51 protein-coding genes (1 of these 51 running past the window's edge) are annotated in these 56650 nt (G+C 66.0%); 29 read left to right on the top strand and 22 right to left on the bottom strand.

What is annotated here, in order from left to right; genetic code table 11:
* Positions 1-44 precede the first annotated feature (44 nt).
* From L0963_RS01095 to L0963_RS01085, 3 genes are all read left to right on the top strand, one after another.
* Positions 45-1400, top strand: coding sequence for a NupC/NupG family nucleoside CNT transporter (locus L0963_RS01095; RefSeq protein ID WP_234178484.1), 1356 nt, complete (start codon positions 45-47; stop codon positions 1398-1400).
* 131 nt (positions 1401-1531) lie between these two features.
* Positions 1532-2143, top strand: a complete 612-nt coding sequence (locus tag L0963_RS01090; protein WP_234178483.1) for a beta/gamma crystallin-related protein — start codon at positions 1532-1534, stop codon at positions 2141-2143.
* Positions 2144-2154: 11 nt separating this feature from the next.
* Positions 2155-2475: an MliC family protein gene (locus tag L0963_RS01085; protein WP_234178482.1), complete on the top strand. Its 321-nt coding sequence runs from the start codon at positions 2155-2157 to the stop codon at positions 2473-2475.
* 19 nt (positions 2476-2494) lie between these two features.
* Here the strand turns inward: L0963_RS01085 and L0963_RS01080 are convergent, their stop codons facing one another.
* The 8 genes from L0963_RS01080 to gluQRS form a co-directional block, all read right to left on the bottom strand.
* On the bottom strand, positions 2495-3637 hold the full coding sequence (locus tag L0963_RS01080; protein ID WP_062901673.1) for an epoxide hydrolase family protein: 1143 nt from the start codon (positions 3635-3637) through the stop codon (positions 2495-2497).
* 36 nt (positions 3638-3673) lie between these two features.
* Positions 3674-4165 carry a hypothetical protein gene (locus tag L0963_RS01075; protein ID WP_186402858.1) on the bottom strand — a complete coding sequence of 164 codons (492 nt, stop codon included), beginning with the start codon at positions 4163-4165 and terminating at the stop codon, positions 3674-3676.
* Between the two features lie 80 nt (positions 4166-4245).
* Positions 4246-5112 (bottom strand): 3-hydroxyacyl-CoA dehydrogenase NAD-binding domain-containing protein, encoded by an 867-nt coding sequence (locus tag L0963_RS01070; RefSeq protein ID WP_234178481.1) that lies wholly within the window; start codon positions 5110-5112, stop codon positions 4246-4248.
* An 82-nt stretch (positions 5113-5194) separates the two neighbouring features.
* Positions 5195-6181: an L-histidine N(alpha)-methyltransferase gene (egtD, locus tag L0963_RS01065; protein ID WP_234178480.1), complete on the bottom strand. Its 987-nt coding sequence runs from the start codon at positions 6179-6181 to the stop codon at positions 5195-5197.
* A gap of 2 nt (positions 6182-6183) precedes the next feature.
* On the bottom strand, positions 6184-7503 hold the full coding sequence (egtB, locus tag L0963_RS01060) for an ergothioneine biosynthesis protein EgtB (protein WP_234178479.1): 1320 nt from the start codon (positions 7501-7503) through the stop codon (positions 6184-6186).
* A gap of 106 nt (positions 7504-7609) precedes the next feature.
* Entirely contained in the window at positions 7610-8191 is a 582-nt protein-coding gene (locus L0963_RS01055) for a cob(I)yrinic acid a,c-diamide adenosyltransferase (RefSeq protein WP_062901668.1), read from the bottom strand.
* A gap of 31 nt (positions 8192-8222) precedes the next feature.
* Positions 8223-8447, bottom strand: coding sequence for an HIG1 domain-containing protein (locus L0963_RS01050; RefSeq protein ID WP_003041307.1), 225 nt, complete (start codon positions 8445-8447; stop codon positions 8223-8225).
* A 9-nt stretch (positions 8448-8456) separates the two neighbouring features.
* A complete protein-coding gene (gene gluQRS, locus L0963_RS01045; protein ID WP_234178478.1) occupies positions 8457-9317 on the bottom strand; it encodes a tRNA glutamyl-Q(34) synthetase GluQRS in 861 nt (286 codons plus the stop codon).
* Positions 9318-9487: 170 nt separating this feature from the next.
* Between gluQRS and L0963_RS01040 the strand changes: the two genes are divergently transcribed.
* The gene (locus L0963_RS01040; protein WP_003041310.1) at positions 9488-10054 is read left to right on the top strand and encodes an HNH endonuclease; all 567 of its coding nucleotides are present in this window, start codon (positions 9488-9490) and stop codon (positions 10052-10054) included.
* 64 nt (positions 10055-10118) lie between these two features.
* Positions 10119-10541, top strand: coding sequence for a YbaY family lipoprotein (locus L0963_RS01035; protein WP_186402853.1), 423 nt, complete (start codon positions 10119-10121; stop codon positions 10539-10541).
* Positions 10542-10543: 2 nt separating this feature from the next.
* Here L0963_RS01035 and L0963_RS01030 read toward each other — a convergent pair whose 3' ends face one another.
* Positions 10544-11098, bottom strand: a complete 555-nt coding sequence (locus L0963_RS01030) for a hypothetical protein (protein ID WP_062901666.1) — start codon at positions 11096-11098, stop codon at positions 10544-10546.
* 109 nt (positions 11099-11207) lie between these two features.
* Here L0963_RS01030 and ppc point away from each other — a divergent pair, with 109 nt between their 5' ends.
* On the top strand, positions 11208-13877 hold the full coding sequence (gene ppc / locus L0963_RS01025) for a phosphoenolpyruvate carboxylase (RefSeq protein WP_062901665.1): 2670 nt from the start codon (positions 11208-11210) through the stop codon (positions 13875-13877).
* Positions 13878-13943: 66 nt separating this feature from the next.
* Here the strand turns inward: ppc and L0963_RS01020 are convergent, their stop codons facing one another.
* From L0963_RS01020 to L0963_RS01005, 4 genes are all read right to left on the bottom strand, one after another.
* Positions 13944-14459, bottom strand: coding sequence for a hypothetical protein (locus L0963_RS01020; RefSeq protein ID WP_062901664.1), 516 nt, complete (start codon positions 14457-14459; stop codon positions 13944-13946).
* A gap of 140 nt (positions 14460-14599) precedes the next feature.
* On the bottom strand, positions 14600-15403 hold the full coding sequence (locus tag L0963_RS01015; protein WP_062901663.1) for an SDR family oxidoreductase: 804 nt from the start codon (positions 15401-15403) through the stop codon (positions 14600-14602).
* 52 nt (positions 15404-15455) lie between these two features.
* Complete coding sequence (locus L0963_RS01010) at positions 15456-16574, bottom strand: acyl-CoA dehydrogenase family protein (protein WP_234178477.1); 1119 nt, start codon at positions 16572-16574, stop codon at positions 15456-15458.
* A gap of 3 nt (positions 16575-16577) precedes the next feature.
* Entirely contained in the window at positions 16578-17759 is a 1182-nt protein-coding gene (locus tag L0963_RS01005; RefSeq protein ID WP_003041330.1) for an acyl-CoA dehydrogenase family protein, read from the bottom strand.
* A 172-nt stretch (positions 17760-17931) separates the two neighbouring features.
* Here L0963_RS01005 and L0963_RS01000 point away from each other — a divergent pair, with 172 nt between their 5' ends.
* The 11 genes from L0963_RS01000 (at position 17932) to L0963_RS00950 (ending at position 30692) form a co-directional block, all read left to right on the top strand.
* Positions 17932-18789: an SDR family NAD(P)-dependent oxidoreductase gene (locus L0963_RS01000; protein ID WP_062766081.1), complete on the top strand. Its 858-nt coding sequence runs from the start codon at positions 17932-17934 to the stop codon at positions 18787-18789.
* Positions 18786-20225 carry an MFS transporter gene (locus L0963_RS00995; RefSeq protein WP_062901659.1) on the top strand — a complete coding sequence of 480 codons (1440 nt, stop codon included), beginning with the start codon at positions 18786-18788 and terminating at the stop codon, positions 20223-20225. Before L0963_RS01000 ends, L0963_RS00995 begins: the two co-directional genes overlap by 4 nt.
* Positions 20222-21673 carry an MFS transporter gene (locus L0963_RS00990; protein ID WP_062901658.1) on the top strand — a complete coding sequence of 484 codons (1452 nt, stop codon included), beginning with the start codon at positions 20222-20224 and terminating at the stop codon, positions 21671-21673. Before L0963_RS00995 ends, L0963_RS00990 begins: the two co-directional genes overlap by 4 nt.
* 113 nt (positions 21674-21786) lie before the next feature.
* Positions 21787-23079: an acyl-CoA dehydrogenase family protein gene (locus L0963_RS00985; protein ID WP_003041345.1), complete on the top strand. Its 1293-nt coding sequence runs from the start codon at positions 21787-21789 to the stop codon at positions 23077-23079.
* 92 nt (positions 23080-23171) lie between these two features.
* Positions 23172-24263, top strand: coding sequence for a Zn-dependent alcohol dehydrogenase (locus L0963_RS00980; RefSeq protein ID WP_062903104.1), 1092 nt, complete (start codon positions 23172-23174; stop codon positions 24261-24263).
* The gene (locus tag L0963_RS00975) at positions 24260-25333 is read left to right on the top strand and encodes a phosphotransferase family protein (protein WP_062901657.1); all 1074 of its coding nucleotides are present in this window, start codon (positions 24260-24262) and stop codon (positions 25331-25333) included. Before L0963_RS00980 ends, L0963_RS00975 begins: the two co-directional genes overlap by 4 nt.
* Entirely contained in the window at positions 25330-26106 is a 777-nt protein-coding gene (locus tag L0963_RS00970) for an SDR family NAD(P)-dependent oxidoreductase (protein ID WP_003041355.1), read from the top strand. Before L0963_RS00975 ends, L0963_RS00970 begins: the two co-directional genes overlap by 4 nt.
* A complete protein-coding gene (locus L0963_RS00965) occupies positions 26106-26909 on the top strand; it encodes an SDR family NAD(P)-dependent oxidoreductase (protein ID WP_062901656.1) in 804 nt (267 codons plus the stop codon). The genes L0963_RS00970 and L0963_RS00965 overlap by 1 nt, the downstream gene beginning before the upstream one ends.
* Before the next feature lie 12 nt (positions 26910-26921).
* Entirely contained in the window at positions 26922-28124 is a 1203-nt protein-coding gene (locus L0963_RS00960; protein WP_062901655.1) for a serine hydrolase domain-containing protein, read from the top strand.
* Between the two features lie 156 nt (positions 28125-28280).
* A complete protein-coding gene (locus L0963_RS00955) occupies positions 28281-30314 on the top strand; it encodes a 3-hydroxyacyl-CoA dehydrogenase NAD-binding domain-containing protein (protein WP_062901654.1) in 2034 nt (677 codons plus the stop codon).
* Positions 30315-30455: 141 nt separating this feature from the next.
* Positions 30456-30692, top strand: a complete 237-nt coding sequence (locus tag L0963_RS00950) for a hypothetical protein (protein ID WP_062901653.1) — start codon at positions 30456-30458, stop codon at positions 30690-30692.
* Positions 30693-31118: 426 nt separating this feature from the next.
* Here L0963_RS00950 and mmsB read toward each other — a convergent pair whose 3' ends face one another.
* The 8 genes from mmsB to L0963_RS00910 form a co-directional block, all read right to left on the bottom strand.
* Positions 31119-31994, bottom strand: coding sequence for a 3-hydroxyisobutyrate dehydrogenase (gene mmsB / locus L0963_RS00945; protein WP_062901652.1), 876 nt, complete (start codon positions 31992-31994; stop codon positions 31119-31121).
* A gap of 151 nt (positions 31995-32145) precedes the next feature.
* Positions 32146-32928, bottom strand: a complete 783-nt coding sequence (locus L0963_RS00940; RefSeq protein WP_062901651.1) for an enoyl-CoA hydratase-related protein — start codon at positions 32926-32928, stop codon at positions 32146-32148.
* A 74-nt stretch (positions 32929-33002) separates the two neighbouring features.
* Entirely contained in the window at positions 33003-34049 is a 1047-nt protein-coding gene (locus tag L0963_RS00935; protein WP_062901650.1) for an enoyl-CoA hydratase/isomerase family protein, read from the bottom strand.
* Entirely contained in the window at positions 34046-35191 is a 1146-nt protein-coding gene (locus L0963_RS00930) for an acyl-CoA dehydrogenase family protein (protein ID WP_062901649.1), read from the bottom strand. Before L0963_RS00930 ends, L0963_RS00935 begins: the two co-directional genes overlap by 4 nt.
* The gene (locus tag L0963_RS00925; protein ID WP_062901648.1) at positions 35188-35589 is read right to left on the bottom strand and encodes a RidA family protein; all 402 of its coding nucleotides are present in this window, start codon (positions 35587-35589) and stop codon (positions 35188-35190) included. Before L0963_RS00925 ends, L0963_RS00930 begins: the two co-directional genes overlap by 4 nt.
* Positions 35582-35887 (bottom strand): I78 family peptidase inhibitor, encoded by a 306-nt coding sequence (locus L0963_RS00920; protein WP_442800545.1) that lies wholly within the window; start codon positions 35885-35887, stop codon positions 35582-35584. The genes L0963_RS00925 and L0963_RS00920 overlap by 8 nt, the downstream gene beginning before the upstream one ends.
* A gap of 24 nt (positions 35888-35911) precedes the next feature.
* A complete protein-coding gene (locus L0963_RS00915; RefSeq protein ID WP_062903103.1) occupies positions 35912-36484 on the bottom strand; it encodes a hypothetical protein in 573 nt (190 codons plus the stop codon).
* Between the two features lie 90 nt (positions 36485-36574).
* Complete coding sequence (locus tag L0963_RS00910) at positions 36575-38071, bottom strand: CoA-acylating methylmalonate-semialdehyde dehydrogenase (protein ID WP_062901646.1); 1497 nt, start codon at positions 38069-38071, stop codon at positions 36575-36577.
* 101 nt (positions 38072-38172) lie between these two features.
* Between L0963_RS00910 and L0963_RS00905 the strand changes: the two genes are divergently transcribed.
* From L0963_RS00905 to L0963_RS00875, 7 genes are all read left to right on the top strand, one after another.
* The gene (locus tag L0963_RS00905; protein WP_186402834.1) at positions 38173-39075 is read left to right on the top strand and encodes a LysR family transcriptional regulator; all 903 of its coding nucleotides are present in this window, start codon (positions 38173-38175) and stop codon (positions 39073-39075) included.
* A gap of 104 nt (positions 39076-39179) precedes the next feature.
* Positions 39180-40370: an efflux RND transporter periplasmic adaptor subunit gene (locus L0963_RS00900; RefSeq protein ID WP_062901644.1), complete on the top strand. Its 1191-nt coding sequence runs from the start codon at positions 39180-39182 to the stop codon at positions 40368-40370.
* 6 nt (positions 40371-40376) lie between these two features.
* Positions 40377-43571 carry an efflux RND transporter permease subunit gene (locus L0963_RS00895; protein ID WP_234178476.1) on the top strand — a complete coding sequence of 1065 codons (3195 nt, stop codon included), beginning with the start codon at positions 40377-40379 and terminating at the stop codon, positions 43569-43571.
* Positions 43568-44977 carry an efflux transporter outer membrane subunit gene (locus tag L0963_RS00890; RefSeq protein WP_062901642.1) on the top strand — a complete coding sequence of 470 codons (1410 nt, stop codon included), beginning with the start codon at positions 43568-43570 and terminating at the stop codon, positions 44975-44977. Before L0963_RS00895 ends, L0963_RS00890 begins: the two co-directional genes overlap by 4 nt.
* 79 nt (positions 44978-45056) lie before the next feature.
* Positions 45057-45842 (top strand): ImuA family protein, encoded by a 786-nt coding sequence (locus L0963_RS00885; protein WP_234178474.1) that lies wholly within the window; start codon positions 45057-45059, stop codon positions 45840-45842.
* Positions 45751-47295, top strand: coding sequence for a Y-family DNA polymerase (locus L0963_RS00880; protein ID WP_062901640.1), 1545 nt, complete (start codon positions 45751-45753; stop codon positions 47293-47295). Before L0963_RS00885 ends, L0963_RS00880 begins: the two co-directional genes overlap by 92 nt.
* Positions 47292-50576 (top strand): error-prone DNA polymerase, encoded by a 3285-nt coding sequence (locus L0963_RS00875; RefSeq protein ID WP_062901639.1) that lies wholly within the window; start codon positions 47292-47294, stop codon positions 50574-50576. Before L0963_RS00880 ends, L0963_RS00875 begins: the two co-directional genes overlap by 4 nt.
* 121 nt (positions 50577-50697) lie before the next feature.
* Here L0963_RS00875 and L0963_RS00870 read toward each other — a convergent pair whose 3' ends face one another.
* Positions 50698-51516, bottom strand: a complete 819-nt coding sequence (locus L0963_RS00870) for a flagellin N-terminal helical domain-containing protein (RefSeq protein WP_003041418.1) — start codon at positions 51514-51516, stop codon at positions 50698-50700.
* A gap of 246 nt (positions 51517-51762) precedes the next feature.
* Between L0963_RS00870 and fliE the strand changes: the two genes are divergently transcribed.
* The 5 genes in view from fliE to L0963_RS00845 are tightly spaced (at most 3 nt apart) and all read left to right on the top strand, a layout consistent with a single transcriptional unit that may run on beyond the window.
* Positions 51763-52104, top strand: coding sequence for a flagellar hook-basal body complex protein FliE (gene fliE / locus L0963_RS00865; RefSeq protein ID WP_003041419.1), 342 nt, complete (start codon positions 51763-51765; stop codon positions 52102-52104).
* A 3-nt stretch (positions 52105-52107) separates the two neighbouring features.
* Positions 52108-53760 carry a flagellar basal-body MS-ring/collar protein FliF gene (fliF, locus tag L0963_RS00860; RefSeq protein ID WP_062901638.1) on the top strand — a complete coding sequence of 551 codons (1653 nt, stop codon included), beginning with the start codon at positions 52108-52110 and terminating at the stop codon, positions 53758-53760.
* Entirely contained in the window at positions 53753-54799 is a 1047-nt protein-coding gene (locus L0963_RS00855; protein ID WP_062901637.1) for a flagellar motor switch protein FliG, read from the top strand. The genes fliF and L0963_RS00855 overlap by 8 nt, the downstream gene beginning before the upstream one ends.
* Positions 54792-55388 (top strand): FliH/SctL family protein, encoded by a 597-nt coding sequence (locus L0963_RS00850; RefSeq protein ID WP_234178473.1) that lies wholly within the window; start codon positions 54792-54794, stop codon positions 55386-55388. The genes L0963_RS00855 and L0963_RS00850 overlap by 8 nt, the downstream gene beginning before the upstream one ends.
* On the top strand, positions 55385-56650 hold the 5' portion of the coding sequence (locus tag L0963_RS00845; protein WP_062901635.1) for a FliI/YscN family ATPase. Its footprint extends 66 nt past the window's final position; the window shows 1266 of its 1332 coding nt (coding positions 1-1266); the start codon lies at positions 55385-55387; the stop codon falls past the right edge of the window. Before L0963_RS00850 ends, L0963_RS00845 begins: the two co-directional genes overlap by 4 nt.

Below are 56650 nucleotides of genomic sequence, written 5' to 3'. Positions count from 1 at the left end.
CCGCTAGACAGGCGCAATAAACTTGCGGGGGACGCAAAACACTTATGGGACATCTTATCGGCCTGCTCGGAATCGTTGCATTGCTTGCGATTGCCGTGCTGTTTTCATCGAACCGTCGCTGGATTCGCCTGCGCGTCGTCGTGCCGGCCTTTCTGTTGCAGGCCGGGTTCGCGCTGCTGGTGATCGGTACGCCGTGGGGCCGCGCGATCATTCAGGCGATGTCGACCGGCGTCGCCAATCTTCTGGGTTATGCCAAGGCGGGAACCGACTTCATTTTCGGCCCGCTCGCCGGACCCGAAATGGGCGGCCACAGCTTTGCGATCGCCGCGCTGCCGGTGATCATCTTCTTCGCCTCGCTTATCTCGATCCTCTATTATCTCGGCATCATGCAATTCGTGATCAAATGGGTCGGCGGGGCGATCCAGAAGATTACGGGAATCACCAAGGTCGAAAGCCTGGGCGCCGCTGCGAATATCTTCGTCGGCCAGAGCGAGAGCCCGCTCGTCATCCGTCCCTATCTCGCCGGCCTTACCCCGTCGCAGCTCTTTACGGTGATGACGGTCGGCATGGCCGGGGTCGCGGGGACCATCCTCGGCGCCTATGCCAGCATGATCGGCGAACAGCTGCTGCCCTATCTGCTCGCCGCCAGCTTCATGTCGGCGCCGGGCGGCATCCTGATGGCCAAGATCATGATGCCCGACGACCCCAAGGATTTGGGTGTCGAACCCGTCATCATGCCAGAGGCAAGCCATGACGAGGAAAAGCCGGCGAACATCATCATGGCAGCGGCGCAGGGCGCGCAAACCGGCGTCAAGCTGGCGGTCGCGGTGGGCGCGATGGTGCTGGCCTTCGTCGCGCTCGTCGCGCTCGCCAACGGGCTGCTCGCCGGGATCGGCGGCTGGTTCGGCTATCCCGATCTGTCGTTCCAGGCGGTCATCGGCGCGATCTTCCGCCCGGTGATGTGGCTGATGGGCGTGCCGTGGGACGAAAGCGCCGCGGTCGGCGGCCTGTTCGGTACCAAGGTCGTGCTCAACGAATTCGTCGCCTTCATCGACCTTGGGAAAATCCAGGGGGGGATGTCGATGGTGTCGGTTGCGATCGCCACCTTTGCGCTGTGCGGTTTCGCCAATTTCAGCTCGATCGCGATCCAGATGGCCGTGACTGGCGGTCTCGCCCCCAATCAGCGGCCGATGATCGCCCGGCTGGGGCTGAAGGCGCTGCTTGCGGGCAGCCTGTCGAACCTGATGTCGGCGGCGCTCGCCGGCCTTATGCTCAGTTTCACCGCGCCGGTCGCCACACCGCCGCCCCCGGCCGCCGCGCCGGTTGCGGCGGCGCCGCTTCCCGGTGCGCCGCCCGCTGCCACCGATACCGCTGCCCCCGCTGCGGCCAAGGCACCTTGACGCGCGGGCAGCGCCGGGCCGCGCAAGGCTCGGTCGGCACGGGATAATTTGCAAGTCCCCCTGTTGTGGCGTAGTTTCGGCCCCGGAAAAACGAATCTCCGGGTCGCGTTCGCCAAACAGGGAGGTTGTTAATGAAATCCATCCATCGCTGGTCGCTCTTCGCTGCTGCCGCCGCAGCGCTCGGCGGGGGTTTCCTTGCCGCGTCGCAGGCGCAATCGCCCGAGGACAGGATGATGCGTCCGCCCGAGGCGACCATCTATCGCGACGCCGCCTACAAGGGGCCGGCGGTGTTCATTGGCGAAGCGAAGCCCGATCTGGGCCTGTCGTGGCCGGTCAATTCGATCCGCGTGACCAGCGGTCGCTGGGAACTGTGCGAGAAGACGCGCTATCGCGGCAACTGCCGGACGGTCGAACGCGACACCCCGATATTGGGCAATATCCTGCGCGGCATCAAGATCCAGTCTATCCGCCCCGTCGGATCGGGCGGCGGCTGGAATCCCGGCCCGGTCGCCAACGATCAGGTTGCGCGCGGCAATTTCGCCGAATTCCATACCCAGCCCGCCACCGCAAATTATCGCATTCTCGCGTGCCAGAGCGGATCGGCGACTGCCGCCTGCGCGGCGCGGACTGCCGACACATGGTGCCGCTCGATCGGCTGGAACGGATCGGCCCGCGAACATATGGAGACGGTTTCGGGCCGCATATATCTGGCCGACGTGCTGTGCGTCCGTTCGGGCTATTGAGGGGAATGGAGATGATCCGAATCGCGAAGCTGGCCACCGCAGGCGCGGCCATTCTTGTCGTTGCGGGCTGTGCCTCCTACCCGCAAAACACCGGCACGCTTTACGAATGCAATCGCGGCACGCGGTTGCAGGTCGATTATGTCGCCAACGGCGCAATCGTCCGCGTCGACGGCCGCCGCAGCATGGTGCTCAAGGCCGCGCCGACCAACATGGGGCAGGCCTATGAAAACAAGAGCGGCGCGCGGCTGTACCGCAGCGGCAATGAGGTGACCTGGAACACCGCCGCGCGCACCGCGCCCGAAAGCTGCCGCCCCGTCAATCGGCCGATGTAGGCGGGGCGCCTCTCCCCCGTTACAACGTCATTTGCGCAAGCGCCGCCCGGACCTCGCGCGCGAAAAGGGCGGGCTGCTCCCACGCCGCGAAATGGCCGCCGCGGTCGACCTCGTTCCAATAGACGATATTGCGATAGCGCTTTTCGGCCCAGCGGCGCGACAGGCGCATGATCTCGTTCGGGAACAGGCTGCCGCCGGTCGGCACCTCGATCTCCCCTGCCGCGAAACTGCGGAAACTGTGCCAATAGAGCCGCGCCGACGACGCGGCGCTGGCGGTGAACCAATAGAGGCTGACGGTGTCGAGCATGGTGTCCTTCGACAGCGCGCGTTCGGGATGGCCGCCGATCGACTGGCCGCCCGGCTGATGCCCGCAATCGGTCCAGCCGTGGAATTTCTCGACGATCCAGCACATCTGCCCGACGGGTGAATCGGTAAGCGCATAGCCGATGGTCTGCGGCCGCGTTGCCTGCTGCGTCGAATAGCCACTGTCCTTTGCCTGATACCAGCCGAAACGCGCGAGATAGAGTTTTTCGGCGTCGGTCAGATCGGCCATCAGCGCCGGGTCGGGCTGGCCGACGATCATGTTGACATGGATGCCCGCGCAATGGTCGCCATGGTTCGTCCCGATGGCGCAGGTAACCGCACTGCCCCAGTCGCCGCCCTGCGCGAAATAGCGATCGTAACCGAGCGCGCGCATCAGCGCGTCCCAACCCGCAGCTATATGTTCGACGCTCCATTTCGCGGCCGCGGGCTTGCCCGAAAAGCCGTAGCCCGGCAGCGACGGGATCACGAGATGATAGTCGGCCGACAGCGGCGCGATCACGTCGAGAAATTCGAGCACCGACCCCGGCCAGCCGTGCGTCAGCACCAGCGGCCGCGCCGCCGGATTGTCCGAGCGGATATGAAGGAAATGGATGTCAAGGCCATCGACCGTGGCCAGAAAATTGGGCAGCGCGTTGAGCCGCGCCTCGACCGTGCGCCAGTCATAATCGTCGCGCCAATAGGCCGCGAGTTCCTGCGCATAGGCGAGTGGGACGCCCTGGTCCCAATCGTCGACGGTCTCCTTTTCGGGCCAGCGCGTGCGCGCCAGCCGGTCTTTCAGATCATCGATCGCTGCCTGCGGAACCTCGGCGCGGAACGCGCGGATATTTTCGACCTTCATTCGGCCTCTCCCCCACCTGACTGCTTCGGCTTTGTGTCAGGGCCGCGCCGGCGCCTTGCAACCGCGCTGCAACCCGACGCCCTTCAGGAAGCCGCGACGCACCGTGCCAGCATAGACCGCCTCTGCATAGCGCCGACGTTCGGCGTTGGCACCCGTGACCTCGCCGATCAGGCTACGAAAGGGAATGATCGACCCGGCGACGCTGCCCGCGACGCGGCCGACGGTTTCCTCGCGCTTTTTCGCTGCGCTCTTGTCGGCAGGTTCGTTGACGTCGGGGCCGAGCACGTCGTTCAGTTCGCTGACCTCGCGGATGATCGCGGAACATTTGCGCAAGCCCGCGAGTGAATAGGGATTGTCCTGGATCGCTTTCAGCTTGTCGGGCACTTCCTTGCCGTCGAAGGGCTCGGTCACGCTGTTCGCGGTCGATTTCAGCGTCGAATCCTCGGGCGCGCCTTCCTGCGCCTGCACCGCACCATTGACCGATAGCGCGGCGATTATCGCCAGCGGCAGCCATGTTCTCCGCATCATACCTGTCCTCCTGTTGTCCGCAGGCGCCCGCACCGGCGCCAGCGGGATAACGAACGAGGACCGATTCGGCTCCCGCCGGGTCAGCGCGTGGGAACGGGCGCCTCGCCGGTCCAGTCGTAGAAGCCGCGTCCGGCCTTTTTGCCGACCCAGCCCGCCTCGACATATTGGACGAGCAGCGGCGCAGGACGGAATTTGGGATCGCCGGTGCCGCTGTGCAGCACGCGGATAATTTCAAGGCAGGTATCGAGCCCGATGAAATCGGCAAGGGTGATCGGCCCCATCGGGTGATTGAGGCCGAGCCGGCATCCGGTGTCGATGTCCTGCATCGTCGCCACCCCTTCGCCGAGCGCGAACACCGCTTCGTTGATCAGCGGCATCAGCACGCGGTTGACGATGAAGCCCGGCGCGTCGTTGGCATGGACGATTTCCTTGCCGAGTCCGCGGCCGAAGGCTTCGACGCTGGCAAGCGTCGTGTCGCTGGTCGCAAGGCCGCGGATCAGTTCGATCAGGCCCATGACCGGCACCGGGTTGAAGAAATGGACGCCGATGAAGCGCGCCGGATCGGGGGCCGCCTGCGCCAGTCGGGTGATCGGAATCGAGCTGGTGTTAGAGGCGAGGATCGCGCTGTCCGAAAGATGCGCGCCGACGCTGGCGAAGATCGCGCGCTTGATCTCCTCGCGCTCGGTCGCGGCCTCGATCACCAGCGCAGCCGGGGCGAAGGCGGCGTGGTCGGCGACGGGGGTGATCCGGCCGAGCAGCGCGTCGGCATCGCCCTGCGTTATCTTGTCCTTGGCGACCAGCCGCCCGAGTGCCTTGCCGATCCCGGCCTTGCCGGCTTCGGCGCGGGCGATGTCGATGTCCGACAGCAGCACCTCGTGGCCGGCGCCTGCCGATACCTGCGCGATCCCCGCGCCCATTTGCCCTGCCCCGATAACGCCGACGATCATGATATGCCCTTTCGCTGGAAATCGCAGCCCTGCCCCTAGGGACTGGGCAAGCGTCGTCAAGGCCGAGAGTCGGGCGCGCGCGTCAGGGCGCGGCGCGCACCTCGGTCGCTTCGGCGAGGATCAGCGCGAAAGCGGGATCGACATCGTCCCACGCCGCGATCGGCGTCCAGCCTCCGGCGCGGAGGAGCAGGCTGGCGTCGCGCGGCCCATATTTATGGCTGTTCTCGCTGTGGATCGTTTCGCCCTTCGCCATCGTATAAGGACGGCCATCGACCATGAATTCGAGGTCGCACGCCGCCACCAGATGCATTTCTATACGCGCATGAACATCGTTCCAGCAGGCGCGGTGGTCGAAATTGGCAACGGGGATCGTGCCGTCCAGTTCGCGGTTGATCCGTTCGAGCAGGTTGAGGTTGAACGCCGCGGTGACACCAGCCGAATCGTCATAAGCGCGTTCGAGGGTGCCGATATCCTTGATCCGGTCGACCCCGATCAGCATCAGCGCGCCGTCGCCGAGCGCGCTGCGCCAATGGCGGAGCAGATCGACCGCGCTGCGCGCCACCATGTTGCCTATCGTCGAGCCCGGAAAGAAGCCGAGTTTGGCAAGGCCGCAAATCTCGCGCGGGAGCGCCACCGGCTGGGTGAAGTCGGCCTCGACCGGATAGACCGGAAGATCGGGAAAGCGTGCCGAGAGGGCGGCCGCGCTATCGCGCAGGAAATCGCCCGAAATATCCACCGGCACATAGGCGCCGGGGGTAATGGCATCGAGCAGCAGCGGCGTCTTCGTCGAGCTGCCCGATCCCAGTTCGACCACCGCGCGGCCCGGCCCGATCGCCGCCGCCAGTTCGCCCGCATGGCGGGTGAGCAGCGCCACCTCGCTGCGCGTCGGATAATATTCGGGCAGCCCGGTGATATCCTCGAACAACGCCGATCCGGTGGCGTCGTAGAACCAGCGCGCCGGAATCGCCTTTTGCGCCTGCGACAATCCCGCATGAACGTCGGCGCGAAAGGCGATATCGACGCCGCTGTCATCGGCATCGACCTGCCGCAATTGGCGAACAACGCCCATGATCACAAATCCTTGGCAAGGCGCAGGCCGGTGAACTGCCAGCGCTGGTGGGGGTAGAAGAAATTGCGGTAGGAGGCGCGAACATGGCGGCGCGGGGTCGCACAGCTGCCACCGCGCAGCACGAACTGGCCGCTCATGAACTTGCCGTTATACTCGCCGACCGCGCCCGGCGCGGCGCGAAAACCGGGATAGGGACGATAGGCGCTGCCGGTCCATTCCCAGACCCCGCCGAACATCCCCCCAAGCGCAGCGCCGTCCGATGCGGAGCCGTCCGCCGCCGGATGCACCGGGCCGGCGGCATCGAGCTGCTGCCCCGCGCGCGGATCATATCCCGCCGCCGCCGCTTCCCATTCAAATTCGGTCGGCAGCCGCGCGCCCGCCCAACTGGCGAAGGCGTCGGCTTCGAAAAAACTGATGTGCGTCACGGGAGCGGCGGGGTCGATCCCCTGCCATCCGGCAAGGGTGAACTGGCGATCACCCTCCCAATAAGCGGGGGCGTCGACGCCTTCGGCCTGGACCCATGTCCAGCCGTCGCTGAGCCACAGCGACGGGGTGCGATAGCCGCCGTCGGCGATGAAGTCGCGCCACTCGCCGTTCGTTACCGGTCGATTGGCGAGCGCATGCGGCGCAAGAAGCGCCGAAAAGCGGGGAAGTTCACAGTCGAACGCGAAACCCTCGCCCTCATGCCCCACGGCAACGATCCCCTCGGTACCCGCGATCCAGCGCAGCGGCGCCGCCGCGGCAGACGATGTCGAAGAATCGGCCGAAAACTGCGCAACTTCATTCGCAATTGCACTGTCGGAGGCGTCCCAAACGGCGGGCCCGAGCGGGTTCTGCGCGAACAGATGCTTGATGTCGGTGAGCAGCAATTCCTGATGCTGCTGTTCATGATGGATCCCAAGCTCGACGAGCGCGCGCGCGGCCGGCGACAGCGTCGGCAGCGCCCTCACGACCGCCGTATCGACATGCGCGCGCCAATCGCGCACCGCATCGAGCGACGGCCGCGTCAGCAGGCCGCGGCGCGGACGCGCGTGGCGCGGCCCCTCTGCCTCATAATAGCTGTTGAACAGATAGGCGAAGCGGTCATCGAACAGCGAATAGCCGGGGCAATGATCGCGCAGGACGAAGGTTTCGAAAAACCAGCTCGTATGCGCCAGATGCCATTTGGCGGGCGATGCGTCGGGCATCGACTGCACGCTGGCGTCGGCGTCGGACAGGCGCGCGACAAGGTCGAGCGAGAGCTGCCGCGTCGCAGTGAAGCGCCGGGTCAGGTCGTCCGCCGAAGGAGCGGTCGTGGGCGAAGCATCGGTTCGGCTGGCCATGGTTTGACAATCCCCCGAAGAGCGATTCGGTTTCGTCGCCTGCCCCAATATGGTTACAGGACGGAGAATTGTCTAGAACAAAAGAAGAACAATAAGGCGATCGGTCCTAGCGCGTCGCGCCGGGCTTCCACAGGATGTCACCCCCCGCCGCGGCGTTGAGGTGGCGCGTCGCGACGAAAAGATGGTCGGACAGGCGGTTGAGATAGGCAAGCGCCAGCGGGTTGAGCGGCCGCGTCGCCGCCGCGGCGACCGCCGCCCGTTCGGCGCGGCGCGCGATCGCGCGCGCGAGGTGGAGGCGTGCCGCGGCTTCGGTGCCGCCGGGCAGGATGAAGCTGGACAGCGGCGCGAGCCTGTCGTTCATCGCGTCGATCTCCGCCTCCAGCCGCGCGATCTGGCTCGCGACGATGCGCAGCGCCATTTGGTGCGGGCCGAAGCCATGCTGCGGATCGGCAGGCGTCGCGAGATCGGCGCCAAGGTCGAACAATTCGTTCTGAATGCGCGCGAACATCGCCGCTGCCTCGCCGCCCGCAGGCAGCGCCGTGACCGCGATGCCGAGGGCGCTGTTCGCCTCGTCGACATCGCCAATCGCTTCCATCAGCGCGTCGGACTTGGCGATGCGCGACCCGTCGACGAGGCCCGTCGTGCCGTCATCGCCGGTGCGCGTATAGATTTTGTTGAGCTTGACCATAAGCGAGGGGCTGCGGGCGGACGCGCCGCGATCAGCTACCCGCGGCGAGAAGGCCGATGAGCACGATCAGGATGATCGTCACCGCCTGCCACTTCACGCGCGCCATCATCATCCGGTTCTGCATGAGCTGATTTTCATGCTCATTGCCCTCCATCGCGGCGCGGTGACCCTGCGCGAAATAGAAGAGCCCGCGCGCGAGCGCGAAGAGGACGAGGCCGGCCGACGCAACGACCGCAAGGATGAGAAGCACCTGCATGTCTTCTATTTAGGGCATTTGCAGCGAATATCCAGCCGGAAGCCGCCCGGCGCGCAAATCATCGGCCAGCGCGCGCCCGTCCGCGCCCGCAGCGCGCAGCGCGGCAAGCGCCGCCGCGCCGTCGCGCTTGGCGAGCCGCTTGCCGTCGGCGCCGCAGACAAGCGCATGGTGGCGGTAGACCGGGGGCCGAAAACCGAGCAGCGCCTGGAGCAGCCGGTGGACGTCGGTCGAGGCGATCAGATCTGCGCCGCGAACCACCAACGTCACCCCCATCGCGGCGTCGTCGATCGTGCTCGCGAGATGATAGCTGGCAGGGGCATCCTTGCGCGCGAGGACGACGTCGCCATGCGCGGCGGGATCGGCGGCGCGCGGCCCCTGCCCCTCCTCCTCCCAGACGAGCGGGCCCGCAATCGCGACCGCGCTTGCCATGTCGAGCCGCCAGCAATGTGGCTCCTGCGCCAATCGCCGTTCGCGCTCGGCCGCGCCGAGGTGGCGGCAGGTACCGGGATAAAGCGGCGCGCCGTCCGCCGGTGCTCCGTGCGGCGCTGCGAGGCTGGCGGCAATATCGGCGCGGGTGCAGAAGCAGGGGTAGACGAGCCCGCGTTGGCGAAGATCGGCGAGCGCGGCGGCATAATCGCCCAGATGTTGCGACTGGCGAACCGGGGCGCCGTCGAATGTCAGGCCGAGCCATTCGAGATCGGCGAGCGCAGCGCCGACAAACACCTCGCGCGAACGGCTGCCGTCGATGTCGTCGATGCGGAGGTGGAACCCGCCGCCAGCGGCGCGCGCGGCATCATGCGCGAGGATCGCGCTGAACGCGTGGCCAAGGTGCAGTTCGCCGGTCGGGCTGGGGGCGAAGCGGGTCAGCATGGCTCAGCGACCGAATCCATATGCTGTGGGGCTCTCAATCCATCCATTCCATATATTGCGACACATCCCCCCTTGACGCCAGATTCTGATGCGTCATGTAATGATGGTGTCACGCGAGGAAGGCAGTGGCGCGCCATCCCGAGCAGCATAGGGGGCAGCGTTACCAAGCCATGTTCCATCCCGATCTTGCCCGGCATCCCGATAATTGTCCGGCTCTCGTCCTCAATGCAGATTATACGCCGCTGAGTTATTACCCGCTGAGCCTGTGGCCGTGGCAGACCGCGGTCAAGGCGGTATTCCTCGATCGCGTCACGATCGTCGAGAATTACGAGCGCGAAATCCATTCGCCGACGCGGACAATGCCGATCCCCAGCGTCATCGCGCTGCGCCAATATGTGAAGCCGTCGCAATATCCCGCCTTCACGCGCTTCAACCTGTTCCTGCGCGATCGCTTCGCCTGCCAATATTGCGGGTCAGGCAAGGACCTGACCTTCGATCATGTCGTGCCGCGGCGGCTGGGCGGACGGACGAGCTGGGAAAATGTCACCACCGCCTGCGCGCCGTGCAATCTGCGCAAGGGCGGGCGGACGCCGGCGCAGGCGCATATGCCGCTGCACCAGAAGCCGTGGCGTCCGACGAGCTGGCAGCTTCAGGACAATGGCCGCGCCTTTCCGCCGGGCTATCTGCACGAAAGCTGGATCGACTGGCTTTACTGGGATGTCGAACTGGAGGGCTGACAGGCCCGGTTCAGCCGGAGGATGCCAGGCGATTGCCAGATATTTGGTCAACAGGAGTATCGCCATGAACCGCGCCATCGCCTCGCTCGCCATCGGCATCGCCGCCCTGCCCCTTGCCGCCTGCGCAAGCTTCGCGCCCGCCGAGCAGCCCGTGTCGGTGACCGGCGCGATAACCTATCGCGAACGCATGGCACTGCCGCCGACGGCGCAGGTCGAGGTGACGCTGGCCGACGTCAGCCTGATGGATGCGCCCGCGTCGGTGATCGCACGCCAGAGCTTCACCGCCGACGGCCGGCAGGTGCCCTTCGCCTTTTCGCTGACTGTCGACCAGCGCCGTCTCGACCCGCGCCACAGCTATGCCGTGGCGGCGAGGATCACCGATGCGTCGGGCAAGCTGATGTTCATCACCGACACGCGCAACAGCGTGACCTTCGACGGTGCGCCGCGGATCGACCTGGGCACGCTGGTGATGGTGAAGACGCGCTGACCTCAGCCGTCACAGTTTAGGTCTGTGCGCACGCCCATCTCGTGCAGCATCTTTTCGACTCTCGGAAAGTCGAACTGCCATTCGTCATAGGAATCGGTCCGGCGAAGCGCGGGAGTCATGCCGACACCTTGGCAGCAGTAGCAGACCTGAATCTCGCCGAGCTGATGCCCCGATCCGTCATAATATCGAAAGAAGTGATGCGGAATAAAGCAAGCCGCATGGACCCGCTCAGCCCATTCCTTCTTTGTCAGACGGTAAAGAAATACCGATCCGTCGAGAATATCCCGCTGCGCCTTTGTCAGGCGAATGCCTTCGGGTCGCGACGTCCATTTCCCCATCTTTTCTTGATCGTCATAAGATAGATCTTCAACGAACAGGCGGACCTCGGCGGCTTGCGGCCACGGCCTGACCGGCGTGGCTCCGGCCGAAGGCCTGGAGGGCGGCGACATGATATATTCGTCGCCCGACACCTCCGATCCCATGGCCAGCGACAAAACGACGCCCACGGAAAGGAGCAGTGCTGTGCCGACGGCAATCATGGCGCTTCGTTGCTTCATATTGCCTCCCTCAGCCCAAGCCATTTCAATAGCTTTAACAGACACGTAATAAAGGCATAGCTATGCGCCGCTTGACCCGGCGCCTGTTGCGGTGCAGCAAGCTGCGTCCATGGGCCCACCAATCCAGATCTCGCAAAATCCCGACATCCGCTATCTCGGGCGAATCCTCGGCGACGTCATTCGCGCCTATGGCGGCGAGAAGCTGTTCCGGCAGACCGAATATATCCGGTCGTCGAGCGTCGACCGGCATCGCGGCATCGCGGGCGCCGAGACGATCGATCCGGGGCTGGAGGCGCTGAGCCTCGACGATACCATCGCCTTCGTGCGCGGCTTCATGCTGTTTTCGATGCTCGCCAATCTGGCCGAAGACCGGCAGGGCGTCGCCGCCGAGCCCGAGGCGACGGTGGCGGCAGCGCTTGCCCGGCTGAAACAGGACGGTATCGATGGCGATGCGGTCGCGGCGCTGCTCGGCGCCGCGCTGGTCGCGCCGGTGCTCACCGCGCACCCGACCGAGGTGCGCCGCAAGTCGATGCTCGACCACAAGAACCGCATCGCCGAGCTGATGCGGCTGCGCGATGCCGGCGTCGAGGAAACCGCCGAGGGCGATGTCGTCGAGGAAGCGATCCGCCGCCAGATCGTGCTGCTGTGGCAGACGCGGCCGCTGCGCACCGAAAAATTGTTCGTTGCCGACGAGATCGACAATGCGCTGACCTATTTGCGCGACGTGTTCGTGCCCGTGATCCCCAAGCTTTATGCGCGCTGGGAACAGGAACTTGGCGCGCGCCCGGCAAGTTTCCTGCGCGTCGGGAGCTGGATCGGCGGCGACCGCGACGGCAATCCTTTCGTCACCGCCGAGACGCTGCATATGGCAACGAGCCGCAACGCCGCCGCGGTGCTCGGCCATTATATCGACGCGGTGCATGCGCTCGGCGCCGAACTGTCGGTGTCGTCTTCGCTCGCGACAGTCTCCGAAGCGGTCGAGGCACTGGCCGCGGCGAGCGGCGATACCGCGCCGAGCCGCAGCGACGAGCCCTATCGCCGCGCACTGTCGGGCATCTATGCCAGGTTGTGCGCAACCTATGCCGGCATCGTCGGGCGCGCGCCGCCGCGGCCGTCGGCACTGGCCGGCGACGCCTATGCCGCTCCCGCCGATTTTCGCCGCGACCTCGTCACCATCGCCGCCGGCCTGTCGGCGAGCGGCGAGGGCCAGCTTGGCGGCATCGGCGCGCTCGGCCGGTTGATCCGCGCGGTCGAGGTCTTCGGTTTCCACCTTGCGACGCTCGACATGCGGCAGAACAGCGCGGTGCACGAACGCGTGCTCGCCGAGCTGCTCGCGGTCGCGGGCGTCGAAGGCGATTATCTCAGCTTGGGCGAAGAGGCGCGCGTCGAGCTGCTGCGCCGCGAACTGGCGACCAACCGCCCGCTTGCCGCGCCGTGGCACAAATGGAGCGAAGAAACCGCCGGCGAACTCGCGATCGTCCACGCCGCCGCCGCGATCCGCGCCAGGCTGGGCGTCGAGGCGATCGTCCAGTGGATCATCAGCAAGGCCGAAAGCCTGTCCGACCTGCTCGAAGTCCATGTCCTCGCCCGCGAAGCCGGATTGTGGTCGGCCGAGGCGCAGGACAATCTGATGGTCGTGCCGCTGTTCGAAACCATCGCCGACCTCGACGAGGCGCCGGGGATCATGGCCGCCTATTTCGCGCTGCCCGAGATTGCGCCGCATGTCGTCGCGCGCGGACATCAGGAAGTGATGATCGGCTATTCGGATTCGAACAAGGATGGCGGCTATCTGACCTCAACATGGGGGCTCTACCAGGCATCGGAAGCGTTGACCCCGGTGTTCGAGGCCGCCGATACCGCGATGCAGCTGTTCCACGGTCGCGGCGGTGCGGTCGGGCGCGGCGGCGGCAGCGCTTTCGCTGCGATCCGCGCGCAGCCCGCGGGGACGGTGCAGGGCCGCATCCGCATCACCGAACAGGGTGAAGTGATCGCGGCCAAATATGGCACCGCCGACAGCGCCGCGACCAATCTGGAGGCGATGGTATCGGCAAGCCTGCTCGCCAGCCTCGAGCCCGAGGCGATGAGCGCGGACGACGCCGGGCGCTTTGCGGGTGCTATGACCGCGCTGTCGAACGACGCCTTCGCCGCCTATCGCGGCCTCGTTTACGACACGCCCGCCTTCAAGGACTTCTTCCGTGCAATGACGCCGATCGCCGAGATCGCGACGCTGAAGATCGGATCGCGGCCGTCGAGCCGCACCAAATCGACCGCGATCGAGGACCTGCGCGCGATCCCCTGGGTGTTCAGCTGGGCGCAGGCGCGCACCATGCTGCCCGGCTGGTACGGCACCGGCGAGGCCTTTGCGGCGTTCGCGGACCAGGCGCTGCTCGCCGATATGGCGCAAAGCTGGCCCTTCTTCGGCGCGCTGCTCGGAAATATGGAAATGGTACTGGCAAAATCGGACATCGGCATCGCCGCGCGCTATGCCGAACTGGCCGGGGATGTGGGCGGGCATGCGGCGATTTTTTCGCGCATCCGCGACGGCTGGCACCGCGCCCACGACGGGCTTTTGACAATCACCGGCCAGTCGCGGCTGCTCGAGAATAATCCAGCGCTCGAGGCATCGATCCGCCTGCGCCTGCCCTATATCGAGCCGCTCAACCTGCTGCAGATCGAATTGATGAAGCGCCACCGCGCGGGCGAAACCGACCCCCGCATCGCCGAGGGCATCCAGTTGACCATCAACGCGATCGCAACCGCGCTGCGCAACAGCGGGTAGACCCGAACACCGTCATGGCGAGGAGCAAGGCGAAGCAATCGCTTCGCGCCTCGCCATGACGAGGGGTCAATTCTTGACGATCCGCACCTCGCCCTTGCTCGTCTCGCCCGCGGGTTCGAAGCTGATCGTGAAATCGGCGCCGTCCTTGTCGGTTCCGCGCAGCGTGTCGCCGGCGCGCTGGACCTGGATATTCTTCTTCGCAAATTCGCCGGCCATCCAGTCGGCTGCCTTGGCGGGCGCCGCCGGCGAGGTGAAGCCGAGGCGCACCCTCGCCTTGTCGGCGCCGCCCTTGTCACTCGCATTGACGTCGATGCTTGCGATCTTGCTGCCCGGATAGAGCTTCACCCCGTCGATATCGAAATCGCTATCGACGTCGATATTGGCGAAATCGGGGAGCTTGAAGCTCATCGAGCCGTGGTCGCCATCGATGCTGACCTTGCCGCCGTCCTTGCCGGCGGTGATCCGGACATTGCCGCCGTCGCCATCGGCATTCACCGTGATCTCGGCCTTATCGCTCTTGTCTTCGGCGTGGCCGCAGGCGCCGAGCAACAGCATCGGGGGAATCAGGAAGGCGAAACGCATGGACTGTCTCCTTGGTGCATTATCTGAATAATACACCTGCGCGCGCGGCGAGTCAATTTCCTGTCGGCTCGCCATAACGCGGTTACGGTTCGACAGGGATGCCCCCCTGATCAAGTCCGGGGTGGCCAACAAGAAGCGGCCTAAGCGTCGATGCTGGTCTTGAGGTCGCCATGGACGAGACCGCCGTCGACCGCGATCGTTTCGCCGACGACATAATCGCCCGCCTTCGATGCGAGAAAGATCGCTGCGCCGGCCATATCCTCGGGCACGCCGATGCGCTTGGTCGGGATGCTCTTGGCAACTGCGTCGCCATGGTCGCGCGCCGCCTTGTTCATGTCCGACTGGAAGGCGCCGGGTGCGATCGCGGTGACGATGATATTGTCCTGCACCAGCCGCGCCGCCATGCGCTTGGTCAGATAGAGGATCGCCGCCTTCGACGCATGATAGCTGTAGGTTTCCCATGGGTTGAGGCGCATGCCGTCGATCGATCCGATGTTGATGACCTTTGCCGGCTGTGCGGGCGTGCCCGCCGCCTTCAGCAGATTGTGCAACGCCTGGGTCAGGAAGAAGGGCGATTTGACGTTGATGTCCATCACCTTGTCCCAGCCGGCTTCGGGGAAATTCTCGAAGGGTTCGCCCCAGGCGGCGCCCGCATTGTTGACGAGGATGTCGAGCTTTTCCTCGCGTGCTTCGAGTTCCTTGGCGAGCGCGCGGCAGCCTTCGACGGTCGAAAGATCGACGGGAAGGCCGATGACCTTGCCCGGATAGCGCGTTTCGAAATCGGCGACGGCTTCCTCGATCTGCGCCGTTTTGCGCGCTGAGATATAGACGCGCGCGCATCCCGCGGCGAGATAGCCTTCGACGATCATCTTGCCGATGCCGCGCGAACCGCCGGTGACGAGCGCGATGCGGCCGTTGAGGCCGAACATATCATTGAGGTTCATTGTTTTTCTCCGATCACTCCCCTCCCGCAGGCGGCAGGGGGTTTGAGTCGTTTCAGTATCCGTTCATCCGGGCGACCTGGTCGATATGGTAATGCACATCGCCCATGAATTCGGCGAGCGCGCGGTCGCGTTTCATGTAGAGGCCGATGTCATATTCGTCGGTCATGCCGATGCCGCCGTGCATCTGAACGCCTTCGCGCACCGCAAGGTTGGCGGCGCGGCCGGCCTTGGCCTTGGCGACCGAGACCATCAGCTTCGCGCCTTCGCTGCCTTCGTCGAGGAGCTGCTGCGCCTTCATCACCGTGGCGCGCGCGACTTCCATCTCGCCATAGAGATGCGCGGCGCGGTGCTGGAGCGCCTGAAACTCGCCGATCAGCTTGCCGAACTGCTTGCGTTCCTTGAGGTAATTGACGGTCATGTCCATCGCGCCCTGGCCGACGCCGACCATTTCGGCGGCAGCGCCGGTGCGGGTGGCGGCCAGCAGCGCGTCGAGGATGTCGCCGCCGGCATCGACTTCGCCGATCACCGCGTCGGCATCGACCTCGACGCCGTCGAGGGTGACATGGCTTGCAAGCGAGGAGTCGACGAGGCGGCGCGGATCGGCGGTCAGCCCCCTTGCATCCTTCGCCACCGCGAACAGGGTGATACCGCCGTCGGTTTTCGCCGCGACGATGCTCATGTCGGCGACATGGCCGTGGAGGACGAAGCTTTTCTTGCCGTCCAATCGAAAGCCGTTGCCGGCGCGTGTCGCGGTGGTCGCGATGCGGTCGGGGCGGTGCTTGGCACCCTCGTCGATCGCGAGTGCGACGATCGCCTCGCCGCTGGCGATGGCGGGAAGCCAGCGGCCCGCCTGCGTTCCGCCCGCCTTCGCCAGCGCGGCGACCGCGCCGACGCTGGTCGCGAGGAAGGGCGACGGCGTCAGGTTGCGGCCGATTTCCTCGAGCACGATGCCCGCTTCCATATGCCCCATGCCGAGCCCGCCATGCGCCTCCGGCACCAGCATGCCGGGCAGGCCCATTTCGGTGAACTGCGCCCACAGGTCGCGCGAGAAGCCGGTGGCGTCGGCCTCGTCGCGCAGCTTGCGGAGGTGCGAGACGGGGGCCTGTTCGGCCACAAAGGGCGCGACGCTGTCCTTGAGCATCGCCTGATCGTCATTGTGATACAAGGGCATGGGTCAGGCTCCGGGCAAATCGAGGATACGCTTGGCGATGACGTTGAGCATCACTTCGCTCGTGCCGCCTTCGATCGAATTGGCCTTGGTGCGCAGCCACGCGCGCGGGCGGGCGCCACCCTTTGTTTCGGGGCTGTCCCATTCGAGCGCTTCGCTGCCACCGCCCGACATGACGAGTTCGTGGCGGCGCTTGTTGAGCTCGGTCCCGACATATTTCATCATGTTCGACGAGGCGGGGTGCGCGCGGCCGGTCTTCCACATGTCCATGAAGCGTTCGCCCATCGCGCGATAGGCAAAGACATCGACGTCGAACGCCGCCATTTCGGCGCGCAGGATCGGATCGTCGAGTTCGCCATGGTCGTTCTTGCCGATCGCCTTGGCAAAGGCGCCGCCGATGCTGACCATGTCGCCGCCCGCACCGCCGCCCGAAATCATCTCGCGTTCGTGGCCGAGGAGATATTTGGCGACGTCCCAGCCCCGGTTGATCTCGCCGACGAACTGCGTCTTGGGCACTTCGACATCGTCGAAGAAGGTTTCGCAGAAGGGCGAATTGCCCGAAATCAGCAGGATCGGCTTGGTCGTGACGCCCTTGCTCTCCATGTCGAAGAGCATGAAGGTGATGCCCTGATATTTGTTCGCCTTGTCGGTGCGGACGAGGCAGAAGATCCAGTCGGCCTTGTCGGCATAGCTGGTCCAGATCTTCGATCCGTTGACGACCCAGTGATCGCCCTTGTCCTCGCCGAAGGTCTGCAGGGAGACGAGGTCGCTGCCCGAGCCGGGTTCCGAATAGCCCTGGCACCAGCGGATTTCGCCGCGCGCGATCTGGTTCAGATAATGGACCTTCTGCTCTTCGGTACCGAATTTGAGCAGCGCGGGGCCGAGCATCCAGATGCCGAAGCTGTCGAGCGGCGAGCGCGCGTTGATCCGCTTCATTTCCTGTTTCAGGATCTTGGTCTGTTCGGGGGTCAGCCCGGCGCCGCCATATTCCTTCGGCCAATCGGGAACGGTGTAGCCCTTTGCGGCGCAGGCTTCGAGCCATTGTTTCTGGGCGTCATTCTTGAAAACCCATTTGCGGCCGCCCCAGCACACATCGCCTTCGTCGCGGACGGGTTCGCGCATTTCGGGGGGGCAATTGGCTTCCAGCCAGGCGCGCACTTCGGCGCGGAAAGCGTCCTGATCGCTCATCTTTCGGGCTCCTCTTCTGGCGCGCAAACTAAGGGGAGTCGCCCGGTTTACGCAAGCGTCAACTTGGCCGTGCCGCGCTGCCGTTACGGCGCCGTAGCGTCCGATTGCGGGCCGTTGACGCGCCCTCCCATGCGCCTAAGCTAAGTGGCAAAAGAAAACGGGAGAGCAGGAAATGCGATTCGCAGGCAAGGTCGCCGTCGTCACCGGCGCAGCATCGGGTATTGGCAAGGCGGCCGTTCTGAAACTCGCGGGCGAAGGCGCCCATGTTTTCGCAGCCGACATCGACGAGGCGGGCGGTCAGGCTCTTGCCGCGGCGTCGAACGGCCGGATCGAATTCATCCGGTGCGACGTCACCGTCGCGTCGGACATCGAAGCGCTGATGGACGAAGCCGCGAAGCGCGGCGGCGGCATCGACATCGTGTTCAACAATGCTGCCGCAGGCGGCGACCGCGCCCCGATCGACGAAATCACGCCCGACGGATGGGACTGGACGATGAACCTCGTCCTCAAATCGGTCGCGATGGGCATCCGCTATGCTGCGCCTCACATGAAGGGCCGCAAAGGCGCCGCGATCGTCAACACTGCGAGCGTCGCGGCGCTCGGCGCTGGCTATTCGCCGACCGCCTATGCCGTCGCCAAGGCGGGCGTGCTGCATCTGACCAAGGTCGCGGCGACCGATCTTGCCCAATATGGCATCCGCGTGAACGCGATCTGCCCCGGCTTCATCAACACCAATATCTTCACCACCTCGCTCGAGGTGCCCGACGAAAGCAAGGATGCGGCCAAGGCGGTGATCGCCGAAATGAGTGCGCATGCGCAGCCGGTCGCGCGCGGCGGACAACCCGACGACATCGCCAATGCCGTCGCCTATCTGGCGAGCGAGGAGGCGAGCTTCATGACCGGCACGCATATGCTGGTCGACGGCGGTCTGACGATCGGCCAGCGCCACGCCTGGGATCCCGAAGCGCCCGGCCTGTTCGACGCCCTGATAGCCATGGAGGATGCGGCCAAGGCCGGAGCCGCGGCGTGACCGCCGAGACCCCGGCGCAGGCGCGCCTGCCGCTCGGGCTCAAATTATTCCACGGCCTCGGCAGCGTTGCCTATGGGGTCAAGGACAACGGCTTTTCGACCTTCCTCCTGATCTTTTACAGCCAGGTGGTCGGGCTCGATGCGAGCCTAGTTTCGCTGGCGCTGATGTTCGCGCTGCTCGCCGATGCCTTCGTCGATCCGCTGATCGGCTATTTTTCGGACCGCACCTATACGCGCTGGGGCCGCCGCCATCCGTGGCTCTATCTCGCGCCGCTGCCGCTCGGGCTCGCATGGATGCTGCTGTGGTCGCCGCCCGACGACCATACGCACATCTTTGCCTATCTGGTGGTCGTCGCGGTGTTGGTGCGCACGCTGGTATCGTGCTGCGAAGTGCCGTCGCAATCGCTCGTCGCCGAACTGACAAGCGATTATGACGAGCGCACCGCGCTGGTCCGCTTCCGCTTCCTCTTCGCCTGGGGCGGCGGGCTGCTCGTCTTCTTCCTCGCCAACACCGTCTTCCTGCGGCCCGACGCGACGCACAAGTTCGGGCAGCTCAATCCTGCGGGCTACTGGCTCTACGGCCTGTGCGGGGCGATCATCATGGCGGTGACGGTTTTCATCTCGGCGCTCGGCCAGCATCGGCGCATAGCGCATCTGCCCGCGACGAAGCCCGAACCCGGAACGCCCCGGCGCGCCTTTGCCGAGATTTGGGAATCGCTGCGCCACCCGGCGGCGCTGATCCTGCTCGGCGCCTCGCTGATCGCGATTTCGAGCACGCAGATGACCTTCACCATCTCGAACTTCCTTTATCTTTATGTCTGGCGCTTTTCCGATGGCGCCTTCGCGGCGCTGCCATGGCTGCTGATGGTCAGCGTCCTGCTGTCCTTCGTGTTTGTGCAGCCACTCCACCACCGGTTCGGCAAGAAGCGCGTCGCGGTGATCTGCGGGATCATCAGCACGACGTTCTGGGTGGCGCCGTTCGGCCTGTTCCTTTCGGGCCATTGGCCGGGAACCGGCTCCGCCTTTTCGAGCAATCTGCTGATGGGCTTCATCCTCGTTTCCAACGTCAACGCGGTGATGGTGATGATCTCCGCACAGTCGATGCTCGCCGACGTCGTCGAAGCCTCGCAGGTCGAAACCGGACGCCGCACCGAAGGCGTGTTCGCCGCCGGCTGGATGTTCGTCCAGAAATGCGCCACCGCCGTAGGGATCGGCCTCACCGGCCTGCTGATCAGCCTGTCGGGCCTGCCGGCGAAAGCCGTTCCCGGCGAGGTTGCACCGCAAGTGGTCGACCGGCTGGTCGTCAGCTACAGCCTGATCGTGATCGTCGCGACAATCCTGTCGACGTGGATCTTCGCGCGCTTCCCGATCAACCGCGCCGACCACGAAGCCCGCGTCGCCGCGCTGTCCGCATCCGAAACGATCGCGCTGCAATGAGCGCCAATATTCTCCCGGGCGCGCTGCCGACGCGCATCAAGGTGGCGCATGGCGTGGGTGCCGTAACGCTCGGAATCAAGGAGTCGGGGCTCACTACCTTCTTCATGATCTATTACAACCAGGTGCTCGGTTTCGATCCGCGCGTCGTGTCGCTCGTGTTGATCGGCGCGATGCTGGTCGATGCGATCGTCGATCCGATGATCGGCCGGCTGTCGGATGCGACGCGAACCCGGCTTGGGCGGAGGCTGCCCTGGCTTTACGGCGCCGCTCTGCCGATGGCAATCGTGTGGACGCTGCTGTGGGTGTCGCCCGATATCGCAAAACATTCGACGTTGGGCCTGTTCCTCAATGTCGTGGCCGTGCGGATATTGGTGTCGGCGTGCGAAATTCCGTCGATCTCGCTCGTCGCCGAACTGACGCGCGATTATGACGAGCGCACCGCGCTGATGCGCTATCGCTTTCTGTTCGGCTGGCTCGGCGGCCTCCTTGCCGTGGCGCTTGCCTATAATGTCTTTCTGGTCTCCGACGATCCCGCGCGCAGCGGCTTGCTCGAGACATCCGGCTATACCGCCTACGGTCTGTTCGGCGCCGCCATGATCTTGCTGACGACGCTGGCGTCGGCATTCGGTCAGCAACGCCGCATCCTGTCGCTGCCGCCTCCGCCGCGCAGGCCGCACGGCCATTCGATGCTCGCTGACATCCTGCTTGCCTTTCGCAACCCGGCGTTTCTTGCGCTGGCGTCCGGCGCGCTGTTCGTCACGGGCGCCTATGCGACGACGATCGCGTCGACCAATTATATGATGCTCTATGTCTGGCAACTCAGCGATGCACAGCTGCGTTTCTATCCTGTCGGGCTCGCCGTCGCGGTCTTCGGCGCTTTCGCGGCGGTCGGCCATGCGCACCGCCGCTTTGGCAAGCGCGACAGCGCGATCGGTGCCGCGCTCGCGAGTGGCGTGATCGCTTTCCTGCCCTATGCCGCACGCAATCTGGGCTGGTGGCCCGATCTGGGCGGATGGCCTTCGGTGATGCTTTTGCTGTCGTTGCAGACCCTGTCGCTGTTCGGGTTGGTGGTGGCAACCATTTCCACCTCGTCGATGGTTGCCGAAATCGTCGAAGCGCATGAGGTCGATCATGGCACGCGGATCGAGGGCGTCTTCTTCGCCGGCTATCTGATGGTCCAGAAATTCGGGCAGGCGCTCGGCATCTTTCTCGTCGGCCAGCTTGTCGCCTTTGCAGGGTTGAGCGATCAAGTGCGGCCCGAGGACTGGCCAGCCAGCACTGCCGCGGCAATGGCGTGGACTTTCGCCGGATTGATGATTTTGATTTCGGTCATGGCGGCCATTGGCCTGCGGCGGTATCCGATCGACCGGGCCAGCCACGAGGCACGGCTCGCCGCCCTCGCCTCGACGGGCGGCGCGGCGGCCGATAGCCAGGGGCCGCGGCCGTAACGGAAGATTGCGCGGGCAGCGATGCCGGGGCAATTTTCTGCGCCGCGGGTCTTGGCAAAGGGGGGCGAATCGGTCCAAAGGCTTACGTGAACGTAAAGGGAAAGGATGCAGCGATGGATTTCGACTTCACCGACCGGCAGGTGCACTGGCGCGACCGGGTGCGCGAGTTCATCGACCGCAAGATCCGCCCCGCCGTTGCGACCTACAAACAGCAGGATGCGAGCGGCGATCGCTGGAAAGTCATCCAGGTCGTCGAGGATCTGAAGGCCGAGGCGAAGGCCGCCGGCATCTGGAACCTGTTCATGCCGCCGCGCAGCAGCGCGCACCATCATGTCGACGAGACGTTCGAATTCGAAGGTCCGGGGCTCACCAACCTCGAATATGCACTGTGCGCCGAGGAAATGGGCCGCGTCGGCTTTGCGAGCGAGGTGTTCAACTGCTCGGCGCCCGACACGGGCAATATGGAAGTCTTCCATCGCTATGGCACCCGCGCGCAGAAGGACAGATGGCTCGCCCCGCTGATGAATGGCGAGATTCGATCGGCCTTTCTGATGACCGAACCCGCGGTCGCCTCGTCCGATGCGACGAACATCGAAACGCGGATCGAACGCGACGGCGACGACTATGTCATCAACGGCGTCAAATGGTGGTCGTCGGGCGCGGGCGATCCGCGCTGCAAGGTCGCGATCGTCATGGGCAAGACCGATTTCGGCGCCAAGCGCCACGCGCAGCAGTCGATGCTGGCGGTCCCGATGGACGCGCCGGGCATCAATATCCTGCGCCACCTGCCCGTCTTCGGCTATGACGATGCACCGCACGGTCATATGGAAATCGAGCTCAAGGACGTTCGCGTCAAGGCCGAGGACGCGATGCTGCTCGGCGAAGGCCGCGGCTTCGAGATTGCGCAGGGCCGCCTCGGGCCGGGGCGTATCCACCATTGCATGCGCACGATCGGCGTCGCCGAAGAAGCGCTCGAACGGATGTGCAAGCGGCTCCAGTCGCGCGTCGCCTTCGGCAAGACCGTGGCCGAGCACAGCATCTGGGAACAGCGCATCGCCCGCGCGCGCATCGACATCGAAATGACGCGCCTCCTGTGCCTGAAGGCCGCCGACATGATGGACAAGGTCGGCAACAAGTCGGCCGCGGCCGAGATCGCGATGATCAAGGTGCAGGCGCCGAACATGGCGCTGCAGATCATCGACGATGCGATTCAGGCGCATGGCGGCGGCGGCGTCAGCGAGGATTTCGGCCTCGCCAAAATGTATGCCGGCCAGCGCACGCTGCGCATCGCCGACGGTCCCGACGAAGTCCACGCCCGCGCCATCGCGCGCATCGAGCTGGCGAAACATTCGCCCGCCGCGCAGGACGATCGTTTCTCGTCGGGCGACATCGGCGTTACGCGTTAAATCGTCCCACGTCCGTTCGTGTCGCGCGAAGTCGAGACACGAACGGCCACAACCGGTTCTCGATGTCGCTCGAACCGAACGGAGAAGATACATTGACCAAAGCCGCCGTCCTGATCGAACCCGGCAAGCCCCTCGTCATCGAGGAGGTCGTCGTCGACAAGCCCGGCCCGCACGAGGTGCGCATCCGCACCGCCGCCTGCGGGCTTTGCCATTCGGACCTTCACTTCATCGACGGCGCCTATCCGCACCCCCTGCCCGCCATCCCCGGCCATGAAGCCGCCGGGATCGTCGAGGCGGTGGGCAGCGAAGTCCGCACGGTGAAGCCGGGCGATGCGGTCGTCACCTGCCTCAGCGCCTTTTGCGGCCATTGCGAGTTCTGCGTTACCGGGCGCATGTCGCTGTGCCTTGGCGGCGAGACGCGCCGGCCGGTCGGATCGGCGCCGCGCATCACGCGCCCCGACGGATCGCCGGTCAACCAGATGCTCAACCTCAGCGCCTTTTCGGAGGTGATGCTGGTCCACGAACATGCGTGCGTCGCGATCGATCCCGAAATGCCGCTCGACCGGGCGGCGGTGATCGGCTGCGCGGTCACGACCGGCGCGGGCACCATCTTTAACGCGTGCAAGGTGACGCCGGGCGAAACGGTCGCGGTCGTCGGTTGCGGCGGCGTCGGGCTCGCGACGATCAACGCCGCCAAGATCGCCGGCGCGGGGCGCATCATCGCCGCCGACCCGGTTCCCGAAAAGCGCGAACTGGCGATGAAGCTCGGCGCAACCGATGTCGTCGACGCGCTCGCCGACGATGCCGCCAAACAGATCGTCGAAATGACCAAGGGCGGCGTCGACCATGCGGTCGAAGCGGTCGGGCGTCCTGCCTCGGCCAGCCTCGCGGTCGCCTCGCTGCGCCGCGGCGGCACCGCGACGATCCTGGGCATGATGCCGCTGTCCGAAAAGGTCGGGCTGGGCGCAATGGACCTGCTTTCGGGCAAGAAGCTGCAGGGCGCGATCATGGGCGGCAATCGCTTCCCGGTCGACATCCCGCGGCTCGTCGATTTCTACCTGCGCGGCCTGCTCGATCTCGACAGCATCGTTGCCGAGACGATCCCGCTCGACCGGGTCAACGAAGGCTTCGACAAGATGCGAAAGGGCGATGCCGCGCGGTCGGTGATCGTGTTCGGCCAATGACGGAAACAATCGACGCGCAAAAGGCCTTCAGCGGCACCGTCGCGCCGGAGGGCGCCGACGTCCTCGACGAGGCGAAGCTGACCGCCTGGATGGAAGCCAATGTCGAAGGGTTTGAAGGCCCGCTGACGCAGAGCAAATTTGCCGGCGGCCAGTCGAACCCGACCTACAAGATATCGGCGCCGTCGGGCAATTATGTGCTGCGGCGCAAACCTTTCGGCCCGCTGCTCCCGTCGGCGCACGCCGTCGACCGCGAATATAAGGTGCAGGCTGGCCTCCATAAGATGGGCTATCCGGTCGCGCGCCAATATGGGCTGTGTACCGATGACAGCGTGGTCGGCAGCTGGTTCTATGTGATGGGGATGGTCGACGGCCATACCATCTGGGACGGATCGATGCCGGGGTCGACCCCCGAAAACCGCCGCGCGACCTATTTCGCGATGATCGACGCGCTCGCGGCGCTGCACAGTGTCGATGTCGAAGCCGCCGGGCTTTCGGACTTCGGCAAGCCGGGCAATTATTTCGGGCGCCAGGTCGATCGCTGGACCAAGCAGTACCGGCTGTCCGAGACCGAGACGATGGACGAGATGGAGCGGCTGATCGCATGGCTGCCCGCGACCTTGCCCGAACAGACGCGCACCAGCGTCGTCCACGGCGATTACCGGATCGACAATATGATCTGGGCCAAGGACCGGCCCGAGGTGCTGGCGGTGCTCGACTGGGAATTGTCGACACTCGGCGATCCGCTCGCCGATTTCACCTATGTCGCAATGGCGTGGGTGACCGAAAACGGCGGCCGTTCGGGGGTGATGGACCTTGACCGCGCGGCGCTCGGCATTCCGGAGCTCGACGAGGTGGTCGATCGCTATTGCGCCGCGACCGGGCGCGACAGCGTTCCCGACATGAACTGGTATTTCGCCTATAATTTCTTCCGCCTCGCCGGCATCATGCAGGGGATCAAGAAGCGCGTCATCGACGGTACCGCATCGTCGGCCCATGCCAAGGCAATGTCCGAACGCGTCCTGCCGCTGGCGCAAAAGGCATGGCACTTCGCGCAGCAGGCCGGCGCATGAGCCTGTTCGACATGACCGGGCAGGTCGCGCTGATCACCGGATCGTCGCGCGGCATCGGCAAGGCGACCGCCGAAGCAATGGCCGAACAGGGCGCCAAGGTCGTCATCTCGAGCCGCAAGCAGGATGCCTGCGATCAGACCGCGGCGGCGATCAACGCGCGCTTTGGCGAAGGCACCGCCATTGCGGTTGCCGCGAACATCTCGTCGAAGGAGGATCTGCAGCATCTCGTCGACGCGACACGCGCCGCCTTCGGCAAGATCACCGCGCTCGTCTGCAACGCGGCATCGAACCCCTATTATGGTCCTGGCCTCGGCATCAGCGACGACCAGTTCCGCAAGATCATGGACAATAATATCCTGTCCAACCACTGGCTGATTTCGATGGTCGCACCCGAAATGCTCGAACGCGGCGAAGGATCGATCACGATCATCAGTTCGATCGGCGGGCTCAAGGGATCGCCGATCATCGGAGCCTACGGGATTTCCAAAGCGGCGGACATGCAGGTGGCGCGCAATTTCTCGGTCGAGTTCGGCCCCAAGGGCGTCCGCGTCAATTGCATCGCGCCCGGCCTGATCCGCACCGACATGGCGCGCGCGCTGTGGGAAAATGAAGAGAATCTTCGGCGTTCCACCGCGGCTTCGACGCTGAAGCGCATCGGCGAACCGCACGAGATCGCCGGCGCGGCGGTCTTTCTTGCCAGCAAGGCGGGGGCATTCACAACCGGCCAGACCATCGTCTGCGATGGCGGAGCCACGATATCGGGAGGCGCATGATGGGCGCATTGGACGGCAAGATTGCGATCATTACCGGCGCGGGCAGCGGCATCGGCCGGGCAAGCGCGCTGCGCTTCGCCGCCGAAGGTGCGAAACTCGTCATCGGCGACAAGAGCGCGGCGGTGCATGACACGGCGCAGGCAGTGAAGGACGCAGGCGGCACCGTCGTCGCGCTGGAAGTCGATGCCGGTGTCGAAGCCGATGTTGCGCGGCTGGTCGCGACCGCACAGGAAAATTACGGTGGGCTCGACATCGCCTTCGCCAACGCCGGGATCATCGGCGACATGGGCGGCATCTTCGACATCTCGCCCGAGGCCTGGGCCGAAACGCTGCGCGTCAATCTGATCGGCCCGGCGCTGATGGTGAAGCATGCGGGCAAGGCGATGGTCGATCAGGGCCGCGGCGGCGCGATCCTGCTGACCGCGAGTGTCGCGGGGATCAATTCGGGCGCCGGCCCGGCCGCCTATTCGGCGTCGAAGGCGGGGGTCATCAACCTTGCCAAGACCGCGGCGCAGCAGATGACGTCGGCCAATGTGCGCGTCAACGCGATCTGCCCCGGCCTCACCGAAACCGGGATGACCAAACCGACCTTCGACTATGCAAAGGAGAAGGGCGTCACGCACAAGATCGGCCAGCTCAACCCGCTAAAGCGCGCCGGCCAGCCCGAGGAGCTCGCCAATGTCGCGCTCTTCCTGCTCAGCGACCAGGCAAGCTACGTCAACGGACAGGCGATTGCGGTTGACGGGGGCCTCACCAGCTCGCACCCGGTGACGCGCCAGCTTCTCGGCCAGACATCGCACTAAGGACGACGCCCCATGGGTCACGGATTCGATACCGCGCGGCTAGACCGCATTCCAGCCTTTCTCGGCGCGAAATATGTCGGCGCCGGCCGCCTGCCGCATGCGGCGACGCTGGTGTCGCGGCGCGGCGAGATCGCGCATCTGTCGTGCATCGGCGAGGCGCGTCCGGGCGAGGCGCTGAAAGAGGATGCGATCTTCCGCATCGCCAGCATGACCAAGCCGATCACCAGCACCGCCTTCATGATGCTGGTCGAGGAGGGCAAGGTCGCGCTGTCCGATCCGCTGGTAAAGTTCTGCCCCGAGTTCAAGGACACCGGCGTCTTCGTTGCGGGCGGCGGCAATGTGCCCTTCCTGACCCGGCCGCCGGTGCGCCCGATCCTGATGGTCGACCTGCTGCGCCATACCGCCGGCCTCACCTACAGCTTTCAGGAGCGTACGCCGGTCGACGCCGCCTATCGCAAGACCAAGATCGACGATTTCGACGCCGATTATACGATGGACAGCTTCATCGCGGGACTCGCGAAAATCCCGCTGCAGTTCGATCCCGGCGCGCATTGGAATTATTCGATGGCGACCGACGTCCTTGGCGCGGTGATCGAGCGGATCGAGGGCAAGCCGTTCGCCGAGGTGCTGCAGGAGCGCATCTTCGGCCCCCTCGGCATGGTCGATACCGGGTTCAAGGTGCCTGCGGACAAACAGCATCGGCTGACGGACTGCTACGCTTTCGACCCGAAGGAGAAGATGAAGGGCTTCGACAGCGGCGACCGCAGCCGCTGGGCAAAGGACCGCAGCTTTCATTCGGGCGGCGGCGGGCTCGTCTCGACGCTGGCCGATTATCACCGTTTCTGTCTGATGCTGCTCGGCGGCGGCAAGCTGGACGGCACGCGAATCATCAGCCGCAAGACGCTCGCCCTGATGACCGCGAACCACCTGGTCGGCGGCGGCGACCTGACGCAGCATAGCGTCGGCATCTTTTCCGAGGACGAAAATGCCGGGGTCGGCTTCGGGCTCGGCTTCGCGGTCACGCTCGACCCGGCGGCGGCGGGCATCCCCGGCTCGGCGGGGGATTTTTATTGGGGCGGCATGTTTTCGACCGGCTTCTTCGTCGATCCGGTCGAAGAAATCTGCATGGTGTTCATGACCCAGCTCATGCCCTCGTCCACCTATCCCGTGCGGCGCGAGGTCAAGACGCTCGTCCACGCCGCGATCGACGACTGAAATGATGTATATGTTCGAATAAAAAGGGCCTGTATCCCCGCGAAGGCGGGGACCCATCTCCTGCCGGTGCCAGATCGTGCCGTCCGGTGATGGACCCCCGCCTTCGCGGGGGCACAAGGCTTTTCTGACAGGCTTTAGATTGAGAGGAGCTTTCCCATGTCCGATGAAACCCCCGTATCCGTCACGATGCAGAAGGATGGCGAGATCGCCGTCGTCATCGTCAACAACCCCCCGGTCAACGCCCTGTCGTGGCATGTCCGTCAGGGGTTGAAGGATAATTTCGAAGCCGCGCTCGCCGATGACGGCGTCAAGGCGATCGTGCTGCGCTGCGATGGCGCAACCTTCATCGCCGGCGCCGACATCAGCGAATTCGGCAAGCCGCCGCGCGGTCCCGATTTCAACGCCGTGCTCAACATGATCGAAGCCGCGACCAAGCCGGTCGTCGCTGCCATCCACGGCACGGCGCTCGGCGGCGGCCTCGAAACTGCGCTCGTCTGTCATTATCGCGTCGCGGTCCCGTCGGCGAAGCTCGGCGTGCCCGAGGTGAAGCTGGGGCTGCTGCCCGGCGCGGGCGGCACGCAGCGCCTGCCGCGCGTCGTCGGGGTCGAAGTCGCCGCGACGATGACCTCGCTCGGCGATCCCGTCCCCGCGCCACGCGCGAAGGAGATGGGCCTCGTCGATGCGCTGGCGGGTGAGGACAGCCTTGCCGCCGACGCAATCGCCTTCGCCCGCGCCAAGATCGCCGACGGCCCGCGCCCGACCCGCGAACGCGCCGTGTTCGGCGACGTCGGCGTCATCGAAAAGCTGAAGACCGCGAACGCGAAGCGCTGGCGCGGTTTCGAGGCGCCTTACGCGAACCTCGCCTGCGTCGAGGCGGCGACGCGCCTGCCCTTCGACGAAGGGCTCGCCTTCGAGCGCCAGGAATTCATGAAGCTGATGATGGGCAGCCAGTCGGCGGCGCAGCGCCACATCTTTTTCGCCGAACGCCAGGCGGCAAAGATCGACGGCCTGCCCAAGGACACGCAGCTGCGCGACATCAAGAAGGTCGGCATCATCGGCGCCGGCACGATGGGCGGCGGCATCATGATGAACTTCCTGCAAAAGGGCTTTCCCTGCACCATCGTCGAAATGCAGCAGGAAGCGCTCGACCGCGGCCTGGGCGTGGTGCGCAAGAATTATGATGCCAGCGCCGCGAAGGGCCGCTTCAAGCCCGAACAGGTCGATCAGATGATGGGGCTCATCACCCCCGCGCTCGAACTCGACGCGCTCGCCGACTGCGACCTCATCATCGAGGCGGTCTACGAGAATATGGACGTCAAGAAAGACATCTTCGGCAAGCTCGACAAGATCGCAAAGCCCGGCGCCATTCTGGCGTCGAACACCAGCTACCTCGACGTCAACGAGATTGCAGCGTCGACGAGCCGCCCCGGCGACGTGCTCGGCATGCACTTCTTCTCGCCCGCCAATGTGATGAAGCTGCTCGAAGTGGTGCGCGGCGACAAGACCGCCCCCGACGTGCTGGCGACCGCGATGGCGATCGGCAAGAAGATCGACAAGGTCGCCGTCGTCGCCGGCGTCTGCCACGGCTTCATCGGCAACCGCATGCTCGCACCGCGCCAGATCGAGGCACAGAAGCTGTTGCTCGAAGGCGCGACCCCGGCGCAGGTCGACAAGGTGCATGTCGATTTCGGCATGCCGATGGGACCGTTCCAGATGAGCGACCTTGCCGGCGTCGACATCGGCTGGCACCGCGACCCGAACCGGATCGAAAGCATCCGCGACGCGCTGTGCGCCGAAGGCCGCTGGGGCCAGAAGAAGCAGGCGGGCTTCTATGACTATGACGACAAGCGCAATCCGTCGGAAAGCCCGCGCGTTGCCGAGATCATCGAGGAGTTCCGCCAGAAGGCGGGCATTCAGAAGCGCGAGATCAGCGATCAGGAAATCGTCGAACGCACGCTCTATCCGATGGTCAACGAAGGTGCCTTGATCCTCGCCGAAGGCAAGGCACAGCGCGCGAGCGATATCGATGTGGTGTGGATCTACGGCTATGGCTGGCCGGTCTATCGCGGCGGTCCGATGTTCTGGGCGGGCCTTGAAGGCACCGACAAGATCGCCGCGGCGCTGGAAAAGCACGGCTTCACGGTGGCACCGCTGCTCGCCGAGAAGGCCGCGGCGAAGGCGGGCTTCTAAACCAGCGCGAAACGAAGAAAGGGCCGCCTGTCCCCGCTTGGGTCAGGCGGCCCTTCTTTTGTCAAAATCACGGCGACCGGCCGTAAAAACAGCGGCGATTCAGGGTTAAGATCATGGCGGCATCGGCCGTTAGAGCAGAGCATGAACGCCATGTCCTTTGCCCTCGCCCTGCTCGTCGCTGCGGGCGCACCGACGGCAGCGCAAGCTCCGCCGCCGCAGGCAAGCGCCGTGGGCGTCGCCCGCGCGCGCATAGTGGCCCCGGCCGAGGTGCGGCGGGTGAACGGCCGACTGGAAGTGCGCTCCGGCGACAGCAAAGCGCCCACGCAAGTGCATCGCACCAAAAGGCTCAATGGCGGCGAGACAGCGGATTTCTATTGAACTGGTGCCGGACCGCGGTGGGTTCGGTTATCGACCGATTGCGGACATGGTTGTTTGTCCATAATGTCGATCATCGCGCGGCCAAACTCGCGCATGGCGATGAAATCGGTTTAACCTCGAGGGACATTTATGGGCGGCTCGGCTGCATTATTCTTTTTGCCGGTCCTTATGTATGCAGTTGTGCAGACCGCCAGAGATGTGCGCTCTAAAGCCTGGCTTTTGTCAACGTGGGGCCTGCTAACTATCTTGATCGTCGCTTGGGCGACTCTCCTGTTGTTGAGCGGTCCGCAGCACTGAGCCTCCGTGTCGCAATCCATTCTTGCACGAACGTGAAACGTCCGCTCCCCTCCCCAAAGTCGTCGTTCGCCGTCGATCTGGGTCGTATGACCGGAATCGACCCCAAACGGTCACGGGCGGCGTTGCGGCTCAATCCTGCAATGTCTTGATGATCGCGGAAAAATCATGTCCGCCTTCATCGGCGGCGACGAACGCTTCATAGAGTTCGCGGGCCTTCGACCCCATCGGGACCTCAGCCTCGACGCTCGCTGCCGCTTCCATCGCGAGGCGGAGATCCTTGAGCATCAGGGCCGCGGCGAACCCGCCCTTGTAATCATTGTCGGCGGGAGTCGTCGGCCCGACGCCCGGGAGCGGCGCATAGCTGGTGAGCGACCAGCATTGCCCCGACGACACGCTGGCGATGTCGAAGAATTTCTGCGGGTCGAGCCCGAGCTTCTGCGCAAGCGCAAGCGTTTCGCACGTCGCGATCATCGAGGCGCCGAGCAGCATGTTGTTGCAGATCTTCGCGCCCTGCCCCGCACCCGCGTCGCCGGCGTGGATCACCGCCTTGCCCATTTTCGCGAGGATCGGTTCGGCGCGCGCGAAACCTTCGTCGGTGCCGCCGACCATGAAGGTAAGCGTGCCCGCATTCGCAGCGGCGATCCCGCCCGAAACCGGCGCGTCGACCGCGACGAGGCCCTTCGCCGTCGCCGCTTCGATGTTCGAGCGCGCGGTTGCGACGTCGATCGTCGAGCAATCGAGCAGCAGAGTGCCGGGCGCGGCATTGGGAAAGACCTCGGCGTCATAAACGCCCGCGACATGCTTGCCCGCAGGGAGCATGGTCACGACAGCCTCGGCGCCGGTCACCGCCTCGGCCGCCGATGCGGCGCGGGTGCAGCCCGCTTCTACCGCCCGCGTCAGCGCCTCTTCGCTGAGGTCGAAGGCGCGGACGTCGTGGCCCGCCTTCGCAAGGTTCGCGGCCATCCCGCCGCCCATGTTGCCTAGTCCGATAAAGGCGATTTTCATATTTCTCTCCACAAACCTCAATGACTTGTGTGTCCCCGCGAAGGCGGGGATCCATCATCCGGCAGTTTGAATTGCGCCGTCCGATGATGGGCCCCCGCCTTCGCGGGGGCACACAGCTTTTCACTCAAAAGATGGATTATGTTCGAGACGATCACCGCCCCTTCCACACGCCTTCGCGTTTTTCGATGAACGCGGCCATGCCTTCGACCTTGTCCTCGGTCGCGGCGAGGATCTGGAACAGGCGGCGTTCGTAGAGAAGGCCCTGGTCGAGCGTCGTTTCGAACGCCGCGTTGACCATATCCTTGTTCACCATCGCAGCCATCGGCGGCATGCCTGCAATCGTGGTCGCGGTCTTCACCGCTTCGTCGACGAGCGTTTCATGCGCAACCACGCGTGCAACAAGGCCCGAACGCTCGGCTTCGGCGGCGTCCATCATCCGGCCGGTGAGGCACATTTCCATCGCCTTCGCCTTGCCCACCGCGCGGGTCAGCCGCTGCGACCCGCCCATGCCGGGGGCGACGCCGAGCTTGATTTCGGGCTGGCCGAATTTCGCTTTTTCCGACGCGATGATGAAGTCAGCCATCATCGCCAGTTCGCAGCCACCGCCCAAGGCAAAACCGTTGACCGCGGCGATCCACGGCTTCCTGACCTTCTTCGCGAAGTCGCTCGTCCATTTCGAGAAGAAGTCCTCGAGATAGAAATCGGCGGCGGGCTTGTCGGCCATTTCCTTGATGTCGGCGCCCGCGGCGAACGCCTTGTCGCCCGATCCGGTAAGAACGGCGCAGCGCTGGCTGTCATCGGCCTCGAAAGCCGCGAATGCGGCGATAAGGTCGTTCAGCACATCGGAGTTCAGGGCATTGAGCGCCTGCGGGCGGTTGAGCGTGACGAGCGTGACGGCGCCGCGCTGTTCGACGAGGAGGGTTTCGTAAGTCATTCGGTATCTCCTTCGTCATTCCGGCGAAGGCCGGAATCTCAACGGTGAGACCCCGGCCTTCGCCGGGGTGACGGTTAGGCTAGAGGGGTCCATTTCTCATTCTCGGGCAGCGGCGCGAAGATCGCGTCGATCCAGTCGTCGGTGACTGCCTCTGGTGTCGGCGGGTCCCATTTCGGGCTGTTGTCCTTGTCGATGATCAGCGCGCGGACGCCCTCGATGAAATCGTGCATCTGCACCACCCGGCTGCCGATCGCATATTCCTGCGTCATCTGCGCGGCGAAGTCGTGCATCGCACCGCCTTCCTTGAGCTGGCGGAGCGCGACCTTGCAGGTTTGCGGCGATTTGCCGTGGAGCGTCGCCAGTTCCTTTTCGGCCCATTCTCCGCCATCGGCTTCGAGCGCGGCAAGAATCTCTTCATAGCTGTCGCTGGCGAACAGGCGGTTGATCCGGTCGATATGCTGCATGATCGCGGCGGGCGGCGCGGTGACCGACAGCTCGCCCAATATGCCGCCAATGCGGTCGGGGTGCTGCGCGATGCGCGCCTTTGCCTCGGCGAGCTTTTCGGACGGCAGATAGTGGGTCGCGAGGCCCAGCGCGAGACATTCGGCCCCGTCGAGCCGCGCGCCGGTGAGCGCGAGATACGCGCCGACGCGCCCTTCCAGCCGCGGCAGATACCAGCCGCCGCCGACGTCAGGGAACAGGCCGATCCCGGTTTCGGGCATCGCAAAGCGCGTATGTTCGGTCGCGACACGATATTTCGCCGGCTGCGAAATGCCGACCCCGCCGCCCATGGTAATGCCGTCCATGAAGGCGACGACGGGCTTCGCATAGGTGAAAAGCAGATGGTTGAGGCGATATTCGGTGTGGAAGAACTGCCGCGCCTCCATTCCGTCCTTGGCGCCGCTTTCCGCAAGCATGCGAATGTCGCCCCCGGCGCAGAAGCCGCGGCCTTCGCTATGGTCGATAATGACCGCCTCGACGGCCTCGTCATCGCGCCATCCGAGCAGCGCATCGATCATCGCCCGGCACATCGGCAGGTTGAGCGCGTGGATCGCCTTCGGACGATTGAGCGACAAGCGGCCGGCATGGCCGTCGATCGAAATCAGAACATCTTCGGTCATTGGCGCAGCAAATCCCTTCCCACGATCATCCGCATGACCTGATTGGTGCCTTCGAGGATCGAATGGACGCGCAGGTCGCGCCAGAAACGCTCGATCGGATAATCCTTCAGATAGCCGTAACCGCCGAACAATTGCAGCGCGTCGTTGACGATCTTGCTGCCGTTGTCGGTCGCAAGCCGCTTCGCCATCGCCGAGAAGCGCGACTTGTCGGGCGCGTTCGCGGTGACCTTTGCCGCCGCCATATAGAGGAGGGCACGCGCGGCTTCGAGGTCGGTTGCCATGTCGGCAAGCATGAACTGGGTGTTCTGGAAATCCGAAATCGGCTGGCCGAACTGCTGGCGGTCCTTGGTATAGGCGATCGCCTCGTCAAGGCAGCGCTGCGCCCCGCCGAGCGAGCAGGCGCCGATGTTGAGGCGGCCGCCGTCGAGCCCCGCCATCGCAAAGCGGAAGCCGTCGCCTTCCGCACCGACGCGGTTTTCGACCGGCACCTTCACATTGTCGAAGATCACCTGCGCGGTCGGCGAGGCGTTCCAGCCGAGCTTGCGTTCCTTCGCGCCGAAGCTGACACCGGGCATGTCCTTTTCGATGACGAGGCAACTGATCCCCTTCGGTCCCGGCTGGCCGGTGCGCACCATCGTCACATAAAGGTCGTTGACGCCGGCGCCCGAGATGAACTGCTTGGTGCCATTGACGACATAATGGTCGCCGTCGAGCGTCGCGGTGGTCTTGAGCGCCGCAGCGTCGGACCCCGAACCGGGTTCGGTGAGGCAGTAGCTGGCCATGCGGTCCATGGTGACGAGATCGGGAAGATATTTCGACTTCACCGCAGCGCCGCCGAAGCTGTCGATCATCCAGCTCGCCATATTGTGGATCGAGATGAAGGCGCTCGTCGCCGGGCAACCGTAGGACATCGCCTCCATGATCAATGCCGCCTCGAGCCGGCCGAGGCCGATACCGCCCGATTCCTCGCTGACATAGATCGCCGCAAAGCCGAGTTCGGCCGCCTGCTTGATCACGTCGCGCGGGAAATGCGCCTTTTCGTCCCATTCGGCCGCAAAGGGCGTGATGGCGTCGGCGGTGAACTTGCGCGCCATGTCCTGGATCGCGCGCTGGTCGTCGGTAAGCTGGAACTGGTCGGTCATATCCCTGTCTCTAAAATGGCCTCGGCCTCGATTTCGACTTTCCATTCGGGGCGGATCAGCGCCGGAATGACGAGCATCGTGGCGGCCGGGCGGATCGCGCCGAATATGGCGCCATGCGCCTGTCCGACGCGATCGGCATCGGCGGCGTCGGTGATATACATGCGGGTGCGCACGACGTCGGCGAAGCTGCCGCCCAGGGCTTCGAGCGCTTCGCCGATGATCGTCAGGCAGCGCGCGGCCTGCACTCCGGCGTCGCCGACGGTCGACGAACCGTCGGGCTCGATCGGCGCGCAGCCGGCGACGTCGATGCGATTGCCGACCCGGACCGCGCGGCTGTAACCGTACACGGGCTCAAAGGGCGACGCCGAGCCGTGATTGCGCCGCCAACCGTCAGCCACACGTAACCTGCGTGATCTTGTAGGCGTCGTCGTACATGACGTTCACCCGGTCCTGCCGATAATCCATCGTCATCGCGCTGCGCGGCGGGCCCCAGCGCAGCGTGCGCGCGCCGGTCGCTTTCAGGATGGCGCCGCCCAGCTCGGGGCTCGCGGTCTGGCCGACATAGCTTTGCGCCGCATCGGCGCTGCACGTCATCGCGGCCGGCGGCGGCGCGGCATCGGAGGGAGAACCGTCCCCGGCGCTGGCGCAGGCGGCGAGCGGCAGGACGGCGGTGAGGGTCAGAAAACGGATATCCATCATATATCTCCCTTTCTTCGCAAGTCAGGCGCAGCGGGTATAGCGCATCGCGTCGGGCGCGGCACCATCGCCATAATCGCGGCGAACGAGCGTCTTGCCGCCGTCGGCGAGGCCGAGCAGCATCAGCCGGTCCCACTGCTGCCCTTCGCCGCTGAATTTATAATCGGCGACGATGCGGTTTACATCGCGGTCGCGCACCCGCGCCAGATCGCCCGCCGATTCGAAGAAGCGCAGCGTCTTTGCGTCGATCACCAGCGCGGTCAGGTCGGTGCCGGGACGCGCGCCGCAATCCTCCGCCTTCAGCGCCCAGCGACCGCGGATGGCAACCGGAATCGCCTGCTCGCCGATACCGACCCCCGCTTCGGGTGCCTTCGGCGGGGCCACCGACGGATCGGCAACATAGGCGAGGTCGGCATCGCTGGCGCCGCCCGCGGCGGGCGCCGGTTGAGCAGGCGCGTTTTGCGAAGGCCCGGCCGGCGCATCGGCCGCCTGTTCCTCAGCGGCGGGTGCCTTGTCATCGGTGCCATCGGTGCCGTCGCTGCCGCCGCTGCACCCGGCAAGCAGCAGCAAGGGAGCGGAAAACAGCCAGCGCGTCATCATTCGATCTCCTGCACGGCGCCAGCGACCGGCCGGCGCCCCAACAGGAAATGCCCGATGACGGGGGCCGGTTTCATCGCCAGCGCGCCGTCAGCCCATGGTCGGGATGACGAAGGCGTTGCCGCCGTCAAGCGACCCATCGGGCCAGCGCGCGGTCACGGTCTTGACCTTGGTCCAGAATTTGACCCCCTCCATGCCGTGCTGGTTGGTATCGCCGAACGCCGAGCGCTTCCAGCCGCCGAAGGTGTGATAGGCGACGGGCACCGGAATCGGCACGTTGATGCCGACCATGCCGACATTGACGCGCGCGGCAAATTCGCGCGCGGCGTGGCCGTTGCGCGTGAAGATGGCGACGCCGTTGCCATACTGATGCCTCGACGGCAGTTCGAGCGCGGTTTCGAAATCGGGCGCGCGGACGATCTGCAGCACCGGGCCGAAGATTTCTTCCTTGTAGCTTTCCATCTCGGGGGTGACATGGTCGAACAGCGTCGGGCCGACGAAGAAGCCCTTTTCATGCCCCTGCAAGGTAAAGCCGCGCCCGTCGACGACCAGCTCGGCGCCTTCGTCGGCACATTTCGCGATCCAGCCTTCGACCTTTTCCTTGTGCGCCTGCGTCACCACGGGGCCGTAATGCGCGTCGGGATCGGTCGATACGCCGACGCGCAGCGCCTCGATCGCCGGGACCAGCTTGTCGCGCAGTCGCTGCGCCGTATCCTCGCCCACCGGGACGACGACGGGCAGCGCCATGCAGCGTTCGCCCGCCGAGCCGAAGGCGGCGCCGGTCAGGTCGCTGACCACCTGGTCGAGATCGGCGTCGGGCATGACGATGCCGTGATTCTTCGCGCCGCCCATCGCCTGCACCCGCTTGCCCGCGCGCACGCCGCGTTCATAGACATAATGGGCGATGTCCGACGAGCCGACGAAGCTGACCGCGGCGATGTCGGGATGATCGAGGATGGCATCGACCATTTCCTTGTCACCGTGGACGACCTGGAAAATCCCCTCGGGCATTCCGGCTTCGAGGAACAGTTCGGCCAGGCGGACGGGAACCGACGGGTCGCGTTCGCTGGGCTTCAGGATGAAGGCATTGCCGACCGCGGTGGCGACCGCGCCCATCCACAACGGAATCATCGCGGGAAAGTTGAACGGCGTGATGCCGACGCCGATGCCGAGCGGCTGGCGCATCGAATAGACGTCGATGCCGGGGCCGGCGCCCTGCGTATATTCGCCCTTCAGCACATGCGGGATGCCGCAACAGAATTCGACGACCTCCAGCCCGCGCTGGATGTCGCCCTTGGCATCGGCGATCACCTTGCCATGTTCGGCCGAGAGCATCTGAGCAAGCTCGTCCATATTGGCCTCTACCAGCCGCTTATATTCGAACATCACCCGCGCGCGGCGCTGGGGATTCACTGCGGCCCAGGCCGGCTGCGCCGCCTTGGCCGCCGCGACCGCGCGATCGAGGAGCGCCTTGTCGCCAAGCGCCACCTGCGCCTGAACGCCGCCATTGTTCGGATCGAGCACGTCGCCGAGCCGTCCCGTATTGCCGCCGGCACCGCCGACGATGTGATGATCGATCTGTCGCATGAGGGTCGAGTCTCCCGTTTCTGACGTGTCGCAGCCACAAACCAAAACCAGCGCGATTGCAAGGGATAGACTTGCAGCCATATCCTGCATATTTGCAGCATATGGATTGGGACAGCCTGCAATATTTCCAGATGGTTGCGCGTCATGGCACGCTGGCGCGAGCCGGCCAGGCGCTCCACGTCGACGCCACGACGGTCAGCCGCCGCATCAGTGCACTGGAAAGCGCCTTGCAGCAGACGCTGTTCGAACGCGCGCCGACGGGTTTCGTTCTGACCGCCGCCGGTCGGGCGCTCGTTCCGCATGCCGAAGCGATGGCGGCAGCGGCCGCGCGCATCCATTCGGCAGGCGATGGCGGCACGGCGCTTTCGGGGCAATTGCGGATCAGCGTCTCCGAAGGTTTTGGGGGCAGCTTCATCGCGCCGCGCCTCGCCGCCTTCGTCGCGGCGCACCCCGAGCTCGAGATCGACCTTGTCGCTTCGTCGGGTTTCCTCAACCCCTCGCGGCGCGAGGCCGATATGGCGGTGCTGCTCGCGCGGCCCCGCAAGGGCCCGCTGATCACGCGCAAGCTCGCGGACTACAGCCTCGGCCTCTACGCCCCCGCCGACCGCCGCGACTGGCATCGGGCGGTCGAAGCGGCGCCCCTCTCGCGTACCGGTATTCCCGTCGTCGGCTATGTCCCCGACATCCTCTATGCCCCCGAACTCGACTATCTGGGCGAGATCGAACCGGGGTTGCGCGCTGGCATCCGATCCTCTTCGATCCTCGCGCAGCGGCGGATGATCGCGGGCGGTGCCGGAGTCGGCGTCCTGCCCTGCTTCCTTGCTGCGGGTGACCCCGCGCTCGTCCGCGTCCGCCGCGACCAGACGATCGCGCGCGCCTTCTGGCTGGCGCTGCACCGCGACATCGCGCCGCAGCCGCGGATTCGCGCCTTCATCGACTGGCTCGACGCCGAAGTGCAGGCCGCACGCACGCTGTTCGTCCCCGAGCCAGGAAAATTGTCGTAATTTGTCGCAATGCAGCCTCGGGGCTTGCATGGTGCGGCGCAATAGGTTGAATAGGCGCCCTTCCCCCCGCCCTCCCCGGCGGTTTCGACACGAGACAACAGACTATGCTGCACAAGAAGCCGCTGCTCCTTGCCGGAGCGCTGTGCGCGATGACGCTTTCGCTGGGCGCCTGTTCGGGCAAGGACGACAAGGGCGGCAACCGCGCCGCGCAGGTCGGCTTTGTCGTGGTGCGCGAGGAGGCCGTGCCGATCACCACCGCGCTCGGCGGCCGCACCGTCGCCTTCGAGACGAGCGAAGTCCGGCCGCAGGTAAACGGCATTGTCCGCCAGCGCCTGTTTACCGAGGGCGGGACGGTGCGCGCCGGCCAGCCGCTGTTCCAGATCGACGCGAGCCTTTACAAGGCGGCGGTCGATCAGGCCGCGGCCAATCTGGCGAGCGCCCGCGCGAGCGCGCAGGCGGCCGAGGAAAAGGCCAAGCGCTTCGAGCCGCTCGCCAAGATGCAGGCGGTGGCCGAACAAGATTATACCGACGCGCTGGCACAGGCGCGCGTCGCGCGCGCCGCCGTCGCGCAGAGCGCCGCATCGCTCGAAACTGCGCGGATCAACCTGCGCTATTCGACGATCACCGCGCCGATCGGGGGCCATATCGGCCGCTCGCTCGTTACTCCCGGCGCGCTCGTCAGCGCCAGCCAGGCGACGCCGCTCGCGGTGATCCAGCGCACCGACCCCATGTATGTCGACATCCAGCAATCGGCCGCCGACATGACGCGCCTGCGCCAGTCGCTTGCCAGCGGCGGGGTGACCGCCGGCAGCACGAGCGTGCGGCTGAAGCTGGAGGACGGCAGCGATTACGGCCTGTCCGGCACCGTGCAGTTTTCCGAAGTGACGGTGAACGAAGCGACGGGGACGGTGACGCTGCGCGCGCGCTTCCCCAACCCCTCGGGCCTGCTGATGCCCGGCATGTTCGTGACCGCGCTGTTCGACCAGGCGGTGAACCCCGCGGCAATGCTGGTGCCGCAGGCCGCGGTGCAGCGCGATTTCGACGGATCGGCTTTCGTCTATCTGGTCGGCAACGACAATAAGGCCGAACGGCGCAAGGTCGACGCGGACCGCACGGTCGGCGCGAACTGGGTCGTCACCGGCGGGCTGAAACCGGGCGACCGGGTCATCACGCAGGGTGTCGGCAACCTGAAGCAGGGATCGGCGATCAAGCCAGTGCCCGCGACCAGTCCGCAGCGGGTGGGGGCGCCCGCGGGGAAGAGCGCCGACAAGAGCGCCGCGACGAAAGGACAATAACGCCCCATGTCGCGCATTTTCATCGATCGGCCGATCTTCGCCTGGGTGCTGGCGATCGTCGTCATGCTCGGCGGGCTCGGCGCGTTGTTTTCGCTGCCGATCGAACAATATCCCGACATCGCGCCGACGCAGGTCAATATCCGCGCCAGCTATCCCGGCGCCTCCGCCGAGACGATCGAGAACAGCGTCACGCAGGTGCTCGAGCAACAGCTCACCGGTATCGACGGCCTGCTCTATTTCAGCTCGCAGTCGAGTTCGCGCGGGCAGGCGACGATTACTGCCATCTTCGCCAAGGGCACCGATCCCGACATCGCGCAGGTGCAGGTGCAGAACAAGATCGCCTCCGCCATCTCGCGCCTGCCGCAACAGGTGCAGAGTCAGGGCGTGCGCGTCACCAAGTCCAATTCGGATTCGCTGCTGCTCGTCGGCGTCTATGACACCACCGACACGCGATCGAACCAGGATGTGTCCGACTATCTGTCGTCGAACGTGCAGGATCCGCTGTCGCGCGTCGAAGGCGTAGGCGACGTCAATGTCTATGGCTCGCCGCATGCGATGCGCATCTGGCTGAACCCGCAGCGGCTCGCCGCGGTGTCGCTGATGCCCGGCGACGTCGTCACCGCGATCACCGCGCAGAACAGCGAGGTCGCGGCGGGCGAGGTCGGCGGTACCCCGGCGCCCGAGGGACAGATGCTGAATGCGACCGTAACCGCCCAGTCGCGGTTGCAGACGCCCGAAGAGTTCGAGAATATCGTGCTCAAGACGCTGCCCGACGGGTCGACCGTAAGGATCAGAGACGTCGCGCGGGTCGAGGTCGGCGCCGAAAATTACGGCACCATCGTGCGCATCAACGGCCATCCGGGCGCGGGCATCTCGATCTCGCTGTCGCCCGGCTCCGACGCGCTGGAAACCGCCGACCGGGTCAAGACGCGCGTTGCCGAACTGGCGCAGGATTTCCCCGACGGCCTGACCTATGCCTATGCCAACGACGCCACCGCCTTCATCAAGCTGTCGGTGAGCGAAGTGCAGAAATCGCTGTTCGAGGCGATCCTGCTTGTCGTGCTGGTGATGTTCGTCTTTCTGCAAAGCTGGCGCGCGGTGCTGATCCCGGCGATCGCTGTGCCGGTCGTGCTGCTTGGCACCTTCGGCGTCTTCTATATCGCCGGTTTCACGATCAACACGCTCACCCTGTTCGGCCTGACGCTCGCGATCGGCCTGCTCGTCGACGACGCGATCGTGGTGGTCGAGAATGTCGAGCGGCTGATGGAAGAGAATCCCGGCATGTCGGCGCGCGAGGCGACGATCCAGTCGATGAAGGAATTGCAGGTCGCCTTGATCGCGATCGCGATGGTGCTGTCGGCGGTGTTTCTGCCGATGGCCTTTTTCGGCGGATCGACGGGCGTCATCTATCGTCAGTTCTCGATCACCATCGTGTCGGCGATGGCTCTGTCGGTACTCGTCGCGCTGATCCTCAGCCCGGCGCTGACCTCGACCCTGCTGAAGCCGCGCAGCCATGGCGGGGACGAGGATCGGCCGCACCGTTTCCCGCGCGTGCACGCCGCGATGATCCGCGCCCGCGACGGCTTCAACACGCGGTTCGACCGCACGGTTCGCGGCTATGTCGGCAGCGTGACCCGCGTCGTCGATCGCAAATGGCTGTTCCTTGGCATTTACGCCATCATTCTGGTGCTGCTGGTGCTGATGTTCGTGCGCCTGCCGACCGGCTTTCTTCCCAATGAGGATCAGGGCCGCGTTTCGGTGCAGTTCCGCTTGCCCGCGGGCGCGACGCAGGAACGCACGCTCGCAGTGCGCGACAGCGTCGAAAAATATCTGCTGAGCCAGGAAAAGGCCAATGTCGGCGCGCTCTTCCTCGTCGCGGGCGGCGGCGGGGGCGGTGCTACCGGCCAGAATACCGGCCAGGGCTTTTTGAATCTCGTCCACTGGGACGACCGTCCCGGCAAGGAAAACACCGCCGACGCGATCGCCGACCGGACGCGCAAGGCGCTGTCGGGCCTGCGCGACGCGCAGGTCTTCGCCCTCGTTCCCGGCGCGGTGCGGGGTCTTGGCGATTCGTCGGGCTTTACGATGGAGTTCCAGAACCGCAGCGGGATGAGCCGCGCCGAATTCATCGCGGCGCGCGACCGGCTGCTCGACATGGCCAATGCCAATCCCAAGCTCACCTCGGTTCGGCTCAGCGATCTTCCCGATGTCGCGACGTTGAAGGTCGATATCGATACGCAGCGGCTGACCGCCTATGGCCTCAGCAACGGCGATGTGAACAACACGCTGGCGACCGCCTGGGGCGGCCGCTACGTCAACGACTTCATCGACAAGGGCCGCGTCAAGCGCGTCTATGTCCAGGGCGACGCCCCCTATCGCGCGAAGCCCGACGATATCGGGCAATGGTATGTCCGATCGTCCGATGGCGAGATGTCGCCCTTCTCGGCCTTTTCGAGCATCGGCTGGTCAACCACCCCGGCAAGCACGTCGCGCTTTCAGGGCGTCCCGGCGTTCGAAATTTCGGGGCAGGCAGCCGCCGGCGTCAGTTCGGGCGAGGCGATGGATGAGATGGAGCGGATGGCGGCCGAAATTCCCGGCACCAGCGTCGCCTGGGCGGGCGCGTCCTATCAGGAACGCCTGTCATCGGGGCAGGCGCCCCTGCTCTATGGCCTGTCGCTGCTCGTCGTCTTCCTCTGCCTTGCCGCGCTTTACGAAAGCTGGTCGATCCCGCTTGCGGTGCTGCTCATCATTCCGCTCGGGCTGGTCGGCGCGGTTTTCGCGGTGACGCTGCGCGGGCTGGAAAACGACGTCTATCTGCAGATCGGGTTGCTGACGACGATGGGACTGGCGGCGAAGAATGCGATCCTGATGATCGAGTTCGCCGAACAGGAGGAACGCAAGGGTCGCCGCGTTATCGAGGCAGCGGTCGAGGCGGCGCGCATCCGTTTGCGTCCGATCCTGATGACCAGCTTTGCCTTCATCTTCGGCGTCCTGCCGCTCGCCATTGCGACCGGTGCGGGGGCCAACAGCCGCGTCGCGATCGGCACGTCGGTGATCGGCGGCATGCTGACCGCCGCGCTGCTCGCCATTTTCTTCATTCCGCTCTTCTTCGTGCTCGTCCGCCGCGGCGTGCGCGACGGGCTTGCCGCGCTGCGCCAGCGCTTCGGCAAAAAGGACGGCGACGCGGAGGTGACGGCATGAAACGCGCGCCCTTCCTGATGATCGCAGCGCCGCTGATGCTCGCGGGCTGTTCGCTTGCGCCGAAGACGGCGTTACCGCCGCCCCCGGTACCGCAAGGCTGGCCGGTCGGCGACGCCTATCTGATCCAGAGCGAGGCGGCGCTGCCGATCCTGTCCTACAAACAATTGTTTACCGACGCGCGGCTCCAGTCGCTCGTCGAACAGGCGCTCGCGAACAATCGCGACCTGCGCACCGCCTATGCCAATCTGGCGGCGGCGCGCGCGCAGGTGCGGGTCAGCCGGGCGGCGCAATTCCCGGCGATTGGCGTCAGCGCGAGCGGCGACTATGCCGACCGCGGCGGCACCGGCGGCTCCGGCGGCGCGGGCAGTAGTTTCGCGCTTCAAGGCGGGGTCACCGCCTTCGAACTCGACCTGTTCGGGCGCCTCGCCAATGCGAATGCCGCCGACCGCGACCGCGCGCTGGCGACCGAGGCCGCGTCGCGCACCGTGCGGCTGAGCCTGATCGCCGATCTCGCCAATGCCTGGGCCGCCTATGGCGCCGACCGCGACCTGCTCGCCATTGCGCAGGAAACCGCGACCAATGCGCGCGAAAATGTCCGGCTGACGAAGGCGCGGCTCGACGGCGGCGTCGCGCCGCGCACCGACCTCAGGCAAGCCGAACAGATATTGGCGACCGCCGAGGACGCGATCGCGCAGCAGCAGACTGCGATCGCGCAGGACGAAAATCTGATCCGCCTGCTCGTCGGCGGCGATGTCGATCCGGCGCTGTTCCCCGCCAGCCTGGCCGAGGTGACGCCCGCGGTTGCGGCGCCCCCGGCCGGGATGCGGTCGGAAATCCTGTTGCGGCGGCCCGACGTGATCCAGGCCGAATATCTGCTGCGCGCCGCCAATGCCGATATCGGCGTCGCGCGCGCGCGGTTGTTCCCGACGATTTCGCTGACCGGCCTGCTGGGCTTTGCCAGCGACGCGCTGTCGAGCCTGTTCGACAAGGGTTCCTTCGCCTGGTCGGCGGGCGGCGATGCCAGCGCCTCGATCTTCGATTTCGGTGGCCGCCGCGCCGGGGTGGCGGTGAGCGAGGCGCAGCGCGATGCCGCGCTTGCCAGCTATGAAGGCGCGATCCAGACCGCCTTTCGCGAAGTCGCCGACGCGCTCGCGGTGCAAGGGACGATCGCCGAGCGGGTCCGCGCCGCCGCCGCCAACACCGAAGCCGCAGCCGACACGGCGAGACTCAGCGATGCGCGCTACAAGGGCGGGGTCGACAGTTTCCTCGCCAGCCTCGACGCGCAGCGCAGCCTCTATGCCGCGCGGCGCAGCGAAATCGCGACAGGCCTGCTGCTCGTCCAGACCCGCATCGCCCTGTTCCGCGCGCTCGGCGGCGACAGCAGCGCGGGGTCCGCGGCGCCTTAGAGCGCCATCCAGAAGCGAATCCCGACTCCGCTTGACAACCCCATCCGCTCGCGCGCTAATAGAACAAATCAGGAACATTATGCGCGAGTCGTCTTCCTCTCTCGCCGCGCTGCGCCAACGCGTCGCCCGGCTCGCCGATAGCGGCGCCCCGTCCGGCGGGGGCGATGGCGGCTGGCTGGCGAGTGGCCATGCGGATTTCGATGCGGCGATCGGCGGCGGGTTGGCGATCGGCAAGACGCATGAATTTTTCGCAGCCAACGCGCTCGATGCGACGAGCGCCGCGGCCTTTGCCGCGTTGCTCGCGCTGCGTACGCCCGGCGCGGCGCCGCTGCTGTGGCTGCGCACCGCCGATGCCGCACGGCGCGCGGGGCATATCTATGCGCCTGGCATCGCCGAGCTTGGCGGCGACCCCGACCGGCTGCTGCTCGTCGAAACCGCCGACCCCAAAATGCTCCTCGCCTGCGCCAATGACGCGGTGCGGTGCGGCGGCTCGGCGGCGGTGATCGTCGAAAGCTGGGGAGCGTGGCCCGCGCTCGACCTGACCGCGGGGCGGCGGCTGGCACTCGGCGCACGCGATGCGGGGACCGTGCTCCTGATGCTGCGACTCAATACGCTTCCCGCTCCCAGCGTGGCGGAAACGCGCTGGACGGTCGCCGCCGCGCCCTCGACGGCGCTCGAGGCCGATGCGCCGGGCGCGCCGGGCTTCACCCTCGACCTGATACGCTGGCGCGGCGGCCCCGCGGGCGCCCGCTGGCAGATGGAATGGAATCGCGATGAGCAAGTCTTCCGGGGGGCGGCGCTATCTGGCGCTCTTCTTCCCGTGGCTCCCGGCCGAACGGCTGTGCCGCGCCGCGCCGCCGCCTGACGCTCCGATCGTCTTTGCCGAAAAGCAGCGCGGGGCACTCCGTCTTGCGAGCGTCGATCCGCACGCCGCGGCGCTGGGGCTCGGCCCCGGCATGCCGCTCGCCGATGCCCGCGCGCAGGTCGGCGACCTTGCCGTCGTGCCGCACGATCCCGTCGCCGATGCCGCCTGGCTCGACCGGCTCGCGCAGGGCTGCGCGCGCTACACGCCGCTCGTCGCGCTCGATGCCCCCGACGGGCTGATCCTCGACATCGCGGGCGCGGCGCATCTGTTCGGCGGCGAAGCAGAACTTGTCGCCGATGTCGAAGAGCGCATGGACCGGCTGGGGATGACGCTGCGCAGCGCGCTTGCCGGCACCGCCGATGCGGCGCGCGCGCTCGCCCGCTACCAGGCGCTCCCCGCCCCCGACGAGGCGGCGGCGGTGCGCCGCCTGCCCGTCGCGGCGCTGGGGCTGGAGGCGGAGGCGACGACCGCGCTCGTCCGCGCGGGGCTCAAGACGATCGGCGATCTTTCGGGCCGCCCGGTCGCCGCGATCGCCGCGCGCTTCGGGGCCGAGGCGGCGAACGCGCTGCGCCGGTTGCTCGGCGATGCACCGAGCCCGCTCGACCCGCGCATCCGGCCCCCGCCGATCGTCGTCGAGCGCCGTTTCGCCGAACCGCTAGGCAGCAGCGCCCATGCCGCTGCTGTGCTCGCCGAGCTTGCCGCCGAGGCCGCCGTCGCGCTCGGCGAACGCGGCAAGGGCGGGCGCCATTTTCGCGCGACCTTCTTTCGCAGCGACGGGCTGGCGCGCAGCATCGCAATCGAAACCGGCCAGCCGACGCGCGACGCCGATCTGGTCATGCGTCTGTTCGCCGAACGGATCGACAGCCTGCGCGATCCGATCGACCCCGGTTTCGGTTTCGACATGATCCGCCTCGCCGTGCCGCGGATCGAGGCGCTGGGTGCCGGTCAGCTCAGGCTCGAGGGCGGCGCGGCGAACACCGCGCCGGGCGCCGCCGCCGTCGACGAACTCGCCGACCGGCTGGCGACCCGGCTCGGGCGCGGGCGCGTCCGGCGGCTGCGCAGCGCCGATACCCATATCCCCGAACAGGCGCAGCTTGCCTTGCCCGCGGTCGAGGCGCCGCCGCCGACGCCCTGGACCGCGACCGAGCCGGGCGAACCGCCGCTGCGCCCCTTTCACCTGTTCGACCCGCCGCAGCCGATCGAAGTGATCGCTGAAGTCCCCGACGGCCCGCCGCAGCGCTTCCGCTGGCGCCGCACGCTCCATGCGGTACGCCGCTTCGAAGGCCCCGAACGCATCGCGGCCGAATGGTGGCGCCGCCGCGACAATGCCGGGCTGACGCGCGACTATTACCGCGTCGAGGATGCGCAGGGTCGCCGTTACTGGCTGTTCCGCCACGGCCTCTACGATGAAAAGCCCGACCCGCGCTGGTATATCCATGGGGTCTTTGCATGAGCGCGCCTTGTCCCGACGCCGATCCCGGTTTCGCCGAGCTGATCGCTGCGACCAACTACAGCTTCCTGCGCGGCGCCTCGCACCCCGCCGAAATGGTCGCGCGCGCGCTCGAACTCGGCATGACGGGCATCGGCATCGCCGACCGCAACAGCGTCGCGGGGGTGGTGCGGGCCTGGGCCTTCCTGAAAGAGCTGCAGATCAAGCAGCCGGAGGCGGTGGCGAGATTCCGGCTGGTCGTCGGCGCCCGGCTCGCATTCGCCGACGGCACCCCTGACATTGTCGCCTATCCGGTCAGCCGCCATGGCTGGGGCCGCCTGACGCGCCTGTTGTCGACCGGCAATCTGCGCGCGCAGAAGGGCGACTGCATCCTTCACCTCGAAGATCTGCTCGCCTATTGCGACGATCTGTTGCTGATCGCGACGGAGGGCGACGAGACCCTGCTGCGCCAGCTCAAGCACGCACGGCCCAAATCGCTCTGGCTCGCCGCGACCATGCCCCGGGGAGGTGCCGACGCGCGGCGGCTGGCGCGACTACACCGTCTGGCGGCGGCGGTGAACGTCCCGCTGCTCGCCACCTGTGATGCGCTTTACGCAACCCCCGCGCAGCGCCCGCTCCACGACATCGTCACCTGTATCCGCGAGGGCACGACACTGCACAGGGCAGGCCGGCGTCTCCACGCCAATGGCGAACGCCATCTAAAAGCGCCGGCCGAGATGCGCCGGCTGTTCGCGGCCTGTCCGGGAGCGGTCGAGCAAAGCGCGCGGCTGCTCGACCGCATCGGCTTCGCGCTCGACGAACTGCGCTATGAATATCCGCACGAGCCGGTACCGCCGGGATGGAAGCCCTTCAACTATCTGCACCATCTGGTGAAGACAGCGGCCGAAGCGCGCTATGGCACGCCCTTGTCGGCGAAAGTCCGCAAGCTGATAGGCAACGAACTACGGCTGATCCGGCGGCGGAATTACGTCTATTATTTCCTCACCGTCCACGATCTCGTCCGTTTCGCGCGCGCGCAAGAACCCCCGATCCTCTGTCAGGGGCGCGGATCGGCGGCCAATTCGATCGTCTGCTTCCTGCTCGGCGTCACCTCGGTCGATCCGATGCAGCACGACCTGCTCTTCTCGCGCTTCGTCTCGGCCGAGCGCGACGAGCCACCCGACATCGACGTCGATTTCGAACATGAGCGGCGCGAGGAAGTGATCCAATATATCTACCGCCGCTACACGCGCGACCGCGCCGCGATCGCCGCGACCGTCATCCATTATCGCCCGCGCAGCACGATCCGCGAGGTCGGCAAGGCGCTGGGCCTCAGTGAGGATGTGACCGCGCGGCTCGCCGATACGAGCTGGGGAAGCTGGGGCGACGAGGTGCCGGTCGAACGGCTGGCCGAAGCCGGGCTCGACCCCCATAATGGCGAAATCGAGCGATTGCACCGCTTCGTCGGCGAATTGCTGAAGGCGCCGCGTCACTTGTCGCAGCATGTCGGCGGCTTCGTGCTGACCCAAGGGCGGCTCGACGAACTGGTGCCGATCCACAATGCCGCAATGGAGGACCGCACCTTCATCGAATGGGACAAGGACGATATCGACGCACTCGGCCTGATGAAGGTCGATGTCCTCGCGCTCGGCATGCTGACCTGCATCCGCAAATGCTTCGACCTGATGCGGGCGCACGGGCTGGGCGACCATACGCTGGAGGTCGACATCGATTGCGGCGACGAGGCCGTCTATGAAATGCTCCAGCGCGGCGACAGCATCGGGGTCTTTCAGGTCGAGAGCCGCGCCCAGATCAACATGCTGCCGCGCCTGAAACCCAGGATATTCTATGACCTTGTCGTGCAGGTCGCGATCGTCCGGCCGGGCCCGATCGAGGGCGACATGGTGCACCCCTATCTGCGCCGGCGATGCGGCGAGGAGCCGGTTGAATTCCCCGAGCCTGCCCCGCCGCACCCGCCCGACGAACTGCACGACGTGCTCGGCAAGACTTTCGGCGTGCCGCTGTTCCAGGAACAGGCGATGAAGCTGGCGATGGTGGCCGCCGATTTCACGCCCGACGAGGCCAATGGCCTGCGCCGCGCGATGGCGACCTTTCGCAACGTCGGGACGATCGAGAATTTCCGGGACAAAATGATCGGCGGCATGGTGCGGCGCGGCTACACGCAGGATTTCGCCGAACGCTGTTTCAAGCAGATCGAGGGTTTTGGCAGCTATGGCTTCCCCGAAAGCCATGCGCAGTCCTTTGCGCGGCTTGTTTATGTCTCGTCATGGATCAAGCATTACCACCCCGCCGTCTTCACCTGCGGCTTGCTCAATTCGCAGCCGATGGGTTTTTATGCGCCGGCGCAGCTTGTCCGCGATGCGCGCGAGCATGGCGTCGAGGTGCGCGCGGTCGACGTCAATTCCAGCGATTGGGACAGCAGCCTTGAACCCCGCGCCGACGGCAGCCTCGCGCTGCGGCTCGGCTTTCGGCAGGTGGACGGGTTTCGCCAGGAGTGGGCGAAGCTGATCGCCGACGCGCGGAATGCCGCGCCCTTCGCGTCGGTCGAGGAACTCGCGCGCCGCGCGAACCTGCCTCCGCGGGCGTTGCGCCTGCTCGCCGATGCGGATGCATGCCGGTCGATGGGACTCGATCGGCGCCCCGCGCTATGGGACGCGCGGCGCGTCCGTCAGGGGGTGTTGCCGCTGTTCGGTGCGGCGGGCGCCGACGAACTGGGCACCGAAGACGATGCACGCCTGCCGCCGATCCCTCCGGTCGAACAGGTGCTGACCGATTATCAGACGACGCGCCTGTCGCTGAAGGGCCATCCGATGGCCTTTCTGCGTCCCGCCTTCGCGCGCGAAGGCGTGCTGAGCGCGGGCGAAGTTGCGGGGGCAAAGAACGGGTCGATCGTTTGCACCGCGGGGGTCGTGCTGATCCGCCAGCGGCCGGGCAAGGGCAATGCGATCTTCATCACCATTGAGGATGAGGGCGGGATCGTGAACATCCTGCTATGGGCGCGCCATTTCGAACGCTATCGCCGCGCCGTCATGGCGTCGCGGCTGATGCTGGCCGAAGGCGAGGTGCAGCGCAGCAAGGAGGGCGTCATCCACCTGATGGCGACCCGCATCGTCGATCGCACCGCGATGCTCGACGCACTGGGCAGCGATCGCGGCTTCGATCCCGACTTGTGCCGGGCCGACGAGGTCAAGCACCCGCAAATGCCGCGCGACCGCGCGCCGGGCGCGCGGCACGGCCATCCCCGCAATGTCCGCATCCTGCCCAAGTCACGCGATTTTCATTGAAGCGGGGAGGCCTCCGCCCCGTACGCAAAAAGATGCCCCGGCTGTGGGGAGCCGGGGCATCCGATCAGGCTATTAAAGGGACCAACCAAATATAGCCTGAGATGTTTGCGATGTTCCGCGCTTAGCGCAGCAGGTTCATCACACCCTGGGCGCTCTGGTTCGCCTGGGCGAGCATCGCGGTCGAAGCCTGCGACAGGATCTGCGCCGCCGCCAGCTTCGTCGATTCAGCCGAGAAGTCGGCATCTTCGATCCGCGAGCGCGATTCGTCCAGATTGGTGACACGCGACGTCAAATTATCGACAGCCGCTTCAAGACGGTTCTGCTGCGCACCGAGGTTGGCGCGTTCGCCGGCGACCGTGGTGATCGCGGTGTCGAGCGTCGCCAGTGCACCGGTCGCGCCGGAAGCCGTGGCAACCGAAAGCGCGTTGACGCCCAGCGTCGTCGCATCAAGCTTGCCGATCGTGATGTTCACGTTTTCACCGGTGTTGATGCCAGTCTGGATATCGAAGCCTGCGGTGACGCTGCCGTCGAGCAGTTTGTTGCCGTTGAACGTCGTCTGGCCGACGATGTCGCCGATCTGCGAGATAAGTGCGGTAACTTCCTTCTGCACCAGACCGCGGTCGGCATCGCTGAGAGTGCCGGTCGAAGCCTGCATCGCCAGGTCGCGCATACGAACCAGGATGTCCGAAACGCTGCCCGCAGCGCTGTCGGCGGTCTGCGCCAGCGAAATGCCGTCGTTGGCATTGCGGATCGCTTGGGTGAAGCCGCGCGAGGCAGCCTGCATGCGAGTTGCGACGGCGAGGCCGGCGGCGTCGTCCTTGGCGCTGTTGATGCGCTTGCCGCTCGACAGACGTTCCATAGCCTGCGACTGCATGCGATTGGCAACACGCGAGCTGTTCTGGGCGCGAAGCGCGCTCACATTGGTGTTGATGACAGTCATAATGTTCCTTTCCGGCCCCTTGGCCATTCCCGTGGTGTGAGGGCTCAGCGAGCGGTCACGAAAGCTGTAACGGCGGCGGCGGCGGCGGATTAAGCCGGCGCGTCAAAAAAACGCCGCGGAGCGCAGGCGGCGATAGGATCACTCTATCAAATAGCTGTTTTTCAACGAAAAGAATTTTTGGCACGAGCTTTGCATTACTCTTTGTGCGTGCGGCGAACCGCCGCGCACCAGGACGGATGAAAGCTTATGAGCACGATTGACCAGAGCCGACTGCTGCAAATGCGCAGTTCGATTCTCAATCAGAACCAGGCGCTGCAGCGCGCCGCCGGCGGCGCGGCTGCGGGCGGCGCCGCGGGTGCCGGTGCGGCACCCGATTTCGGATCGGCGATCGCCAGCGCATTGCAGCAGGTCAATACCCAGCAGGCGAAGGCAAGCGACCTCAGCGAAGCCTATGAACGCGGCGACACGCACGACATCGTCAGCGTGATGATCGAACGCCAGAAGGCCTCGCTCGGCTTCGAAACCACGTTGCAGGTCCGCAACAAGCTGCTGTCCGCCTATCGCGACATCATGAACATGCCGGTGTAATCCATGGCCGAAGCTCAACTCCTCGCCCCCGTTGCCGATACGAACCGGCTGCCCCTCCCTGCGATGGGCGGCCGCTTTGCGCCGGTCCAGCAGTTCGTCCGCCAGCCCGCCGTCCAGCGCGCGCTGCCCGCGATCGCCACGACGACCGCGATCGGCCTGACCGCGCTCGCCTATTTCATGACCCAGTCGGCGCCGCAGGCGCAGCTTTTCGCGGGGCTCGACGACAGCGACAAGGCCGCCGTCGCCGATGCGCTCCAGTCGCAGGGGATCGGCCACACCATCGATCCGACGACCGGCGCACTGACCGTCGATGCCGACAAGCTGTATCAGGCGCGCATCGCGCTCGCCGGGCAGGGATTGCCCAAGGCGCAGCCGAGCGGCGACAGCCTGATCGCCTCGCTCCCGATGGGGTCGAGCCGCGCGATCGAAGGCGAAACGCTGCGCTCGGCGCGCGAAGCCGACCTGTCGCGTACGATCGAGACGATCGACGCGGTCAAGACCGCGCGCGTCCACATCGCTGCCGCCGAACCCAGCCTGTTCGTCCGCGACGACAAGCCCGCAACCGCGTCGGTGATGCTGACGTTGCAGAACGGCCGCAACCTCAGCGACGCGCAGGTTCAGGGGATCCGTTTCCTCGTCGCCTCCTCGGTTCCCGGCATGAACGCCGACGAGGTCCAAGTGATCGACCAGCGCGGCGCGCTGCTCTCCGACGGCGCCAGCAGCGGCGACATGAAGAGCTTCCAGCTCCAGATGCAGATGGAGGATCGCTTCCGCCGCGCGCTCGAAACGCTGCTCGGTCCGATGCTCGGCTCGGGCAATTATTCGGTCGAGGTCCACGCCGACGTCGACATGTCGGAAAGCCAGGCGACGCGCGAAAGCTTCCCCGAAAACGACCGCGCGCTGCGCACCGAACAGGTGAGCCGGGTCGTCAGCGGCCAGAGCACGCCGCCCGCCGTGGGCATCCCCGGCGCGCTGTCGAACCAGCCGCCGCAGGCAACTACGGTGACGAACAATGCCCCCGCGCCGACGCCCGCCGGCGCCCCGACCACCGACACGCAGAGCAACGAAAATTCGGCCCGCGCCTATGAGGTCGGCCGCGAAATCTCGGTTACGCACCAACCGCAGGGCCGCCTGAGGCGCCTGTCGATCGCCGTCGCGCTGAACCAGGGCCAGAAGGCGCTGACCCAGGCCGACCTCGCGAAGATCGAGGGGCTGGTGAAGGGCGCGGTCGGATACGATCAGACGCGCGGCGACGTCGTCGCGATCAGCCAGCGCCCCTTTGCGAAGGTCGACGATGTCGCTCCCGCCTTCTATGACCAGCCGTGGTTCATGCCGCTCGCCAAGCAGATCGGCGCCGTGCTCGCCGCGCTGCTCGCCTTTCTGTTCATCGGCCGTCCGATGATCAAGTCGGCCAAACAGCGCGCCGCCGCGCGCGCCGAACGCGATGCCGAAATCGAACAGTCGCTGCTCACCGCCACCGAAAGCCGCGCCGCGCTCGACGCGCCGCGTGGCGACAGCGCAATCACGCTCGAGATGATCGAGGCCGCGCCAAGCTATGAAGCGCGCGCCAATCTGGTCCGCGCCTTCGTCCGCCAGGACTCGGCGCGTGCCGCGCTCGTCGTGCGCCAGCTGATGCAGGAGGGCACCCATGGCTGACGACACCGACGTCGCCGGCGAGATCGCACCCGCGGTCGGCCTGCGCCCCGCCATCGAAGGATCGGCCGCCGCCGCGATCCTGCTGATGCTGCTCGAGGAAGGCGACGCCGCCACCATCCTCAAGCATCTCGATCCCGATGAGGTGCGCCTGCTTGCCAAGGGCATGTTCGACGCCGCCAACGCCAGCGAAACCCAGATCGAACAAGCGCTCGACCAGTTCGTCGTGCGCAGCCGCGACGTCAGCGCGCTCGCCATCGGCGCCGAAACGCGTATCCGCACCGTCATCAATCAGGCGGTAGGCAATGTCCGCGCCGACAATATCCTGGCCGCCGTCGCGCCGCAGTCGAGCGCCGCGTCGCTCGAGATGCTGCGCTGGATGGATGTCGAGGCGATCAGCGCGCTGCTCGCCAGCGAACATCCGCAGGTCGGCGCGCTGATCCTGTCGGTGTTGATCCCCGACGTCGCCGCGCGCGCCATCGAAACGCTCGACGAGGTGCTGCAGGCCGATCTGGTGCTGCGCGCGGCGCAGCTCACCACCGTCCCGGCCGCCGCGATCGAGGATCTGGAATCGGTGCTCGCTTCCGCCAATGTCGGCGGCCAGCGCGTCGCCAAGCAGCCGATCGGCGGCCCGAGCGACGTCGCGAAGATCATGAAGAAAATGCCCAAGTCGCTGTCCGAACGCACGATCCGCGCGCTCAAGAAGCAGGACAAGCTGCTGGCACAGGCGATCGAGGAAGAGATGTTCATCTTCGAAAATCTGCGCGAGCTCGACAAGAAGAGCATCGGCACCGTGCTGCGCTCGGTCGATGCAGCGATCCTCGCGGTCGCGCTCAAGGGTACCGACGCCGACATGGTCGATCTGTGCCTGTCGACGATGTCGCAGCGCGCATCGGAAACGATCCGCGACGAAATGGCCGAAATGACGATGGTCAAGCGCACCGACGTCGACGAAGCGCAGAAGTCGATCATGCAGATCGTCCGCCAGATGGCAGCATCGGGCGAAATCATGCTCGCGGGCGGGGGCGACGATTATGTCTGATCTCGCGTCCGAATCGACCGTCGCCGCACTGGCGCATGCGATGGCGCGCGACGGCGGCTTTCGCCCGCTGCAGTTCGGCCAACCGCGCAGCGCTCCGCTAGCGCCGGCCCCCGAAGTGGCGGCCGAGCCAGCCGACGACCCCTTTTCGCGCGGGCTTGCCGAAGGCCAGCGCCTGGCCGAAGCCGCCTTTGCGGTCGAACGCCAGCAATTGCTCGCGATGGTCGCCGCCGCCGAAGCGCTGCAGGACGAACCCAGCGAGGAACTCGCGCAGCTGATCGCCGAAACGGTCGAGCGGCTCGTCCGCCAGATCGTCGAGGCGGCGCCGATCGAGGCCGACTGGCTGCGCGCGCAGGCCGAAACCGCCGCCGCGCTGGTCGCTGAAGCTGACAAGGCGCGCACCCTGTGGGTCAATCCCGCCGACGCAGTGCTCCTCGTCGACGCGCCGATCGCGCTGCCGATCGAAAGCGATCCGTCGATGGCGCGCGGCACCGTCCGTGTCGAAACCTCGGCCGGCTGGATCGAACATGGCCGCGCGGTCTACCTCGACGAGCTGCGTGCCGCACTCGGCGGCCAGGGCGGCGCCACATGACGCGCCGCCTCGCCATGTCCGCCCGCCAGTTGCTCGACCCCGTCGACCTCAGTGACGCATCGCCGCGCCGCATCGGCACGCTCGTCGCGCACGAAGGCATCATGCTCGAAGTATCAGGCTTTCCCCAGCCGCTCGGCAGCAATGTCCGCATCAAGTCGGCGAACAACGAATATGTGAACGGCGAGGTCGTGGGCTTTCGCGGGCACCGCAGTCTCGTGCTGCCCTTCGACACCAACATGCCTCTCGTCACCGGCGCGCCGGTCGAACCGCATGGCGCGTCGAGCATGGTGACCGTCGGCAAGGCGCTGCTCGGCCGCATCATCGACGCGCAGGGCAATCCGCTCGACGGCCGCCCGCCGGTCAAGTCGCAGTTCCAGTGGCCGCTCGCCGGCCGCAAGGTCAATCCGCTGCGCCGCGGCCGGGTGACCAAACCGCTCAACATGGGCGTGCGCGCGATCAACGGCCTGCTCACCGTCGGGGAAGGCCAGCGCGTCGCGATCATCGCGGGGTCGGGCGTCGGCAAGTCGGTACTGATGGGCCAGATGATCGCGGGCACCGAATGCGACGTGATCGTCGTCGGCCTGATCGGCGAGCGCAGCCGCGAGGTCAGCGACTTCGTTGAGACCAAGCTGCCGCCCGCCGTCCGCAAGAAATCGGTGGTGGTCGCGGTTCCCGCCGACCATCCGCCGCTGCTTCGCCTGCGCGCCGCGATGCGCGCGACCGCGATCGCCGAAGCCTTTCGTCAGGACGGCAAGAAGGTGCTGCTGCTGATCGACAGCCTGACGCGTGTCGCGCACGCGCAGCGCGAGATAGGGCTGACGCTGGGCGAACCGCCGACGATGAAGGGCTATCCGCCCTCGACCTTCGCGCTTATCCCCTCGCTCGTCGAACGCGCCGGCAACGACCGCCTCACCGGCGGGTCGATCACCGCGCTCTATACCGTACTCGCCGATGGCGGCGACATCGAGGATCCGGTCGTCGATTCGGCGCGCGCGATCGTCGACGGGCATATCATCCTCTCGCGCCAGCTTGCCGAACAGGGGGTCTATCCCGCGATCGACATCGCCCGGTCGCTGTCGCGCACCATGGCCGATTCGGTCGATGCCGATCACGCCGCCGCCGCCGCGCGCTTCCGCCAGCTCTGGTCCGCCTATGAAGAGAATCGCGACCTGATGCTGATGGGCGCTTATGTCGCCGGCACCGATCCGGTGCTCGACACCGCCATCGCGCGGCGCGCCGACCAGCTTGCATTCGTTACCCAG

It is taken from the genome of Sphingopyxis sp. NFH-91 (assembly GCF_021401285.1).
Classification (GTDB): domain Bacteria; phylum Pseudomonadota; class Alphaproteobacteria; order Sphingomonadales; family Sphingomonadaceae; genus Sphingopyxis; species Sphingopyxis terrae_A.
Note: the sequence above shows the minus strand (reverse complement) of the source record. Positions and strands in the feature narration are given on the sequence as shown.

Bases quoted from the DNA above. Each gene is read 5' to 3' on its own strand.
- L0963_RS01095 (WP_234178484.1), top strand. From the start codon at position 45: ATGGGACATCTTATCGGCCTGCTCGGAATCGTTGCATTGCTTGCGATT.
- L0963_RS01090 (WP_234178483.1), top strand. From the start codon at position 1,532: ATGAAATCCATCCATCGCTGGTCGCTCTTCGCTGCTGCCGCCGCAGCG.
- L0963_RS01085 (WP_234178482.1), top strand. From the start codon at position 2,155: ATGATCCGAATCGCGAAGCTGGCCACCGCAGGCGCGGCCATTCTTGTC.
- L0963_RS01080 (WP_062901673.1), bottom strand. From the start codon at position 3,637: ATGAAGGTCGAAAATATCCGCGCGTTCCGCGCCGAGGTTCCGCAGGCA.
- L0963_RS01075 (WP_186402858.1), bottom strand. From the start codon at position 4,165: ATGATGCGGAGAACATGGCTGCCGCTGGCGATAATCGCCGCGCTATCG.
- L0963_RS01070 (WP_234178481.1), bottom strand. From the start codon at position 5,112: ATGATCGTCGGCGTTATCGGGGCAGGGCAAATGGGCGCGGGGATCGCG.
- egtD (WP_234178480.1), bottom strand. From the start codon at position 6,181: ATGGGCGTTGTTCGCCAATTGCGGCAGGTCGATGCCGATGACAGCGGC.
- egtB (WP_234178479.1), bottom strand. From the start codon at position 7,503: ATGGCCAGCCGAACCGATGCTTCGCCCACGACCGCTCCTTCGGCGGAC.
- L0963_RS01055 (WP_062901668.1), bottom strand. From the start codon at position 8,191: ATGGTCAAGCTCAACAAAATCTATACGCGCACCGGCGATGACGGCACG.
- L0963_RS01050 (WP_003041307.1), bottom strand. From the start codon at position 8,447: ATGCAGGTGCTTCTCATCCTTGCGGTCGTTGCGTCGGCCGGCCTCGTC.
- gluQRS (WP_234178478.1), bottom strand. From the start codon at position 9,317: ATGCTGACCCGCTTCGCCCCCAGCCCGACCGGCGAACTGCACCTTGGC.
- L0963_RS01040 (WP_003041310.1), top strand. From the start codon at position 9,488: ATGTTCCATCCCGATCTTGCCCGGCATCCCGATAATTGTCCGGCTCTC.
- L0963_RS01035 (WP_186402853.1), top strand. From the start codon at position 10,119: ATGAACCGCGCCATCGCCTCGCTCGCCATCGGCATCGCCGCCCTGCCC.
- L0963_RS01030 (WP_062901666.1), bottom strand. From the start codon at position 11,098: ATGAAGCAACGAAGCGCCATGATTGCCGTCGGCACAGCACTGCTCCTT.
- ppc (WP_062901665.1), top strand. From the start codon at position 11,208: ATGGGCCCACCAATCCAGATCTCGCAAAATCCCGACATCCGCTATCTC.
- L0963_RS01020 (WP_062901664.1), bottom strand. From the start codon at position 14,459: ATGCGTTTCGCCTTCCTGATTCCCCCGATGCTGTTGCTCGGCGCCTGC.
- L0963_RS01015 (WP_062901663.1), bottom strand. From the start codon at position 15,403: ATGAACCTCAATGATATGTTCGGCCTCAACGGCCGCATCGCGCTCGTC.
- L0963_RS01010 (WP_234178477.1), bottom strand. From the start codon at position 16,574: ATGCCCTTGTATCACAATGACGATCAGGCGATGCTCAAGGACAGCGTC.
- L0963_RS01005 (WP_003041330.1), bottom strand. From the start codon at position 17,759: ATGAGCGATCAGGACGCTTTCCGCGCCGAAGTGCGCGCCTGGCTGGAA.
- L0963_RS01000 (WP_062766081.1), top strand. From the start codon at position 17,932: ATGCGATTCGCAGGCAAGGTCGCCGTCGTCACCGGCGCAGCATCGGGT.
- L0963_RS00990 (WP_062901658.1), top strand. From the start codon at position 20,222: ATGAGCGCCAATATTCTCCCGGGCGCGCTGCCGACGCGCATCAAGGTG.
- L0963_RS00985 (WP_003041345.1), top strand. From the start codon at position 21,787: ATGGATTTCGACTTCACCGACCGGCAGGTGCACTGGCGCGACCGGGTG.
- L0963_RS00975 (WP_062901657.1), top strand. From the start codon at position 24,260: ATGACGGAAACAATCGACGCGCAAAAGGCCTTCAGCGGCACCGTCGCG.
- L0963_RS00970 (WP_003041355.1), top strand. From the start codon at position 25,330: ATGAGCCTGTTCGACATGACCGGGCAGGTCGCGCTGATCACCGGATCG.
- L0963_RS00965 (WP_062901656.1), top strand. From the start codon at position 26,106: ATGGGCGCATTGGACGGCAAGATTGCGATCATTACCGGCGCGGGCAGC.
- L0963_RS00960 (WP_062901655.1), top strand. From the start codon at position 26,922: ATGGGTCACGGATTCGATACCGCGCGGCTAGACCGCATTCCAGCCTTT.
- L0963_RS00955 (WP_062901654.1), top strand. From the start codon at position 28,281: ATGTCCGATGAAACCCCCGTATCCGTCACGATGCAGAAGGATGGCGAG.
- L0963_RS00950 (WP_062901653.1), top strand. From the start codon at position 30,456: ATGAACGCCATGTCCTTTGCCCTCGCCCTGCTCGTCGCTGCGGGCGCA.
- mmsB (WP_062901652.1), bottom strand. From the start codon at position 31,994: ATGAAAATCGCCTTTATCGGACTAGGCAACATGGGCGGCGGGATGGCC.
- L0963_RS00940 (WP_062901651.1), bottom strand. From the start codon at position 32,928: ATGACTTACGAAACCCTCCTCGTCGAACAGCGCGGCGCCGTCACGCTC.
- L0963_RS00935 (WP_062901650.1), bottom strand. From the start codon at position 34,049: ATGACCGAAGATGTTCTGATTTCGATCGACGGCCATGCCGGCCGCTTG.
- L0963_RS00930 (WP_062901649.1), bottom strand. From the start codon at position 35,191: ATGACCGACCAGTTCCAGCTTACCGACGACCAGCGCGCGATCCAGGAC.
- L0963_RS00920 (WP_442800545.1), bottom strand. From the start codon at position 35,887: ATGGATATCCGTTTTCTGACCCTCACCGCCGTCCTGCCGCTCGCCGCC.
- L0963_RS00915 (WP_062903103.1), bottom strand. From the start codon at position 36,484: ATGACGCGCTGGCTGTTTTCCGCTCCCTTGCTGCTGCTTGCCGGGTGC.
- L0963_RS00910 (WP_062901646.1), bottom strand. From the start codon at position 38,071: ATGCGACAGATCGATCATCACATCGTCGGCGGTGCCGGCGGCAATACG.
- L0963_RS00905 (WP_186402834.1), top strand. From the start codon at position 38,173: ATGGATTGGGACAGCCTGCAATATTTCCAGATGGTTGCGCGTCATGGC.
- L0963_RS00900 (WP_062901644.1), top strand. From the start codon at position 39,180: ATGCTGCACAAGAAGCCGCTGCTCCTTGCCGGAGCGCTGTGCGCGATG.
- L0963_RS00895 (WP_234178476.1), top strand. From the start codon at position 40,377: ATGTCGCGCATTTTCATCGATCGGCCGATCTTCGCCTGGGTGCTGGCG.
- L0963_RS00890 (WP_062901642.1), top strand. From the start codon at position 43,568: ATGAAACGCGCGCCCTTCCTGATGATCGCAGCGCCGCTGATGCTCGCG.
- L0963_RS00885 (WP_234178474.1), top strand. From the start codon at position 45,057: ATGCGCGAGTCGTCTTCCTCTCTCGCCGCGCTGCGCCAACGCGTCGCC.
- L0963_RS00880 (WP_062901640.1), top strand. From the start codon at position 45,751: ATGAGCAAGTCTTCCGGGGGGCGGCGCTATCTGGCGCTCTTCTTCCCG.
- L0963_RS00875 (WP_062901639.1), top strand. From the start codon at position 47,292: ATGAGCGCGCCTTGTCCCGACGCCGATCCCGGTTTCGCCGAGCTGATC.
- L0963_RS00870 (WP_003041418.1), bottom strand. From the start codon at position 51,516: ATGACTGTCATCAACACCAATGTGAGCGCGCTTCGCGCCCAGAACAGC.
- fliE (WP_003041419.1), top strand. From the start codon at position 51,763: ATGAGCACGATTGACCAGAGCCGACTGCTGCAAATGCGCAGTTCGATT.
- fliF (WP_062901638.1), top strand. From the start codon at position 52,108: ATGGCCGAAGCTCAACTCCTCGCCCCCGTTGCCGATACGAACCGGCTG.
- L0963_RS00855 (WP_062901637.1), top strand. From the start codon at position 53,753: ATGGCTGACGACACCGACGTCGCCGGCGAGATCGCACCCGCGGTCGGC.
- L0963_RS00850 (WP_234178473.1), top strand. From the start codon at position 54,792: ATGTCTGATCTCGCGTCCGAATCGACCGTCGCCGCACTGGCGCATGCG.